This window comes from Gordonia malaquae NBRC 108250, assembly GCF_000344135.1.
GTDB lineage: Bacteria > Actinomycetota > Actinomycetes > Mycobacteriales > Mycobacteriaceae > Gordonia > Gordonia malaquae.
Genome location: NZ_BAOP01000001.1, coordinates 55,323 through 111,261 on the forward strand (window position 1 = coordinate 55,323; position 55,939 = coordinate 111,261).

59 protein-coding genes, 1 tRNA gene and 1 other RNA gene (2 of these 61 only partly in view) are annotated in these 55,939 nt (G+C 66.4%); 25 read left to right on the forward strand and 36 right to left on the reverse strand.

Features of this window, described 5'->3' with window-relative positions; translation table 11 throughout:
* Nucleotides 1-435, forward strand: partial view of a dihydrofolate reductase family protein gene (locus GM1_RS00315; protein WP_040519192.1) — the 3' portion only. 141 nt of this gene lie to the left of the window's left edge; the window shows 435 of its 576 coding nt (coding positions 142-576); its start codon lies beyond the left edge, outside the window; it ends in the stop codon at nt 433-435.
* Here GM1_RS00315 and GM1_RS00320 read toward each other — a convergent pair.
* From GM1_RS00320 to GM1_RS00340, 5 genes are all read right to left on the reverse strand, one after another.
* Nucleotides 417-764, reverse strand: a complete 348-nt coding sequence (locus GM1_RS00320) for a thiamine-binding protein (RefSeq protein WP_008375727.1) — start codon at nt 762-764, stop codon at nt 417-419. The genes GM1_RS00315 and GM1_RS00320 overlap by 19 nt on opposite strands.
* A gap of 4 nt (nt 765-768) precedes the next feature.
* Complete coding sequence (locus GM1_RS00325; protein WP_008375728.1) at nt 769-1,974, reverse strand: acyltransferase family protein; 1,206 nt, start codon at nt 1,972-1,974, stop codon at nt 769-771.
* A 112-nt stretch (nt 1,975-2,086) separates the two neighbouring features.
* A complete protein-coding gene (locus GM1_RS00330; RefSeq protein ID WP_008375729.1) occupies nt 2,087-2,365 on the reverse strand; it encodes a hypothetical protein in 279 nt (92 codons plus the stop codon).
* A 69-nt stretch (nt 2,366-2,434) separates the two neighbouring features.
* Nucleotides 2,435-2,923, reverse strand: coding sequence for a carboxymuconolactone decarboxylase family protein (locus GM1_RS00335; RefSeq protein ID WP_008375730.1), 489 nt, complete (start codon nt 2,921-2,923; stop codon nt 2,435-2,437).
* A gap of 2 nt (nt 2,924-2,925) precedes the next feature.
* Nucleotides 2,926-4,035 (reverse strand): NAD(P)H-dependent amine dehydrogenase family protein, encoded by a 1,110-nt coding sequence (locus tag GM1_RS00340; protein WP_040519193.1) that lies wholly within the window; start codon nt 4,033-4,035, stop codon nt 2,926-2,928.
* A gap of 81 nt (nt 4,036-4,116) precedes the next feature.
* Here GM1_RS00340 and GM1_RS00345 point away from each other — a divergent pair, with 81 nt between their 5' ends.
* On the forward strand, nt 4,117-4,713 hold the full coding sequence (locus GM1_RS00345) for a DUF1707 SHOCT-like domain-containing protein (RefSeq protein WP_008375732.1): 597 nt from the start codon (nt 4,117-4,119) through the stop codon (nt 4,711-4,713).
* A 16-nt stretch (nt 4,714-4,729) separates the two neighbouring features.
* On the opposite strand, the gene GM1_RS00350 is transcribed toward GM1_RS00345, so the two are convergent.
* The 3 genes from GM1_RS00350 to GM1_RS00360 all read right to left on the reverse strand — a co-directional run bounded on the left by GM1_RS00350 (nt 4,730) and on the right by GM1_RS00360 (nt 8,664).
* Nucleotides 4,730-6,385, reverse strand: a complete 1,656-nt coding sequence (locus GM1_RS00350) for an ABC-F family ATP-binding cassette domain-containing protein (protein WP_008375733.1) — start codon at nt 6,383-6,385, stop codon at nt 4,730-4,732.
* On the reverse strand, nt 6,315-7,097 hold the full coding sequence (locus GM1_RS00355; RefSeq protein WP_081604211.1) for a cytochrome c oxidase assembly protein: 783 nt from the start codon (nt 7,095-7,097) through the stop codon (nt 6,315-6,317). Before GM1_RS00355 ends, GM1_RS00350 begins: the two co-directional genes overlap by 71 nt.
* 121 nt (nt 7,098-7,218) lie before the next feature.
* Entirely contained in the window at nt 7,219-8,664 is a 1,446-nt protein-coding gene (locus GM1_RS00360) for an MFS transporter (protein WP_008375735.1), read from the reverse strand.
* Between the two features lie 96 nt (nt 8,665-8,760).
* Here GM1_RS00360 and GM1_RS00365 point away from each other — a divergent pair, with 96 nt between their 5' ends.
* Nucleotides 8,761-9,471 (forward strand): TetR/AcrR family transcriptional regulator, encoded by a 711-nt coding sequence (locus GM1_RS00365; protein ID WP_008375737.1) that lies wholly within the window; start codon nt 8,761-8,763, stop codon nt 9,469-9,471.
* Here the strand turns inward: GM1_RS00365 and GM1_RS00370 are convergent.
* Entirely contained in the window at nt 9,455-10,831 is a 1,377-nt protein-coding gene (locus GM1_RS00370; RefSeq protein ID WP_008375739.1) for an aminotransferase-like domain-containing protein, read from the reverse strand. The two genes, GM1_RS00365 and GM1_RS00370, sit on opposite strands and share 17 nt — an antisense overlap.
* A gap of 130 nt (nt 10,832-10,961) precedes the next feature.
* Here GM1_RS00370 and GM1_RS00375 point away from each other — a divergent pair, with 130 nt between their 5' ends.
* Nucleotides 10,962-11,426, forward strand: a complete 465-nt coding sequence (locus GM1_RS00375; RefSeq protein ID WP_008375741.1) for a GNAT family N-acetyltransferase — start codon at nt 10,962-10,964, stop codon at nt 11,424-11,426.
* A gap of 80 nt (nt 11,427-11,506) precedes the next feature.
* On the opposite strand, the gene GM1_RS00380 is transcribed toward GM1_RS00375, so the two are convergent.
* Nucleotides 11,507-11,785: a hypothetical protein gene (locus GM1_RS00380; protein WP_008375743.1), complete on the reverse strand. Its 279-nt coding sequence runs from the start codon at nt 11,783-11,785 to the stop codon at nt 11,507-11,509.
* A gap of 1 nt (nt 11,786) precedes the next feature.
* Entirely contained in the window at nt 11,787-12,107 is a 321-nt protein-coding gene (locus tag GM1_RS00385; protein WP_008375745.1) for a hypothetical protein, read from the reverse strand.
* A gap of 222 nt (nt 12,108-12,329) precedes the next feature.
* Between GM1_RS00385 and GM1_RS00390 the strand changes: the two genes are divergently transcribed.
* On the forward strand, nt 12,330-12,668 hold the full coding sequence (locus GM1_RS00390) for an HNH endonuclease (RefSeq protein WP_040519158.1): 339 nt from the start codon (nt 12,330-12,332) through the stop codon (nt 12,666-12,668).
* A gap of 108 nt (nt 12,669-12,776) precedes the next feature.
* Here the strand turns inward: GM1_RS00390 and GM1_RS00395 are convergent, their stop codons facing one another.
* Nucleotides 12,777-13,628 (reverse strand): 3-hydroxybutyryl-CoA dehydrogenase, encoded by an 852-nt coding sequence (locus GM1_RS00395; protein ID WP_008375748.1) that lies wholly within the window; start codon nt 13,626-13,628, stop codon nt 12,777-12,779.
* 173 nt (nt 13,629-13,801) lie between these two features.
* Here GM1_RS00395 and GM1_RS00400 point away from each other — a divergent pair, with 173 nt between their 5' ends.
* The 4 genes from GM1_RS00400 to GM1_RS00415 are packed head-to-tail and all read left to right on the forward strand — an operon-like array spanning nt 13,802 to nt 17,445.
* Nucleotides 13,802-14,587: a DUF8832 domain-containing protein gene (locus GM1_RS00400; protein WP_008375749.1), complete on the forward strand. Its 786-nt coding sequence runs from the start codon at nt 13,802-13,804 to the stop codon at nt 14,585-14,587.
* Nucleotides 14,588-14,627: 40 nt separating this feature from the next.
* Nucleotides 14,628-15,902: an MFS transporter gene (locus GM1_RS00405; RefSeq protein WP_008375750.1), complete on the forward strand. Its 1,275-nt coding sequence runs from the start codon at nt 14,628-14,630 to the stop codon at nt 15,900-15,902.
* Between the two features lie 17 nt (nt 15,903-15,919).
* Nucleotides 15,920-16,429 carry a nitroreductase family deazaflavin-dependent oxidoreductase gene (locus GM1_RS00410; protein ID WP_008375751.1) on the forward strand — a complete coding sequence of 170 codons (510 nt, stop codon included), beginning with the start codon at nt 15,920-15,922 and terminating at the stop codon, nt 16,427-16,429.
* Nucleotides 16,426-17,445: an LLM class flavin-dependent oxidoreductase gene (locus GM1_RS00415; RefSeq protein ID WP_008375752.1), complete on the forward strand. Its 1,020-nt coding sequence runs from the start codon at nt 16,426-16,428 to the stop codon at nt 17,443-17,445. Before GM1_RS00410 ends, GM1_RS00415 begins: the two co-directional genes overlap by 4 nt.
* 1 nt (nt 17,446) lies before the next feature.
* Here GM1_RS00415 and GM1_RS00420 read toward each other — a convergent pair whose 3' ends face one another.
* From GM1_RS00420 to GM1_RS00440, 5 genes are all read right to left on the reverse strand, one after another.
* Nucleotides 17,447-17,992, reverse strand: a complete 546-nt coding sequence (locus tag GM1_RS00420) for a YdeI/OmpD-associated family protein (protein ID WP_008375753.1) — start codon at nt 17,990-17,992, stop codon at nt 17,447-17,449.
* A gap of 25 nt (nt 17,993-18,017) precedes the next feature.
* Nucleotides 18,018-18,419, reverse strand: a complete 402-nt coding sequence (locus GM1_RS00425) for a hypothetical protein (protein ID WP_008375754.1) — start codon at nt 18,417-18,419, stop codon at nt 18,018-18,020.
* On the reverse strand, nt 18,416-19,327 hold the full coding sequence (locus GM1_RS00430) for a LysR family transcriptional regulator (RefSeq protein WP_008375755.1): 912 nt from the start codon (nt 19,325-19,327) through the stop codon (nt 18,416-18,418). The genes GM1_RS00425 and GM1_RS00430 overlap by 4 nt, the downstream gene beginning before the upstream one ends.
* A gap of 8 nt (nt 19,328-19,335) precedes the next feature.
* Nucleotides 19,336-20,136 (reverse strand): hypothetical protein, encoded by an 801-nt coding sequence (locus tag GM1_RS00435; protein WP_008375757.1) that lies wholly within the window; start codon nt 20,134-20,136, stop codon nt 19,336-19,338.
* Nucleotides 20,137-20,259: 123 nt separating this feature from the next.
* The gene (locus GM1_RS00440; RefSeq protein ID WP_008375759.1) at nt 20,260-21,549 is read right to left on the reverse strand and encodes a glutaminase; all 1,290 of its coding nucleotides are present in this window, start codon (nt 21,547-21,549) and stop codon (nt 20,260-20,262) included.
* A 125-nt stretch (nt 21,550-21,674) separates the two neighbouring features.
* Here GM1_RS00440 and GM1_RS00445 point away from each other — a divergent pair, with 125 nt between their 5' ends.
* Entirely contained in the window at nt 21,675-22,205 is a 531-nt protein-coding gene (locus GM1_RS00445; RefSeq protein WP_040519160.1) for an Ltp family lipoprotein, read from the forward strand.
* Nucleotides 22,206-22,218: 13 nt separating this feature from the next.
* On the opposite strand, the gene GM1_RS00450 is transcribed toward GM1_RS00445, so the two are convergent.
* From GM1_RS00450 to GM1_RS00475, 6 genes are all read right to left on the reverse strand, one after another.
* Nucleotides 22,219-23,964 carry a hypothetical protein gene (locus GM1_RS00450; protein ID WP_008375762.1) on the reverse strand — a complete coding sequence of 582 codons (1,746 nt, stop codon included), beginning with the start codon at nt 23,962-23,964 and terminating at the stop codon, nt 22,219-22,221.
* A gap of 31 nt (nt 23,965-23,995) precedes the next feature.
* Nucleotides 23,996-25,153: a hypothetical protein gene (locus tag GM1_RS00455; protein ID WP_157435692.1), complete on the reverse strand. Its 1,158-nt coding sequence runs from the start codon at nt 25,151-25,153 to the stop codon at nt 23,996-23,998.
* A 103-nt stretch (nt 25,154-25,256) separates the two neighbouring features.
* Nucleotides 25,257-26,258 (reverse strand): NADP-dependent oxidoreductase, encoded by a 1,002-nt coding sequence (locus GM1_RS00460; RefSeq protein ID WP_008375764.1) that lies wholly within the window; start codon nt 26,256-26,258, stop codon nt 25,257-25,259.
* On the reverse strand, nt 26,249-27,193 hold the full coding sequence (locus GM1_RS00465; protein ID WP_008375765.1) for a polysaccharide deacetylase family protein: 945 nt from the start codon (nt 27,191-27,193) through the stop codon (nt 26,249-26,251). Before GM1_RS00465 ends, GM1_RS00460 begins: the two co-directional genes overlap by 10 nt.
* A gap of 91 nt (nt 27,194-27,284) precedes the next feature.
* Nucleotides 27,285-28,232 carry a helix-turn-helix domain-containing protein gene (locus GM1_RS00470; RefSeq protein WP_008375766.1) on the reverse strand — a complete coding sequence of 316 codons (948 nt, stop codon included), beginning with the start codon at nt 28,230-28,232 and terminating at the stop codon, nt 27,285-27,287.
* Nucleotides 28,233-28,709: 477 nt separating this feature from the next.
* Nucleotides 28,710-28,782 (reverse strand) — tRNA-Ala (locus GM1_RS00475).
* A 228-nt stretch (nt 28,783-29,010) separates the two neighbouring features.
* Here GM1_RS00475 and GM1_RS00480 point away from each other — a divergent pair.
* Entirely contained in the window at nt 29,011-30,549 is a 1,539-nt protein-coding gene (locus GM1_RS00480) for an HNH endonuclease signature motif containing protein (protein ID WP_008375767.1), read from the forward strand.
* Here the strand turns inward: GM1_RS00480 and GM1_RS00485 are convergent, their stop codons facing one another.
* Together GM1_RS00485 and pgm are read right to left on the reverse strand one after the other, a co-directional pair.
* Nucleotides 30,550-31,266: a DsbA family protein gene (locus tag GM1_RS00485; protein ID WP_008375768.1), complete on the reverse strand. Its 717-nt coding sequence runs from the start codon at nt 31,264-31,266 to the stop codon at nt 30,550-30,552.
* Between the two features lie 72 nt (nt 31,267-31,338).
* On the reverse strand, nt 31,339-32,982 hold the full coding sequence (pgm, locus tag GM1_RS00490; protein ID WP_008375769.1) for a phosphoglucomutase (alpha-D-glucose-1,6-bisphosphate-dependent): 1,644 nt from the start codon (nt 32,980-32,982) through the stop codon (nt 31,339-31,341).
* A 66-nt stretch (nt 32,983-33,048) separates the two neighbouring features.
* On the opposite strand from pgm, the gene GM1_RS00495 reads away from it, so the two are divergent.
* From GM1_RS00495 to GM1_RS00510, 4 genes are read left to right on the forward strand one after another with little or no spacing between them, the layout of a single operon-like run.
* Nucleotides 33,049-33,678, forward strand: a complete 630-nt coding sequence (locus tag GM1_RS00495) for an alpha/beta hydrolase (RefSeq protein ID WP_008375770.1) — start codon at nt 33,049-33,051, stop codon at nt 33,676-33,678.
* Nucleotides 33,675-34,547 (forward strand): ABC transporter ATP-binding protein, encoded by an 873-nt coding sequence (locus GM1_RS00500; RefSeq protein WP_008375772.1) that lies wholly within the window; start codon nt 33,675-33,677, stop codon nt 34,545-34,547. Before GM1_RS00495 ends, GM1_RS00500 begins: the two co-directional genes overlap by 4 nt.
* Before the next feature lie 3 nt (nt 34,548-34,550).
* A complete protein-coding gene (locus GM1_RS00505; RefSeq protein ID WP_008375774.1) occupies nt 34,551-35,609 on the forward strand; it encodes an ABC transporter permease in 1,059 nt (352 codons plus the stop codon).
* The gene (locus GM1_RS00510; RefSeq protein ID WP_008375775.1) at nt 35,606-35,950 is read left to right on the forward strand and encodes a DUF488 domain-containing protein; all 345 of its coding nucleotides are present in this window, start codon (nt 35,606-35,608) and stop codon (nt 35,948-35,950) included. Before GM1_RS00505 ends, GM1_RS00510 begins: the two co-directional genes overlap by 4 nt.
* Here the strand turns inward: GM1_RS00510 and GM1_RS00515 are convergent.
* Nucleotides 35,911-36,495 (reverse strand): QsdR family transcriptional regulator, encoded by a 585-nt coding sequence (locus GM1_RS00515; RefSeq protein ID WP_075052056.1) that lies wholly within the window; start codon nt 36,493-36,495, stop codon nt 35,911-35,913. The genes GM1_RS00510 and GM1_RS00515 overlap by 40 nt on opposite strands.
* A gap of 144 nt (nt 36,496-36,639) precedes the next feature.
* Between GM1_RS00515 and GM1_RS00520 the strand changes: the two genes are divergently transcribed.
* The 3 genes from GM1_RS00520 (at nt 36,640) to GM1_RS00530 (ending at nt 41,762) form a co-directional block, all read left to right on the forward strand.
* Entirely contained in the window at nt 36,640-38,301 is a 1,662-nt protein-coding gene (locus GM1_RS00520) for a long-chain fatty acid--CoA ligase (RefSeq protein ID WP_008375778.1), read from the forward strand.
* 373 nt (nt 38,302-38,674) lie between these two features.
* Nucleotides 38,675-40,693, forward strand: a complete 2,019-nt coding sequence (locus GM1_RS00525) for a PhoX family protein (RefSeq protein WP_008375780.1) — start codon at nt 38,675-38,677, stop codon at nt 40,691-40,693.
* A 43-nt stretch (nt 40,694-40,736) separates the two neighbouring features.
* Entirely contained in the window at nt 40,737-41,762 is a 1,026-nt protein-coding gene (locus GM1_RS00530; RefSeq protein ID WP_008375781.1) for an alpha/beta hydrolase family protein, read from the forward strand.
* Between the two features lie 264 nt (nt 41,763-42,026).
* On the opposite strand, the gene ssrA is transcribed toward GM1_RS00530, so the two are convergent.
* Nucleotides 42,027-42,399, reverse strand: a transfer-messenger RNA (tmRNA) gene (ssrA, locus tag GM1_RS21815).
* A gap of 121 nt (nt 42,400-42,520) precedes the next feature.
* Between ssrA and GM1_RS00535 the strand changes: the two genes are divergently transcribed.
* Entirely contained in the window at nt 42,521-44,272 is a 1,752-nt protein-coding gene (locus GM1_RS00535; RefSeq protein WP_008375782.1) for a CocE/NonD family hydrolase, read from the forward strand.
* 22 nt (nt 44,273-44,294) lie between these two features.
* Here the strand turns inward: GM1_RS00535 and smpB are convergent, their stop codons facing one another.
* Genes smpB through GM1_RS00570 form a run of 7 tightly spaced genes read right to left on the reverse strand, consistent with a single transcriptional unit; the run spans nt 44,295 to nt 49,298 of the window.
* Entirely contained in the window at nt 44,295-44,768 is a 474-nt protein-coding gene (gene smpB / locus GM1_RS00540) for an SsrA-binding protein SmpB (RefSeq protein WP_008375784.1), read from the reverse strand.
* 24 nt (nt 44,769-44,792) lie between these two features.
* On the reverse strand, nt 44,793-45,698 hold the full coding sequence (ftsX, locus tag GM1_RS00545; RefSeq protein ID WP_008375785.1) for a permease-like cell division protein FtsX: 906 nt from the start codon (nt 45,696-45,698) through the stop codon (nt 44,793-44,795).
* 31 nt (nt 45,699-45,729) lie between these two features.
* Nucleotides 45,730-46,416 (reverse strand): cell division ATP-binding protein FtsE, encoded by a 687-nt coding sequence (gene ftsE / locus GM1_RS00550; RefSeq protein ID WP_008375786.1) that lies wholly within the window; start codon nt 46,414-46,416, stop codon nt 45,730-45,732.
* A gap of 29 nt (nt 46,417-46,445) precedes the next feature.
* Nucleotides 46,446-46,889, reverse strand: coding sequence for an Rv3103c transmembrane domain-containing protein (locus GM1_RS21450; RefSeq protein WP_008375787.1), 444 nt, complete (start codon nt 46,887-46,889; stop codon nt 46,446-46,448).
* Nucleotides 46,886-47,752: a mechanosensitive ion channel family protein gene (locus GM1_RS00560; protein WP_223291448.1), complete on the reverse strand. Its 867-nt coding sequence runs from the start codon at nt 47,750-47,752 to the stop codon at nt 46,886-46,888. The genes GM1_RS21450 and GM1_RS00560 overlap by 4 nt, the downstream gene beginning before the upstream one ends.
* Before the next feature lie 60 nt (nt 47,753-47,812).
* Nucleotides 47,813-48,925 carry a peptide chain release factor 2 gene (prfB, locus tag GM1_RS00565; RefSeq protein ID WP_008375789.1) on the reverse strand — a complete coding sequence of 371 codons (1,113 nt, stop codon included), beginning with the start codon at nt 48,923-48,925 and terminating at the stop codon, nt 47,813-47,815.
* A 4-nt stretch (nt 48,926-48,929) separates the two neighbouring features.
* Nucleotides 48,930-49,298, reverse strand: a complete 369-nt coding sequence (locus GM1_RS00570; protein ID WP_008375790.1) for a hypothetical protein — start codon at nt 49,296-49,298, stop codon at nt 48,930-48,932.
* A 50-nt stretch (nt 49,299-49,348) separates the two neighbouring features.
* Between GM1_RS00570 and hisN the strand changes: the two genes are divergently transcribed.
* Nucleotides 49,349-50,146, forward strand: coding sequence for a histidinol-phosphatase (hisN, locus tag GM1_RS00575; protein WP_008375791.1), 798 nt, complete (start codon nt 49,349-49,351; stop codon nt 50,144-50,146).
* 2 nt (nt 50,147-50,148) lie between these two features.
* Here the strand turns inward: hisN and GM1_RS00580 are convergent, their stop codons facing one another.
* Nucleotides 50,149-50,808 carry an MBL fold metallo-hydrolase gene (locus GM1_RS00580; protein ID WP_008375792.1) on the reverse strand — a complete coding sequence of 220 codons (660 nt, stop codon included), beginning with the start codon at nt 50,806-50,808 and terminating at the stop codon, nt 50,149-50,151.
* A 138-nt stretch (nt 50,809-50,946) separates the two neighbouring features.
* Between GM1_RS00580 and GM1_RS00585 the strand changes: the two genes are divergently transcribed.
* Both GM1_RS00585 and GM1_RS00590 read left to right on the forward strand, forming a co-directional pair.
* Nucleotides 50,947-52,314 (forward strand): acyl-CoA dehydrogenase family protein, encoded by a 1,368-nt coding sequence (locus GM1_RS00585; protein ID WP_008375793.1) that lies wholly within the window; start codon nt 50,947-50,949, stop codon nt 52,312-52,314.
* A 31-nt stretch (nt 52,315-52,345) separates the two neighbouring features.
* A complete protein-coding gene (locus GM1_RS00590; RefSeq protein WP_008375795.1) occupies nt 52,346-53,566 on the forward strand; it encodes an acyl-CoA dehydrogenase family protein in 1,221 nt (406 codons plus the stop codon).
* 57 nt (nt 53,567-53,623) lie between these two features.
* Here the strand turns inward: GM1_RS00590 and GM1_RS00595 are convergent, their stop codons facing one another.
* Complete coding sequence (locus GM1_RS00595; RefSeq protein ID WP_008375797.1) at nt 53,624-54,064, reverse strand: Lrp/AsnC family transcriptional regulator; 441 nt, start codon at nt 54,062-54,064, stop codon at nt 53,624-53,626.
* An 80-nt stretch (nt 54,065-54,144) separates the two neighbouring features.
* Between GM1_RS00595 and GM1_RS00600 the strand changes: the two genes are divergently transcribed.
* The 3 genes from GM1_RS00600 to GM1_RS00610 all read left to right on the forward strand — a co-directional run.
* Entirely contained in the window at nt 54,145-54,843 is a 699-nt protein-coding gene (locus GM1_RS00600; protein ID WP_008375798.1) for an AzlC family ABC transporter permease, read from the forward strand.
* On the forward strand, nt 54,836-55,162 hold the full coding sequence (locus GM1_RS00605; protein ID WP_008375799.1) for a branched-chain amino acid transporter permease: 327 nt from the start codon (nt 54,836-54,838) through the stop codon (nt 55,160-55,162). The genes GM1_RS00600 and GM1_RS00605 overlap by 8 nt, the downstream gene beginning before the upstream one ends.
* Nucleotides 55,163-55,244: 82 nt before the next feature.
* On the forward strand, nt 55,245-55,939 hold the 5' portion of the coding sequence (locus tag GM1_RS00610) for a lipase family protein (RefSeq protein WP_008375800.1). Its footprint extends 688 nt past the window's final position; only the first 695 of its 1,383 coding nucleotides appear in the window; it begins with the start codon at nt 55,245-55,247; the stop codon falls past the right edge of the window.

The following is a 55,939-nucleotide window of genomic DNA, read 5'->3' on the forward strand; positions in this document are numbered from 1 at the left end:
GCCGAGCTCGCCGAGACGCCGGCGCTGATGTTCGGCCGGCGCAGCTACGAGGCGTTCGCGCCGATCTGGTCGACCTCCGAGGACCACGCCGCCTACCGAGACCTGTCCAAGTTCGTGGTGTCGTCCACCCTCGACCGCGGTTCGCTGATCGACGGGTGGGGTGACATCACCGTGCTGCGCACCGTAGACGACGTCGCCGCTGTGAAGGCGGGCGACGGCGGCGCGATCTTCATCCACGGCAGTGCAGAACTCGCTCGCGGCTTGTCGGAGGCCGGCCTGATCGACCGGTACAACCTGCTGGTCTTCCCGGTCCTGCTCGGCGAGGGCAAGAGCATCTTCAGCCGTGCCGCCCAGACCGGTCAGACCCTTCGGCTCCGAGAGTCGGAGGCCTACTCGAACGGAGTCCTCAAAGTGGTCTACGACGTAGAACGCTGACCGGAGAGTTCCGCCTCCACCCGATCGATCTTGCCGTCGATCTCACCGGTGTGGCCGGGCCGGACGTCTGCCTTGAGGACCAGCGACACCCTCGAGCCGTAGCGTCCGGCCTCCTCGGTGGCCCGCTTGACGACGTCCATCACCTCGTCCCAGTCCCCCTCGATCTCGGTGAACATGCTCGAGGTCCGGTTGGGCAGACCGGAGTCGCGAACCACCCGGACCGCCGCGGCGACGGCGTCGTGCACGCCGCCGGAGTCGGTGTCGGCGGATCGGGAGACTGTCGGGTCGGAGGGCTCACCGGACGGTGCTACGGAGAAGGCGACGATCATGGTCTCAAGCGTGGGACACGGACCGCCGACGACGCAAGCGCGGCAGCGGGATCCGGTCACGGGCGACGACCCACTTGCTCACCGGCGTCCGGAGCAGGAGATCAACGAGCACCAGAGACAGCGCGAGGGTCGCGACGATCAACAGCACCGAGCGGATCGTCGCCGAGTTCGGGAACCAGGTGAACAGCGCGTCGAAGTACCCCGCGCGGGCGAGGACATCGAGGATCAACGGGTGGACGGCGAACACACCGAACGCGCGCAATGTCGCCGCCGACACGGCACGGGCCCCGACTCTGCGCCCGGACTGTCTCATGCCGTCCCACCACATCGCGCCCATCCACAGCAGGACCAGACCGCTGACCAGCCACGGGAGGAACACCGGGTTCCAGGGTGTGGTGGCGCCGTCGGGGAGACGGCCGGGTCCCGAGGTCGCCAGAAACCACCCGATGCTGAACGATGCACCGACCACCGCGGCCAGGACGACGCCGACGGCGTGCTCGCGGAGCCACGCTTCGAGAGGGGCGCGGTGATAGGCCGCGACGGCGCCGATCGCGATGAACAGCGCGTACATCGGAAGCGTCTTCCACAGGTGCTGGTAGACGACGTCCCACACCGGACCGGACGGCCGCGGCAGGTACTGATAGATCACGAACATCGTCCCCTGGATCACGGCTCCGACACCGAGGACCAGCCAGGGCCGGTGTGCCGTGCGGTCCATGACTGCCGCGATGAGCGGGAAGAACAGGTAGATCTGCATCGAGATCAGCAGAAAGTACAGCTGGTATTTGGCTTCACCGGTGATCACCGACCGACCGACGTCGTGCGCGAACTGTCCGACGCCGGGGAACGGGTTGTCGGTGCCGAGGAGATGATCGGTGACCGTGTAGATGAGCGTCCACGCGAGGTACGGCCAGACCACCAGCCCGAATCGACGACGCCAGAACTGGATGGGCGTCATCGTCTTGCCCTGCATCGACAGGACCAGTACGAACAGTGTCACGGCAACGAACCCGTATCGGGTCAGATGCAGGAGGACTCCGACGAGACCTGCGGCCCGGAGGGTGTCGGGACCGTTGTTGATGCCGTTCACACTGTGCGCCACCACCACGCCGGAGAACAGGAGCACCCGCACGAAGTCGGCGGTCAGGGCGCGGGACGGGCGTCCCGCGCGTGATCCGACGGGCTGCCGGTCGATTACTGCCTGCTCCACAGCCGGCACCTCCGGAAATCGTCTTGCTCGCCCCCGCGTTCAGCAACCCCCGTCGCCGGGAGTCTACAAACCGTTCCTGGCAATCATTCACAGGAATCGCGGGCGGACGCGCTCAGCGAGGTGCGCGGGCGCCGACTCCGATCGCCGCGTAGCGGTCGACGACCCAGGCGGCGACGACGATCGCGCCGAGATGACCGAAGACGTCGAGCATCCGGTCGGAGTCGGCTGCGGCGTCGAGGACCCGGCCCGCTCCGGCCCCGACGAGGTACCCGACCCAGGCTCCGACGACACCCAGCAGCACCACCCACGCCGCGGCACGACGATGGACAGCGGCTGCGATCGCCGCGAAGAGCAGACCGATGACGGTGACGGTGATCGTGGGAAGGAGCATGCCTTTCATGCTCGTCCGGGCAGCCGCCCGTGACATCGGGGCGATCCCCGAGGGATCCCCTGATTTGTGCTATCCGGCGACGTGGCTCGGGAGCACGCACACCTCATCGAGTCCGAGAACACGATTGAGGCGACCGAACGACAGCCACGAGCCGAGGCAGATGGACAGTTCGACGATCTCGGCGTCGGTGTACTGCGCTCGCATCCGATCCCAGAACTCGGCGTCGAGGCCGTGGTGGTCGGTGGCGAACCGTTCGGCGTACTCGGCGGCCAGTCGCGCGCGGTCGTCGAACGCGTCGGTCGTGCGCCAGTTCTCCACGGCGGTGTCGAAATCCGCCTCGACTTTCACACCGTCGCGGTCGGTGCGGAAGTCTTGGCAGAACAGGCAGCCGTTGATCTGTGCGATCCGCAGCCTGGCGGCCTCGAACTCGCGCAGTCCGAGCGTCGTGTGTTCGTAGACGCTGGTTGCGAGTCGGGCCGCAGCCGGCCCGATGCCGGGGACCATCTCGCCCCACACGTAGCCGATCGGGTCTTTGCCTTGAGGGATGTCGATGAACATGGTCACTTCTTTCGTCGGTGGAGGTAAGTGCTGGGCGCCAGGGGGACGTCGAGTCCGTCGTAGAGATCGGGGTCGGCGTCGCGGAGCCACGGGATCGCGTTGACAAGACGGTTCGCGGCGGTCGCGTTTCCACCGGCCGACCGATTGCCGCCTTCGTCGGTGGCCTCGACGTTGATCTCGATCCTCGGTCGACCTTCGACGATCACCCGATGGGCGCCGTCGCCGCCGTCGACCGGCATCGGCCAGTCGTGCGCCACATCAGCGGTGATGCGTGTGACGTGCTCGACGACGATCAGCGGTTCGCCGTCGACGATGCCCTGGACCTCGAATCGCAATGCGCCCTGTGTACCGTCGACGAACTCTCCGAGCGCTGTCGTGACGGTCGCGGTGAGCGGCTGGCGGTCGACGACTTCGCGGAGTTCGTCGATCTCGACGCCGAGCGCTCGCGCGATGAGGCGGATCTGGCCGCCCCACACCATCGACGGGACGCCCGGCATGACCATCGGCGGGTCGTAGTCCATCGGCTGGCCCATGCCGACGATGTACCGGACGGAGTCCTCGGCGTCGTACGTCGAATAGTCGAAGATCTCCTGGCACCGGATCTGATCGATCTCCGATCCGAGTCCGCTGACGAGGGCGGGCAGCAAATCGTTGCCCCACCCGGGGTCGATGCCGCTGACGAACAACGACGCCCGGCCGTCTCGGCATGCCTTCGCCACCGGGTCACGCACTTCCGGCGGCGCGTTGCGGTGGTCGTACAGCGCGTACACGGACGAGCTCACGACAACGGCTCCCGCTGTGAGCGCGCGGATGATGTCGGCGACGGCGTCATCGGGTCGAAGCTCACCGTTCGCGGCGTACACCACGGCACCCGCGCCGTCGAGTGTTGCGAGGGCGGCGTCGACGTCACGAGTGGCAGTTACGGCGAGGTCCCGTCCGGCGCCCGCGAGCTCACCCGCGTCGCGGCCGTCCTTCGCTTCCGAGGACACGATCACCGCGGTCAGTTCGAGTCCGGGGTGAGCGGCGACGGCCCGAATCGCGGCCCGCCCAACGTTGCCCGTCCCCCACACGACAACCGGGATCGGAGAATAGAACACGTTACTGTTCGCCATGTGTATGGAGCATAGGATCTCACCTGCGTCGCCGTCGCCCGTTTGGTCGGCCTGGCGCACGATCACGCTAGGGTGAGGCTCATGGGCAGCGAAGACGACGACGTCCGCGTCGGAAACCCCGAACGAGAGCGAGTGATCAGCCTCCTCAACGACGCGTTCTCAACCGGATACCTCGACATCACAGAGTTCGAGGAACGCACCGGCGTCGTCTATTCGGCACGGACGCGTGGAGAGCTCAAACCACTCGTCGCCGACCTGCCGAACGGGTCCGCACTGTTCCACGGTTCAGCGATCGCCGGATCCGCGATCAGCGCCTCTGGTCCGCTTGTCGGCGGTGGGCAACCGCTCGAGCTGAACATCGACTGGGACACGGTCCGAAAGAAGGGGTCGTGGCAGGTACCGCCGCGACTGTCGGCGAGGGGTTCGATGGGCAACCTGCACATGGACGTCCGCAGTGCGGCGTTCACAACGGCGGTCGTCGAACTCGAACTCCAGGTCTCGGCGAGCACAGTCAAGCTGCGCCTCGGCCCCGACCACGAGGTCCGCTATGACGAACTGTCCACATCGGGATGGTCGGACGTCAAAGACAAGGCGGGACCTCCAGCTCGGCCGGGTGGGCCGGTGATCATCGTCCGCGGTTCCCTGTCTGCGGCGTCGTCGCTGTCGATCCGCCGCTGAAGTTGACGACCAGCCGTCAGAGTTCGGCGACGCGTCCCTTCTCGACGTGCCAGCGCCGGTCGACGTTGACGTTCGCCAGCATCCGGCGGTCGTGTGTCACGAGCAGGAGCGCACCGTCGTAGGACGCGAGGGCCGATTCGAGTTGTTCGATGGCGGCGAGGTCGAGGTGGTTGGTCGGCTCGTCGAGGACGAGCACATTCGTTCCCCGTGCCTGCAGCAGCGCAAGGGCCGCTCGCGTCCGTTCGCCAGGTGACAGATCGTCCACCGCGCGGTCGACGTGATCGGCTTTGAGACCGAACTTGGCGAGCAGAGTCCGCACATCGGCAGTCGTGTAGTCGGGCACGAAGCCCTCGAACCGCGCGGCCAGCGGTTCGTCGCCGGTGAAGAGCCCACGAGCCTGATCGATCTCGCCGATCGAGACGTTGGCGCCGAGCGCCGCCGAGCCCTCGTCCGGTTCTGAGCGTCCGAGAATCAGGCGCAACAGCGTCGACTTACCGGCTCCGTTCGGCCCGGTGATGCCGATGCGCTCACCGGCGTTGACCTGTACCGACACCGGGCCCAGAGTGAAGTCGCCCTGCCGGATCACGGCCTCGTTGAGGGTGGACACCACCGAACTCGAACGCGGCGCCGCGCCGATACTGAACTCCAGGACCCATTCCTTACGCGGTTCGACGACCTCTTCGAGCCGCGCGATCCGGCTCTCCATCTGCCGGACCTTCTGCGCCTGCTTCTCACTCGACTCGGTCGCCGCCTTGCGCCGGTTCTTGTCGTTGTCCGGCGCCTTCTTCATCGCGTTCCGGACCCCTTGGCTCGACCACTCACGCTGTGTTCGTGCACGTGCGACGAGGTCTGCCTTCTTGTCTGCGTACTCCTCGTACTCCTCGCGCCGGTGCCTGCGGGCGACTTCGCGCTCTTCGAGATAACTCTCGTACCCGCCGCCGTACACGGTGTTAGTGTGCTGCGCGAGATCGATTTCGAGCACCCGGGTGACGCTGCGCGCCAGGAACTCGCGATCGTGGCTCACCAGGACCACGCCGCCCCGCATTCCGCGCACCACGTCTTCGAGGCGTTCGAGGCCCTCGAGGTCGAGGTCGTTGGTCGGCTCATCGAGCAGGACTGTGTCGAACCGGGAGCACAACAGAGCGGCGAGTCCGACACGTGCGGCCTGCCCGCCCGACAGGCCCGTCATCAGCGCCGACTCCGGGGCCACGTCGCCGGTGTCGAGACCGAGGTCGGCCAGCACGGCGGGCAGCCGTTCGTCCAGATCGGCGGCACCGGTCGCGAGCCAGTGATCGAGCGCGGCCGCGTACACGTCCGCTGCATCGGCGGGAGCGTTCTCGTCGCCGAGAACGGCGGCTGCGGCATCCATTGCACGAGCCGCGGCGGCGCACCCCGTACGACGGGCCACATACTGGCCGACGGTCTCGTCGACCACCCGGTCGTGTTCCTGTGGAAGCCAACCGATGAACGCATCGCTCGGTGCACGCGACACCGTTCCGGACAGCGGCGCCAGCTCCCCCGCGAGAATCCGCAGCAGCGTCGACTTGCCCGCACCGTTGCTCCCGACGACGCCGACCACGTCGCCCGGCGCGACAGTGAGATCAAGCCCCTCGAACAAGATCCGGTGCGCGTAGCCTCCGGCGAGATCCTTGGCGACGAGGGTTGCAGTCATGGCGTTCATCGTCCCACCTCGACTTCCGGGATGTGGCACCACACCGTCGGACGGCTGCGACCACGAACAGACCCGCGCCCCCGCCGATCGACATCAACAGCACGCCGTCGGCATTCGAGGCGCCGCCCCACCCGAACCCGGCGGCGATGACCGCGCCCACCACGACCACTCCGGCACTCGCCAGCCAGGCAGCGTTCCGTCGCACGGATTCCGATGGGACAGAAGCGCCTGGTCCGATCCCGAGCACCGCCGAGTAGAAGGCTCCACCGCACACCGCCATGTACAGCGCCATGGCGACGTGAGCGGCGACCGATCCGCCGAGCATCGCCATGAGCGGCGTGAGAAGCATCAGTGCCATCGACAGGACGTACTCTGCGACGGTCCACCCGACGGACCGGTGACCGTGAAGTCGGCGAAGCATGAGCACCACTTGGCGGGCTCGACGACGATCGTCAGGTGAGCATGAACGCAGGACCAGCCGGACAGGGCGGGCCAGCACGATGAGCGCCGGGGCCACCATCATCCCGACGACGTGGCCGACCATCACCGCGGGACCGTAGGCTACGGCGAGGGTCGACCATGCGACACCCGCCGTGCCGATGACGAAGAACCAGAATCTGTGCACCGGCCACCGGACTCCGCCGGCCTGCGACGCGACGACGCCGTACGCCAAGATCGCTGCGAGGCTCACGGCGACGGCCAACATAGTCATGTGCGACGCCCCGTCTGAGACTCCACTGAACGGGTCGGTTCCCCCATGATGGCCGTGGGCGTTCACACAATCAGCAGATCACCTCGGCAGGGCATGCCGCAGCGGTATCGACGATCGCCCATCAGTGCTCGTCGACTGTCGTGGCATCGGTGAGTGTCAGGGCGCCCCAGGTGGCGATCACTCCGACCACGACCGCGAGGACCGCATAGGTGACTCGTTCGCCGTCGAAGAACGACTGGACGAGTTCAGTGCTCCACTCGCCGACAGGCAGGTTGGCGGTGACAAGTGCAGCGATCATGGTGCCGATGAGCGCGGTTCCGACACTCGTGCCGACTTCCTGCGCGGTGTCGTTCAGCGCGGCGCCGATCGAGGTGCGGTTCTCCGGCATGGCGTCGACGAGCGCGACCGCGCAGATCGTCATCACGGTGCGGAGTCCGATGGTCATCAGGACCATGCTGATCGCGATCACGAGGTAGCCGTGATGCACGCCCCACGCCATCGCGGCGAGCGCAGTCGTGAGGAAGCCCGCACCGACCAGGCATGCGATCCGATGCCCGAACCGCTTGGCGAGATACTCCGAGAACGGGGTGGCGACGATCATCGTGACGATCATCGGCAGATTCGCCAGGCCCGCGCGCACGGGGCTCCAGCCGAAGGCGTACTGGAAGTGCAGGATGAGGCCGAACATGACACCCGCCATCGCGATCGAGGTGCCGACCTGGGCGATCGCTGCACCTCGCACCGTTCCGGTGGCGAAGAGGCTCAGGTCGAGCATCGGCTCAGCAGTGCGCCGTTCGTGCCGCACGAATCCGACGCCCGCCGCGATCGCGGCGACTGCGCAGCCCCACGCCCACGGCGAGGTCCATCCGTGTTCGACGCCCGCGGTGAGCGTGTAGCAGCCGAGACCGATGGCCAGGATGCTCAAGGCGGCGCCCGGCAGATCCAAGCGATCGGATGTGAGGTCTTCGCGTCGGTCGGCGGGCACACCGAGTCGGACGCCGATCCAGGCGACCAGCGCGATCGGTGCGTTGACCAGGAGCAACCACTCCCAGCCGACATGCGCGAGGGCGGTGCCACCGAGCAACGGTCCGAGAATGAAGCCACTCATGCCGACGATGATCATCAATGTCATGGCTCGCATGCGGAGGGCCTGGTCGTCGAACAGACGAAAGACGAGCGAGTTGGTGATGGGCGCCATCGCCGCAGCCGCCAACCCGAGCAGCGCTCGCAGAGCGATCAGTTCGCCGGTCGAGGTCACAGCGACCACACCGATGCTGATGACGCCGAAGGCCGACAGCCCGACGAGCAGGACTCTGCGTCGGCCGAGACGGTCGGCCATCGCCCCGGCGGTCAGCAGAAGCCCGCCGAACGTCAACGAGTAGGCGCCGGACACCCACTGCAGCGCAGTGGTGCCGCCTCCGAGGTCACGACCGATGGTCGGCAGGGCGATCGTGAGGAGCGTGTTGTCGACCATCTCTACAAAGAACGCGAGACAGAGGGCGAACAACGGAATCCATGCCGCGCGAAGCGACGTGTAGGTGCGTGGGGAGTCGGTGGTGATGGGCATCGTCGATCCCTCCTTTCGTATCGAACATCGTTCGGTTATCGAACGATGTTCCATACGATAGAACAGCGTTCGATAGGATGCAATGCAGGAGGATCAATGACTGCCGCACACAGCACACCCGCGACGAAGGCGACCGGACGACGACGCGCGTCCCACTCGATGGAGACCGTGATCGGCGAGGCCGTGGCCATCTTGGACGAGGCGGGCGAACCGGCGTTGACGTTCCGCGCGCTTGCCGCACGCCTCGGCGGAGGCGTGGCCAGCATCTACTGGTACGTCCAGAACAAGGACGAACTGCTCGACCGCGCCACCGACCACGTGCTCGGCGACGTGCTCGCGGTGACCGAGGAGTTCGTCGACACCGACGACCCGATCGCCGACGTCCGGCGTGTGGGCGTCGCACTGTTCGACACCGTCGCCGATCGCCCATGGCTGGGCGGCTATCTGATGCGCGACACCGGAGTGCAGCCGAACGGGCTCGCGCTCTACGAGACGATCGGGCGTCACGTGATGCGCCTGGAATTGAATCCGCGCGACACCTTCCACGCCGTGTCGGCGATCCTCGGTTTTGTCATCGGCACCGCGACCGACCTCGGGCAGCAGATCCCGAAGGAGGTTCTCGACGGCACCGTGACCGGCGAGGAGTACATCAGACGGTTCGCAGACCAATGGCGAGCACTCGATCCGCAGGAGCACCCGTACATCCACTACATCGTGGACGAGTTCGACGGCCACGACGACCGCGACCAGTTCACCGCGGGTCTCGACCTTCTTCTCGACGGCCTACGACTCAAATCACAGCGCTGAGACGACGCACCCCTTCATCGATTTGTGCCGGCGTGGCAGCTCCGAAGGAGAATCGAAGAAACGATGCGGGCGGCTCGTCGACGAAGAAGTGCCGGCCGTCGCCGACGAGCACCCCCGCGGTGTCCGCCGCGGCGCACACAGCAGTCGAATCAACCCCGTCGGGCAACCGCGCCCAGAGGTGAAGACCACCCCTGGGAACGATCGGAATCCTCAGCTCAGGCATTGCCGCGCGAAGGGACGACACGAGGGCGTCACGCCGAGCGATCAGCTCAGGCCGTATGCGTTTGAGGTGCCTCGGCCACGCATTCGACGTCAGCAGACTCACCGCCGCCTCCTGCATGAGAGGCGCGACGCAGAGGTCGTCAGCGGTCCTCGAGGCACGGAGTCTACGACCGGCAGGCCCCCTGGCGATCACCGCACCGACCCGCATGCCGGGCGACACGGGCTTCGACAATGTCACAATCGTCACGATGTGGCCGTCAGGGTCGAGCGCAGACAGTGGAGCCGGCGTCACCCCCTCAAGGCACAGGTGCCGTGACCAGTCGTCCTCGACGAGGAACGCGCCGTGTCGACGGGCGAGTTCGACGACTTCCAACCTGCGCTCGGCCGTCAAGACCGCACCTGACGGATTCGCGAAGTTCGGCTGCAGGTAGACAACCCGCGCCCGTGTCCGCTCCAACGCGTCGGCGAGAGCATCAACCCGAACTCCGCCGCCGTCCGAGGGCACGGACGCCAGTCGCAGACCAGCACTCTGCGCCGCGATGATCGCCCCGGGATAGGTTGGGCTCTCGGTCAACACCGTGGCCCCAGGTTCCGCCAGAGTCCGCAGCACAGAGACGAGCGCCTGCTGACCACCGGACACCACAAGAACATCGTCGGGATCGGCGCGGAAGTCTGCGGCGATCACGCGCCGGAGCTCTGGCAGGCCGGTGGGGTCCGTCATCGTCCATGCATGCGGAGACTTCGCGGCACGCGCAGTGATCCGGCGAATGTCGTCATTGGGTTGCAACTCAGAAGCGAGATAGCCCCACGAGAGCGGGATCTTCCCGCCACCTCCATAGCCGCCGAGTCTCGACGCGCGTCCTTCGTCGACGCGCTTCGACCCCAGCGCTTGAGACTGCCAGGCGAAATCTGGATCAACGTTCGGTCCGACTTCGGCGACGAACGTACCCCTCCCCGGCTCTGAGCGCACCAGCCCGTGCGCGGCGAGCTCAGCTAAAGCAGCAGAAACGGTACCCGCACTGGCGTGAAGCGTCGCCGACAGCGTCCGCACTCCCGGAAGCTTGTCGCCAGCGTTCATCGTCTTGATCCGCCCCCTGAGCAGATCGGCAATCTCTGACGATCTGTTACTCTCAATCATGAGACTACTAGATAACGTTACTGCCAATTTCGCAAGTCCGTTACCTCGCCTTCGCGGCCCGCCGATTCTCGTTCGTCCAGTCCATTCACCTGACGCGCGATTCCGCGCTGAATCTCCACAAGGAACCCTCATGGCGAACACTTCAACAATCACCATTCGACCCTTGCTCGTCTCGGACGAGTCCCGTTGGCGCGATCTGTTTCGCGCATACCGCGAGTTCTACCTACTACCCGAGCCGGAGGCCGTCGTGTCGACGGCATGGGGCTGGATGATGGACCCTCGGCACGAGTGCAACGGACTGGTCGCGGAGTCCAACGAGGCAGTCGTCGGTTTTGCACATCACCGGCGATATTCGTCGCCGTACACCGCGACCACCGGGATCTTCCTCGACGATCTGTTCACTGTCCCGGCGGCACGAGGACAGGGCGTCGGGCGCGCGCTGATCAACCGGCTCACGGACATGGCAGCTTCCGAGGGGCGAGCCGCGGTCCAGTGGGTGACGGCTGAGGACAACCTCCAGGCCCAGGCGCTCTACGGCACCTTGGCAAGCCGCACGAAGTGGGTGACGTACGAGGTCCAACTCACGAGTCAGTGACGTGACTGTCGGTCGGCTGCGCACATCGGGTTTGCCGCAGCCGACCGCAGATCGCTGCCGGGGAGGCTTCTCGGAGGAACCTAGAGCGCGTCGAGACGATTCCCGAGTTCGGTGTATTCGGGAAGCCACCCGCTGCTCGCCGCGATCTCGCACAACGGCCCGGTCGGGAGAAACCAGAACCTCACGTCGGCCAAGGACGCGACGTCGCCCGACCGCAGCGCTGCGGCCCGCTGGTCGAGGATTCCGACGAGCTCGTCGCTGGTGTCGAAAGTCGACTGCCACGACAGGTCGTGCGACCGACTTCGAACGATGTCGGCGGTCTCCTCGACGACGTCCGCGACGGCCCTCAGATCGGTCACGCTACGAGCCACCTGCCAAGCCGATCAACCCGAGCGCCGCGAGACCGACCGCGACGGTCGAGACAACGACTCGGGTTCGACGCCGACGCGCACGGACGAACGTCACTCCCCAAATCGCGGCGAGAATCAGCAGAGCCACGGTCCACATCAACCATTCAACCGTCAGAGCGAACGAATTGCTGGCATCAAGCGATCCGCCCGGCGTTCGCTTCGCGCTCCACCTCATCAAGACGACGCCTCCGGTCGACGCGCCGATCACTGTGGATCCACCGACCGCCACCGCAGTCGAGACTCTGCCTGCGAGGTCGCGTGCGGGTTCCATGGCGGTCGAGTCTATGTCTTCCCCCTCCCGACCGGCCGCTTGGGGAAGCTGTTCGACCGGCACGTCGCCGGTCGCGGGCCTTGGTCACGATGGCTGCGTGATGGGCGCCGAGCAGGGCGGCCATCCATGGATGGCCGTCTGCGCTCGCGCCTTCGCCCACACGGTCGTCGCGGTGGTGACCGCGCGGGCGGTCGTCCTGAGCGACGCGGCTACCGTCGAACAATGCCACCTCGCCCCCGCGCCGCCAGATACGCTCGCCGCCGGAAACTGCGGATGGCGCAGAAGGATCACGATCTCACCGCAGAACAGTGGGCATCACTGCAGGACGAGTGGGGCGGGTGCGCATATTGCGGCGCGGCAGGGCCCGGACTGCAGAAGGACTGCATGCTGCCCATCTCGCGCGGTGGCCGATACACGCTCGACAACGTCGTCCCGAGCTGCCGTTCGTGCAATTCCAGCAAGTGCAACGCCGAACTCACCACGTGGATGCGTCGCAAGAAGCTCGACGAACGGCTGTTCCTCGAGCGGCACTACCTCATCCGCCAACGCCTGGCGGAGTAGAGCTTCTCGACTGCGCTCGAAGAACCGAGGAGACGACCGAAGAACCGCGAGGAAGACAGCACGACGCCCGCACCGGAATCCGGTGCGGGCGTCGCGGCGAGTCGGGCGCTACGCGCTGTAGTCGTAGAACCCGCGGCCGGTCTTGCGGCCGAGGCGTCCGGCGTCGACCATGCGACGAAGAAGTGCCGGGGGCGCGTAGTGCGGCTCGGCGAACTCAGCGTACAGCGATTCGGCGGCCGCCAGGCAGATGTCGAGTCCGACGGTGTCGCAGAGGGTCAGCGGACCCATCGGGTAGCCGCAGCCGCCCTTCATCGCGGCGTCGATGTCCTCGGCGCTGGCGTAACCCGAGTCGTACATGCGGATCGCCTGGCACAGGTACGGGATGAGCAGGGCGTTCACGATGAAACCCGAGCGGTCGCCGGCCTGGACCGTGGTCTTGCCGAGGACGTTCTTCGCGTACTCGGTCACCGACGCTGCGGTCTCCGGAGCCGTGGTGAGTGCCGAGATGATCTCGACCAGCGGCATCACCGGAACCGGGTTGAAGAAGTGGACACCGACCACGCGCTCGGGATGAGCGGTCGCAGCAGCGATCTTGATGACCGGGATCGACGAGGTGTTGGTCGCGAGGATCGCATTCTCGCTCACGACGGCGTCGAGCTTGGCGAAGATGTCGTGCTTGATGGCCTCGACTTCGGGCGCGGCCTCGATCACGAGCTCGCGGTCGGCGAACAGGTTCACGTCGAGGGTCACGGTGACGCGCGCGATGGCGGCGTCGGCGTCCTCCTGCGAGATCTTGCCCTTGGCGACGCCACGGCTGATGGACTTCGAGATGCGCGCCGCTGCCGCGTCGGCGAACTCCTGCTTGGTCTCCAGCACGAGGACGTTGCTGCCGGCCTTCGCACACACCTCGGCGATGCCTGCACCCATGGTGCCGCCGCCGATAACGCCGATGAGATTCACATTGACTCCAAACCGTCACGGGCCGCCGTCGGACGACCGGGATTCTTGCTTCTCGCCTGACAACAGTAGTGCCCGCATCCCGACTGCTTCAGTTCGGAGGGCTTGATCAATACCCCCCTGGGGTATATGTTGATCTCAGTGTCCACCCGGACACGCCACCGAAGGAGAAGGCAATGAGCACAGGTCACGACCACAATGCGCACGCAGCACACTCGACCACTCCGGGCGGCGTCCTCGTCGCCGACGCCGGACTCCGCCTGGTCCTCGGCACCACGATCGCGAGTGCAGGCCGACATTCACTCGAGTTCACCGTCGTCGACGGCGACGGCACCCCGGTCACGGACTACGTCGAGCAGCACGACAAGGACCTGCATCTGATCGCCGTCCGACGCGACCTCGCAGGCTTCCAGCACGTTCACCCCGTCCGCGACGCCGCAGGCGTGTGGCGTACCGACGTGGACCTCACCGCGGGCGTGTGGCGGATCCTCGCCGACTTCACCGCGGCCTCGATCGGTCGCGGAGTCACGTTGGGCGCCGACCTGTTCGTAGCCGGAGAGTTCACGCCGGAGCCGCTGCCCGCCGTCTCCTCCGCAGTCACGGCGGACGGCTACACGGTGATCCTCGACGGCGGACTGACACCGCAGGAGGGCCGGACGTTGACGTTCCGCGTGGAGCGCGACGGAGCCCCCGTCACCGATCTCGAGCCCTACCTCGCCGCCTACGGGCACCTGGTGGCCCTGCGTTCAGGCGACCTGGCGTACCTGCACGTGCACCCCGACGGTGCACCCGGCGACGGAGTGACCGAGCCGGGACCCGCAATCACCTTCCACGCGACCGCGCCCTCGGCAGGCGACTACCGGTTGTTCCTCGACTTCAAGCATAACGGCACGGTTCGGACCGCTGAGTTCACGGTCTCGGCCGAGACTCCCCCTCACCACGGTCACCATCACCACCACTGACCCTCCGTCCCCAGCACTAGAGACTCGAAAGGCCCACGTCATGGCACTGTTCGCGATTCGCGACTACCGGCGGCTGTTCGGCGCGCAAGTGATCGCGCTGTTCGGCACCGGGCTCGCGACCGTCGCCCTCGGGCTCCTGGCGTACGACCTCGCGGGGTCCGATGCAGCGGCTGTTCTGGCCACTGCGCTGACCATCAAGATGGTCCTGTACGTCGTGATCGCGCCGATCGCCGCGGCCTACGTGGACCGCCTCCCCCGCCGCGTCTTCCTCGTCACGCTCGACGTGATCCGGATGGCGGTCGTCGTGGCGTTACCGTTCGTCACTCAGGTGTGGCAGGTGTACGTGCTGGTGGCGCTCCTGCAGGCGGCGTCGGCTGCGTTCACACCCACCTTCCAAGCGGTGATCCCCGACGTCGTCACCGACGAGGCCGACTTCACCCGCGCGCTCTCGGCGTCACAGGTCGCCTACACGATGGAGAGCCTGCTCAGCCCGGTCCTCGCAGCCGTCGCCCTCACGTTCATGTCGTTCAACACCCTGTTCGTGGGCACCGCCGTCGGGTTCGGTGTCTCTGCGCTGCTCGTCCGGGCCGCGACCGTGCCGAACGCACGACCCACCGCGTCGTCCGGCGCCCTCGAGAAGATCGTCGCCGGCGTCCGCACCTTCACCCGCACCCGTGAGCTCCGCGGCGTCATGGCGTTGAACCTGGTGGTCGCGTCGGCAGGCTCGATCGTGGTCGTGAACACCGTGAACCTCGTTCGCGACCGACTCGGCGGCGACCAGGCCGGCGTTGCGTGGATGCTCGCTGCGTCAGGATTGGGCACACTCACTGTTGCACTCGTCCTGCCGAGGATCCTCGATCGGCTCGACTCCGAACGCCCGGTGATGATGGCCGGTGCCGCCGTGCTCGTCGTCGCCACCGCGGTTGCGGCAGCCGCGGCAGTGACCGGCACCGCGTCCACCCCGCTCATCGCCATTCTCTGGTCGGCGATCGGCGCAGGCACGGCGGCGATCGTCACTCCCACCGGTCGGGTGATCCGCCGCGTGGTCGATGCCGACGCCATCCCCACCGGGTTCGCCGCACAGTTCTCCCTGTCGCATGCGGCGTGGTTGCTCGCGTACCCGATCGCCGGGTGGATCGGCGTGTCGGCAGGCCTCGAGATCGCCTGGCCGATCCTCGCCGCTTTCGCCGCGATCGGGGCCGTCGCCGCGGTGATCGTCTGGCCGACCGGCCGGCCGCGCCCGGTCCGGACCAAGACACCCGTGGTCGACGCGGAACTGGTGGGTGCAGCCTGCGCCTGTTGCCGCGCGGTTTGAGCGCATACGCTGAGCAGATGACATCTCCGCAACCGTTCCCCGACGTCCGGTGGGGCGCCGAGAGCAGTGTCCTGCGAGCTCCGATGGTGAAGTTCGCGTCAACGGCCGCCGGGTCGGCGACGATCAAGGCGCTGGCCCCGCTCGACCGTTGGGTGCTCGGCAAGACCCGAGGCAGGTTCACCGCACTCGGGCCCATCGGCGCACCGACGCTGCTGTTGGCGACGACGGGCGCGAAGTCCGGTGCGCGGCGGGTCCAGCCGCTCCTCTACTACCGCGAGGATCCGGACATCTTCGTCATCGGGTCGAACTTCGGCGGCGACCGGCATCCCGCCTGGACGTACAACCTCCTCGCCGGCGGACCGGCGTCGGTGATCATCGGCGACGAGATCCCCGTGACGGCGACCCTCATCGACGGTGCAGACCGCGAGCGGGTCTTGGCCGGTTTCATCGAATCGATGGCCGTCTACCAGACGTACCTCGGGCGCACGGACCGCGAACTCCGCATCTTCCGATTGACCGCGGCGTGAGCATCGAGTTCGGGCTCGACACGTTCGGTGGAGTGACGATCGACGACGACGGCCGACCCGTCGATCACCCCACCGTGATCCGCGACCTCGTCGAGGACGGTGTCGTCGCCGATCAGGCGGGCCTCGACTTCTTCGGGGTCGGCGAGCACCACCGACCCGATTTCGCGGTGTCGAGCCCCGAGATGGTCCTGGCCGCGATCGCGGCGCGCACCTCGCGCATCAGGTTGGGATCTGCGGTCACCGTGCTCAGCTCCGACGACCCGGTCCGAGTGTTCGAGCGGTTCGCGACATTGGACGCCGTCTCGAACGGTCGTGCCGAGATCGTCGCCGGACGCGGGTCGTTCATCGAATCGTTCCCGCTGTTCGGCTACGACCTCGCCGACTACGACGTCCTGTTCGACGAGAAGCTCGACCTGCTGTCACGTCTTCTGCGGGAGAAGCCCGTCACCTGGGAGGGCACTACGCGGACGGCGCTGACCGACCAACGCGTGTACCCGACGACCGCGAACGGCATCCCGACCTGGGTCGGCGTCGGCGGGACGCCGGAGTCGGTGGTGCGGACCGCGCAGTACGGATTCAACCTGTTCCTGGCGATCATCGGCGGACCTCCCGGTCGCTTCGCCGCCTACATCGATCTGTTCGACCGCGCGCAGGACCAGTACGGCACGCCGCGGGCAAAGGTCGCCGTGCACTCGCCGGGCCTGGTCGCCGACACCGACGACCAGGCTCGCGAGCTCGCCTACGACGGCTGGTTCGCGATGCGCACCACGATGGGACGCGAGCGCGGTTGGCCCCCGCCGACGCCGTCGGACTTCGAGAGCGAGATCGTCGACGGCTCGTTGTACCTGGGTTCCCCGGAGACCGTCGCGACGAAGATCGCCCGCACACTCTCGGTGTTGAAGGTCGACCGATTTGATCTCAAGTACGACCAGCCGGTCCCGCACAGCGTCCAGCGCCGTTCCATCGAGTTGTACGGCGACCAGGTGATCCCGCTGGTCAAGGACATGCTGGGCTGATTCACGCTCGCAAGTCGGCGACCGCTTTGGCGATGAGAGCGGCCCGACGATCGGGAGTCCGTGCCTTCAGGATCTGAAGGATGATCGTGTAGCGGTCCGACCGACCGAGCCGTTCGAACGCGATGAGTGCATGAGGGTCAGCGGCGAGCGCGTCGACGAGGTCGGCCGGCGGCTCGGCGGTCCGCTGTGACTGATAGGCGGCGTCCCAGCGACCGTCGGCTTTCGCCTTGTCGGCCTCCGCATATCCCGCAGGACGCACCCGACCTGCGGCGGCGAGCGCCTCGAACTTGTCGACGTTGATCTTCGACCACGAACTCGTCGGCCGCCGCGGTGAGTATCGCTGCAGAAACGCGTCGTCGTCGTGGGATCTGCGCTGCCCGTCGATCCAACCGAAACACAGCGCGCCGTCGAGCGCGTCGGCGATCGTGATGCCGGGCAGCGTTGAGCGGGCCTTCCTGATCCGCAGCCAGGCGTCGGGCGCCGTGCTGTGGTTCTCGTCGAGCCAGGCCTCCCACTCGTCGCCGGACGTGAACTCGAGGATCGTCATCGCGCAAGGATAGGTCGATCAGTCTTCACATACCCGACGTTCGGCAGTTCTTGGCGGCCCTGCGCAACTCCTGCGCCTCGGCTTGCCCGAAGTCCCAGGGCATGGCCATCTCAAGCGCGGCGAGGACATCTGCATGCGACGGCGACTCGTGATGTGAAGCATCCGCGAGGGCGCGGTGATATCCCTCGATCGCAACGACCGCTGCAGTGGGGTCCGTCCGCCACAACCAGGCGAGGATCACGCCTGCCGGGTCTCCCGCATTGAAGAAGCCCGCACGGGCGAACTCACCGAGCGGGTCGCCCGCCGCCTGCAGGGGCGACCTCGCCCTGAACCTCGAACGACGGACCGATGTCTCGGCCTCCCACGACCAGAACGTGGCCAGCAGCAAGTCCACGACCTCTTCGGGCACCGCCACGTCGCGACTCACTCGGCCTCCCAGGACGACTTCACTTCATTCGCCAGCATCTGTGCCAGCATCGCCACCCGCGGACGCGCAGCTAGGAGTGCACTCGATGCCGCGAGGAAGATCGTGTTGATCGGCGGTTCTGCCACCTCGTCGATCCGCACCAACCGTCCAGCGTTCACGTCATCGGCGACGAGGTAGCTCGGCAGGACGGTGATCCCCAACCCTGCCACGGCAGCTGCACGAATCGACGTCAAGTCGGGAATCGTCATGACCGGGTCGAACCGCGGTTCCGACTCGAAGACGGTGTTCCAGTAGCGCCGGATGATCGCCAGCTCCCGGTTGTACGCGATGAGCGGTGCGGCGTCGATCCGCGAGAACGGAGCCCCGGCCAGTCCGAATTCGGGAGCGCCCACCAGCCAGAACTCCTCGTCAGCCAACGGCCACGAAGTGATGTCGGCACCCCTCGGTCGGACGGTTGTGATCACGAGGTCGAGTTCCCCCGCCTCCAGCCTCGACATGAGATCTGCCGACTCACCGAGCGCGACGTCTATCCGGGGAAGTCCAACACGAATCCTCGACAGCGCGGGCAGGACGTGAAGCGCAACGTACTCGGGAGGGCCGCCGAGCGTGACGGGTCGACCCGACGGGTCGCCCGCCCCGGACCCTCGAATCACCCGCTCCACGCTGTCGATGTGATGCACGGTCTGCACGACGATCTCGTGCCCGGTCGGCGTCGGCGACACTCCGGCCGCCGTTCGGACAAACAAAGGCTGCCCGAAATGCTCCTCCACCAGGCGGACGTGGTTGGTGACCGTCGGTTGGGAGATGCGCAGCCGGCGCGATGCCGCGCTGAACGACCCGGTGCGGTACACCGCGACCACCGTGCGGAGATAGTCGAGCGGCAACCGCCTGTCGTGGCTCGAGCCCATACCCGCCGTCACAGTTCGGTCTGGTCCGAGCCGACGAAGTACGCCCGTGGATCGATTCCTCTGCGCTTGGCCGCCGACATCCGACGGAATCCCTCGATGGCGCGCTCGCACATGTCGTCGAGTGCCAGAGGAGTCGATGCGACGGCCTGACCGAAGCGCACCATGCCCGGCCGAAGCGCGGCGGAGAGCCAGCGGTAGTCGCAGTACCTGTCCTGGTCGTCGCAGATCGCGACTCGTCGGGCCGCTGACACATCGCCGAGATCAACGCGGGACCAGTCGAGGTCCCATCCCGCTTGACGCAGGTACAGCTGGACGAATGCTCGCTCCACTCGGCGATCGCCTCCGACTGCGCCACTCGCGTAGGCGAGGTTCGCCCAATGTTCGGCAGCGAGGTCGCAGACCGCATCGCAGGACGGCAGCGCTGGACGTTCGTGTGCCATGTGGTCGAGGACCGATCTCAGCATGTCGAGCGACGACACGTCCGCGGTGCTCAGAAGGTCCGCCCGCTGAGCGCAGTCGAGGAACACCTGGCGGTGCACTCGCTCCAGATGTGCAAGATCGAACGGACCCGCGTACACCCATGGATCGCGTTCGATCTCGGTCATCCTCAGCGCGGTGGTGCGGCGTTCGTACGCGTGCCCGTGCACGTCACGAGCGGCGCGTGCCATCTCCTCGGCGAGCGCCAGTTCCCCTGATGCCACCCTCCTGACCGCCATCTCGTCGTCTGCGGTCAGAGGCGTGGCCGCGAGGCAATGACCGACCGCGACGTTGACCGTGATCACATCGGCGACAGAGGCTGCGTACGTCATCTTCGGTACCCCGATCCTGGCCGACCCTGTGTCGACACCTCTGTGAGTAGCTGAGCAACAGAGTGGCCGCCAAACCGGAGCATCAGGATTCTGATAGCCGATATACGAAGTCTTTCGATGAGCTCAGTCGATGGTCTCGCGCGGAACGAGATCCTCCCGGCGCCCGACGACCGTCACACGCCCGCCGTCACCGGGGTCCGGATCGGGAAGCACTCGGTCCGGGTCGATCAGATAGACGTCGTGGCCGTCCAGGGTGAGTCGCCGTATCGCGTCCAGAAGCATGCGTCGCCCCACGTCGCCGACCGTGCTGACTCGCAGCAGGCTGATCGCGACCCGTTTCTGCGCGGGCGGGTCGTCCTCGAATTCACGGAGGATTCGTTCGGCGCCGGCGAACCGGATGTCGCCCTGGAGTGACACGACGACGACGGCATGTGAGCCCTTGCCGAACACTCGGCGCCCACGGACCACCGACGGGCCTGCCGGCGGCACATCCATGAGGTGCATGCCCATGTCGGAGGTGAACCGGCGGAACAGTTCAACTCCGCGCACGCTGTTGCCGTGCCGGTCCAGCCGCGGGGAGAAGGTGGCGATGCCCGCCTGTCCCGGCAGTGCGCCGATCAACCCGCCCGCGACGCCGCTCTTCGCCGGTATTCCGACCCGTGTCATCCAGTCGCCCGCCGCGTCGTACATTCCACACGTCGCCATCACACTGAGCGTCTGGCGCACCACGGCCGGCGGCACCACCGGCGCCCCGGTCACCGGGTTCACGCCTCGATTGGCGAGCGTCGCCGCCATCAACGCGAGGTCGTCGACGGTGACCGCGAGCGAGCACTGTCGGGTGTATCCGGTCACCGCGACCAGCGGGTCCTCATCGATGATGTCGTTGGCGCGCAGCATGTTCGCGAGGGCCCGGTTTCGGTACGCGGTCCGGATCTCCGACTCGAAAACAGCTTCGTCCATTTCGAGTCGCCGGCCGGCGAAGGCGCTCAGACCGTCGACGATCCGATCGAACCGGTCATGCGGCGCGGCGCCCCGCGGACCGGCAAGTGTGTGCGCGGTGATCGAACCCGCGTTGATCATCGGATTCAGCGGCCTGCCGGTGATCGGCTCCAACGACATCTCGTTGAACGCGTCGCCGCTCGGCTCGACACCGACTTTGTCGAGGACCTCGTCGAACCCGCGGTCGGCCAGCGCCAACGCGTACACGAACGGTTTGGAGATCGACTGAATGCTGAACGACGCGTCGCAGTCGCCCTGCGAATACCGCCGCCCGTCTTCGGTGCAGAACGCGACCGCCAGACGGTCCGGGTCGGCGTTCGCCAACTCCGGGATGTAGTCGGCCGTGGCGCCCGACTGGTCGGCCTCCACGGATCGGAGGGCTTCGGCGAGGTAATCCGGAATCGGCGAGCGCACACTCGCAGGCTACGGAGAAATCAGGACCACTGCGAGACGTCCGCATCCTGCGTCACTGTAGGCCGGTCGGACGTATTCGGGGAGTACTCCGCAACAGGTCCGTCCGCCGCGGGGACGATCAGGTGATGAACGTCCGATTCGCCGCCGTGCTCGGCGTTGTGTCCGTGATGATCCTCGTCGCCGGATGCGGCTCGGGCGACGACACGTCCGCCGCATCACCGACGGTCAGCACCGTCACCGCGACAGTCACGGAAACGGAGACCGAAACCTCCACCGTCGCTGTCTCGCCGACCACCACCGCCGATAAGACACCGCATGCGACCCGGACCACGGAACCCGTCGACGAGACCACCACGGCACGTGGCGGATTGACCACGTCGCAGAGCAACGCGGTCGGCAAGGCCCGCGAATACCTCGACATCTCCGCGTTCTCACGGCAGGGACTGATCGATCAGCTCGAGTACGAGGGTTTCAGCACGTCCGACGCCGCCTACGCCGTCGACTACGTCAGTCCGAATTGGACCACCCAAGCGAAGAAGAAGGCCGCCGAGTACATGGGGATCAGCTCGTTCTCGCAGCAGGGCCTCATCGATCAGCTCGTCTATGAGGGCTTCACGCAGGCACAGGCCGAAGCGGGTGCGGCCAGTCAGTTCTGACGTGTGACGCCCGTCAGGGGATCTCGGGGTACACGGTGATCGTCGAAGGCTGCTCGGTCACGGCGAACGGCCGTCCCGATGCGAAGCCGGTGGCGCCCGGCAGCACGAGCGGCCGGACGTCGCCGACGAGCGGAAGCAGGGTGATGCCTGTCGTCCCGGTGAGCGCGAACGCCAGGTAGCGATCGGAGTAGCCGACGCACGTCGCACCCGCCGCGACCACGTGGTTCGGGTCGAATTGAGCGCCGACATCGACCGGGCGTCCGTCGTTTCGAGCGACGACGACCCTGGCAGTGTCGTCCAACGTGACGACGAACGGACCGCACGGCGGGCCTGTCGCCGCGCCGCCTCCAGTAGTGCCGATGACGTCACCGCTCTCGGAGAGGATGAACGTCTCCTGTGCCGGCGTGCGCACGCTCGACTTTCCCACCTGTGTCACCCCGTCGGCGCCGACCGTCCACCGACCGTCGGTGGCGGAGTACCGGACCCGAGTGATCTGCGTGCGTTCATTCGACGCCCCCGCCGAAGCAAATGTGAAGGTCAAGTGTGCGGTGAAGTCCGATTTCGGAGTCCACTCTGGAATCGCCGGAGCGGCGGGTTCGGTCGGCGAGTACACGACGACCGCACGCGCACCGCCACTGGTGTTCGAGACGGTGTTGACGAGCATTCCGTCGACAAGATCGAGCAGTCCGTTCACAGGACGCCAACTCCGCCCGTCAGATGCGAGCACGACGTCAGGCAGTGCGACCCAGTCGGTGCCGGACCCGAGGCAGTCGTAGGAGCTCTGACCTGCGCCCGACAACCGTGCACCGGTGCTCGTCGACACCGCGCCCTCCGGTGTCAGCAACCAGTCTCCGCACACCCGCGGAGGTCCGTTGGTCGAGTCGCCCTCCCAGACGGCGCTGCCGCCGTCCGTGCGGACTCGATAGCGCGATGGCCCGGCATCAACCTGCCCGAAGGGTTCCGCGAACAACGTCTCCGGACCGCCGCCGATCACTCGGACTCCGGCGCTGAGCGTCTCCACAGTGCTGCCGTCTGCCGCGTGAACGGTGGTGACTCCATTTGACCGCTCCGTCGCGAATCCGTCGGCGAGCAATGTGACTGCGCATTCACAGTCGGCCACGACCTCGCCCGAGTCCGCGTCACGGACTCGCCGATGATTCGTCGACGGTAGATATGTGACGACGAGCGGAGCCACCTTCTCACGCGGACTCGTCAGGTCGTCGACGACGTTCTCGTCGGCTGGAACGCGCCACTTCTCGTCGCCGTTCGCGGAGACGACGCGTTGGTCGCCGTACTGTCCGACTACCCACCCGTCAGCGAGAGCGGTCGGCCCGATGCCGCCCGGAGACGCAGGCACGTCCGTCAGGTGGACTCGAGCTGCCGATTCCAGGTCGACCGCGTAGAACCCTCCCCCGATCTGGCATCCGAGCACCCCCGACCGAGTGCGCGCGCAGGCGTCGAAATTACCGTCGAAGTCGGTGCCGACGGTTCGGCCGGACGCGTCGTTGATGGAGTACCGGTAGGCGATTCCCGAGCCGGCCGCGAGCATCCACCGCGAGTCGGACGCAGCGACGAGCCGTCCGGGGCCGGCGAACAACTCCGCGGGCGGACGAGTCCAATCGCCTGCACTGTCGGACGCGCGAGAACCGCGTGGCTGCGGTCCGTCGTCCAGCACGACGACGGCGACCAACACTCCGATGATCGCCAGTGTCGCCGTCACGAACCACCGATGCTGTCGCCCCCACGAGATGACCCCCATGACTGGACTATCGAAACACGGCACGCGGACGCTACGTCTCCTTGTCCATCAACCGCGCTCGGAACCCGCGGGCGAGGACCGCGGACCCGAACCCGGTGCCGCCGGTGAACTCGCGTCCCCACCGGACGCCGCTGAGGTCGTAACCGTCGCGCAACACGTCGTCGTGCGCTTCGGTCAGGATGACCCGGTCGGACGAATCTGCGAACTCGTAGACCTGCCACCTGGTGCCGGTGGAGAACCGGTGGAGTTGGTCGGGGTTGATGTAGTCGGCGAGCACCGAGTCGAACGGGACACCGCCTTCCTCGACGCGGACGGCGAAGAGCTCGATGCTCCCGCCGTCGCCGTCGCCGACGGTCTCGACCCCGGTGACCGTTGCACTGCGCGGACGGTCATAGATCGCGGGGAACGGCCGCAGATTCCCAACGATCTCCATCCAGGCCAGAACACCCGCGGCCCCCACCGCGAGGATCGACAGCACCTGTGCCCACCAGGGCCAAGGCACAAGAAACGCCGCAGCAGGAAGCCCTGTCGCGACACTGACCAGGGCCGCCAAGGTCACGACGAACATTCCCCAGTTCGGGCGGGCGCGGTCTGCCGCCGTTGGATGGTCGGTGTGCAGGTCAGGCAGTCGGTCGCGGAACCCTCGGGCGACGATCTCCGATCCGTACCCATCCGTTCCGTCGACGTCGGTGAAACCGCGGACGTCGCCGAGGTCGTAGCCGTAGCGCCGGACGTCGTCGTGCGCGCCGGTGAGAATCACGCGGGTCCGGCTTGCTGCGAACTCGTACACCTCCCACTGCGATCCGACACTGAACCGGTGCCGATCGTCGACGTGGACGCGGTCGGCGATCACCGACTCGAACGAGCCGCGCGCGGTATCGACTCGGACGTCGAACAGCGTGCGCGGACCGTCGGTGTGCATGCCCGTGATCGTCGCGGGCCGGGGCCCACCGTAAATCGCTGGGAATGGTCGAAGTCCGTTGTCGAGCGATGCCCAGCCCAGCAGCGCCGCCGCCGTCGCGACCACCGCTGCGACCAAACGCGCCCACCACGGCCATGACAGGCCGAACGCTAGCGCCAGAACCACAATCCCGAGAAGGACACAGCCACCGGCCGCGCACAGCGCGAACCTCGCCACACGTCGATCTCGCTCGCGCGGAGATCGAGACGCCTTTCCGGTGCTCCTCATCTCCGGATCGTAACGCCAGGTGATTCGTGTCCGCCTCCACTGACGTCGTCGGCGAACGGGGTCAAGGGCTCGTTATCGGTGGAGCGATGGGGAGTCGAGCCGCTCACGTCAGATCGATGACCGTCTTACCCAGCTTCCCGTCGCCGCTCAACAGCGAGGCGAACCCATCTGCGACGGACTCCAGGCCGCTGAACCTCGTCGTCTCCGACGCGAGGCGGCCGGACTCCACCAGCGGAACCGCCTCGGCCAGGAACGCCGCCCGCATCTCCAGGTGGTCGGTGACGAGCATCCCCGTCATCGACAGACGCCTGGTGATGATCTCGGTGAGGTTCCGCGGAGCCGCAGGCCCGCGCGTCCCATACGTCTCGATCATCCCGCAGGAGACGATGCGTCCACCGACGTTCATCGTCGCCAACGCCGCCTCCAGGTGACTGCCGCCGATGTTGTCGAAGTAGACGTCGAGGCCGTCAGTCGCCGAACGGACCGCCGAGGCAAGATCGCCGGCGCGGTAGTCGATCGCGGCGTCGACACCAACGACGTCGGTGAGATACCGGCATTTGTCGGCGCCACCGGCAGATCCGATTACCGTGCCAGCACCTCGGCTCTTCGCCAACTGAACGACCGCCGACCCCACGGCGCCTGCAGCACCTGAAACCCACAGCACGTCGTCAGACGTGAACTCCGCGACGGCGAGTCCGACGAACGCGGTGAGCCCGGGAGCTCCGAGGACCCCGAGCCAGGTCTCGGGAGGAACCGCGTCGGTGGGCTCGATGAGCGAGGCGGTCGCGGCATCGACGACGGCCCGGTCTCGCCACCCGCCCGAGTGCAGCACCCAGTCCCCGACCGACAGCCGCTCGTCTGCCGTCTCGATGACTCGGCCGACGGCTCGCGACTCGATGACGTCGCCGATCGCAAACTTCGGCGCATAGGTGTCTGCCGTCAGTCGCGGAATCATCGACGGATCGATGCTGAGCGCCGTCGACTCGACTAGGACGTGCCCGGCCCTCACCGAGGGGACGGCCCGCTCGACGATCTCGAAGCCGCCGAAGTCCTGTCGGTTCGCGGGTCGACGAGCCAGAATCACCTCGCGCGCGATCACGTCCACGACCAGTCGGCGATGGTGCCGCCCGCACGGGTCGACATCCGCGAGATCAGGTCGTCGTACACCGCGAACGGACTCTCGCCGTCGGCGAGACCGGTTGTCAGCACGCTCGCCATTCGCTCGTCGCTGATCGTCGTGGGAACGTCGATTCCGACGGTGGCAGCCAGCCGCTGCAGATGATTGCGGAATGCGGGCGTCACCGGCGTCATCACCCGATTCACTGGGTGGCTCATCGCGTCGTCGAGGCCGACGAACTCAGCCCCGGCCTCCCGAAACCGGGCGAGGATCTCCGCGATGCAGTCCTGTGCGATCGACGTCCCGTGAATCAGCCAGATCAGAGGTGCCTCGGTCCCCAGGATCCGATACTGAGCCTCCGAAGTTCCCTTGAGTCGACTGACAGCCGCCTCGATGTACGACGCGCGGAGCATGCGCGCAGCGTCGTGATCACCGCCCTCGACCGCTCGCCAGTAGGGCGCTATCCAGGCGAAATCGCCGAACCACGCCGTGATCGGCGCGTTCGCATAACCTGCCGATGAGAGATGGTCCTCGACGCGTCCACGCTTCTCCTCCGAGTCACCTGTCATGTCCATCGCATACCTGAAGTACTTACGGGGAGCCTTCTCGATGAGGTCGCCGACGAAGTCTTCGGACCGTTTGATGTCGTCGACATACTGCTCGCCGGTGACCCAGTTGAGGCACGCATGACAATGCGTGTGGTTTCCGAGGTGGTGGCCCGAATCGACCCACCGGTCGAGGACTTCGCGATTCGACGGATCGTCCTCGAGCGGTGCCGTGTGCGCGAACCCGTACACCCCGTTCACGCCGTTGTCCGCGAACGCACCGAGCAGCGCGTCCGTGACGCTCGACGCGGAGTAGCCGCCGGGCATCGGCGTCCCGTCCCACAACAGCAGTTCGTCGACTGTGATTGCAATCTTCATGCCCCCGACTGTGCCTCCTGTCACACGGCATGATCTGCTCCACGACGCAGAGAAATTGACCCTGCACGCACGGAACCGAACGTGCGGAGTCCTAGACGCTCGCGGAACGGCGGAGATCAGTCGGCGTCATTCCGTAGCGGGAACGCACCGCTCGGCAGAAGACGGGGTAGGTGGCGAACCCGCACAGTGTCGAGATCGCGGTCAGCGACGTGTTCGCGAACCGCGGATTGGTCAGGGCGGAATGGGCGAGTTCCAGACGCCGCGCCCGTATCAGCTCGGAGACCGTCGAGCCGTCGGCCCGCACCACCGACTGGACATGACGCACTGACCAGCCGATAGCCGCCGCGATCACCGTCACTGACAGGTCGGGATCGCCGGCGTGGTCGTGGATGTAGTGACGGACGGCCTGCGCGACGGCGTCGCGGTGCTCGTCGGAGTCGACGGCCGCCTCCGCCGACGCGATGGCGCACAGATCGAAGACTCGCTCACACGCCGACTCGAATCCGCGCACCGCCAACGCCGTCCGCTGCTCGGTGAGAGCCGTCAGCATGGAGAACGCGACCCCAGCCAGCCCGACCCGACCATCGACGACGAGCGATCCAGTGGACGGCAGCAGGTGCTGCACGCTCGATGAGGGAGCGAGCAGACTGATCGCCCCGCTGACCTCCGTGTGCTCGCAGACGATCGGCTGGTCGAGCGGTACGACGGCGATCTCGCCTGGCGACAATCGGATACGGCGCCCGGCCTGTTCGACAGTCAGCCGACCCGAGGTCACCGCTACGATCTCGACGGTGTCCTGTTCGTCGCCGCTGATCGCCGCACGGTCACGGACGAGCCGTTCCGGGGAGCCTGTCCACTCGACGAGACGGTGCCGCTGAGTCGCCTGCCACCTCAGCCTGCCGGTGTAATCGGCACCCGGAGCACTCACCGTGAACCTCCCATGCAGACGTGACACCTCGGCCTGCCACTCCGTGACGGCACCACCGGCGAAATCGCCGATCCGATAGCCGGCGGACAGACCGTTGTCGGGGACACTCACGAGCTCACCTCCGTGCAGCAGGGCTCCGATGACGCAGTGTGTTCGGTTCTTTCCCGACCATTCCGCTCAACTCTGACGCTAACATCGGCCCATGCAGACCAGGGGAGCGATTCGCGCGCGATCGCGCTGGTCACCACGGCAGTCGGAACTGCGGATCGGCAGTTACTCTCGTCGCCGACGAAACGTTCGCAACCCCACCGTCGGTCGCGGCAGCGCAGGAGGGAGGTGATCAGACCGCCGTCGGACTTGAACTGCTCGGTGCCGAACGGACTGACTCTGCTGGCGCATCAGCATCTCGGCAGAAATCTCCCGAGGCCCGCTCATCGCCAGTCATGAGAACGACCTGTTGCCACGCACCTGGGACGCGACTCGCCCGCGTGGACGGAGCGAGGCCATCACGCTGCGGAGCAGCGGAATTCCCGGCTCATCGACAACTAAAAAACCCGCCTCGACCGAAGTCGAAGCGGGTTTTCGAAGTGGAGCTAAGGGGACTCGAACCCCTGACCCCCACACTGCCAGTGTGGTGCGCTACCAGCTGCGCCATAGCCCCGTGTTCACTTGTTCACACCCAGGCCGTTGCCTTTCTGAGTGCGCTAGCTAAGTTACCGTACCGCCTTCGCAGCGACCAAATCCCCTGGACCGAGGCTCGACGCCATCTCGAGCGCGCATCCAACCCATCTCCAGGAGATCGAAACTAAGTTCGAAGAAACTATTGCTTCTGTCGCAATTCGGACGTAACATAGAACATACATTCGATCAAGCGAAGGAGGCGGCCGCGATGAACACCACAACGTCCGATGATCGGGTCGATCTCAATGCACTCGGCACCGAGTCGGCCGGGAACGACTTCGACGACATGGGTGCATACCGCGCGCTGTGGGCCGCGGAGTCGAAGCTCATGTGGCGTCGGCTTCAACTCGTGATCGCGGTTCTCAGCCGTCGGACTGCCGGCATCGCGGGAGACGACTCTGAGTCGGATCGCCTGCTTCTCGACGCCGAGACGGTGCTCGGCGCCGAGGTGGCGGCGCTCATGTCCATGTCGGACGGCGCGGGCCGGACCGTCGTCGACACCGCGTTGGAGGCACGAGACCGCCTCGTGCACGTCGCAAACCTGCTTCGCGACGGCCTGATCTCCGTCGCGTCGTTCCGCGAGATCATCCTGCAGTGCAAGGCGATCGTCGACGCCGACGTCATGGCAATCGTCGATGCGGAGATCGCGACCGAGATCCGTGAGAGCGGCCCCGTCTCGAAGACCGACGCGTCATCGATTGCACGCCGCCACGTCGCCGAGACCGACCCCGACGCCGTGCGTGACGCCCGGCAGGCGCGCGGCAAGGGGGTGACGGTGTCGCATGACGGCGACGAGTCCGTACTGACGATCGCCGCCGACGCGGAGCAGGTCCTCCTCGCCAAGAAGGCCGTCGAGGCGTCCGCCGCCGAACTGACGTGCGCCGACGACTCCCGTTCGGTCGGTGCCCGCCGCGCCGACCTCGCGATCGCACGCCTCACCGGCGGCGAGTTCACGTGCAACTGCGGCAACCCCGAATGCCCGGCCACGGCGACCGCCGCCGAGGTGGCCGAGCGTTTCGCACGGGTCGTCGTCCACGTCGTCGCGGATGCATCGACACTCAACGGCGAGTCGGACAAGGCCGGGTGGATGGACGGTTACGGCGTGATCGACGCCCACCACGTGCGGGAAGCTGCAGCGCGGCCGGACGCCACCGTGCGCCCGCTCGACATGGCGGCGATCGCCGACAACCCGGCCCAGGCAGGCAGCCCGTACCGCCCGACAGCGGCGACGGACACCGCCGTCCGCGCCGTTCACGGCACGTGCTCTGTGCCCGGTTGCGCCCGGGCCGCGTGGTCGTGCGATCTCGACCACGTCACCGAGTACAACCATGCCGACCCCGAGTCGGGCGGCGCGACGTGCCCGTGCAACCTGGCCCCGAAGTGCCGTTTTCACCATCTGGTGAAGACTTTCGTCGACGGATGGCTCGACGACCTCGTGATCGATGCCAACGGCGTCATCTGGGTGGAGACCGTCACCCCGTCCGGACAGTCCGTTCGGACACGTGCCGCCAACCAATGGCTCGTCCCCGACCTCGGGCTGCTCCCCTGCAGGCACGGCGCACCCGTCGAGCCCGGAACGCCCGACCGGTCGGAGCCTCCACAGCGTTCCGCGACCCGGGCCGCGACCAAACGCGTCTACCGCATGCGACTCCGGTCGCAGCGTCGCTTCGCGCGCGCCTGTGCCGAAGCCGAAGCGAAAGTCCTCGCCGGAAAGGAGTTCAACAGCGCAGGCGAACCGCCGTTCTGATCAAGACTTCGGCGGGTTCGCGATCAGCTCGTCGAGCCACGCCGGCCCGTCGGTGATGCCGTCGACCACGGTGCCCGCCGAGAGCACAGTCGGCGTCACGATGTCGCCCCTGGTCGAGTTCTCCAACTGACCGCTCGAAGCATCGGCCATTCCGCGGGCCTCATCGACAAGCGCGCCATCGGCGATGCAGGTCTGCGAGGCCTGCGAAGCGCCCGCCGCCGCCGCCAGCTTCGCGATGTCGGCATTCGACGGGTCGTCGCCGGCCTTCGCGAACAACTGCGAGTGCAACTTCCAGAACACGTCCCGGTTGTCGTTGCGGGCCACGCAGAGCACCGCAGCCGCACCGCGCGACGAGAAGTCACCCGAGCCGGACTCCTTGTCCAAGAAGTTCAGCATGTGGTAGCGAACACGAACCTGACCTGCGACGACCTTGGCCTGAATCGCCGCGCCCGACTTCTCTTCGAACGCCTTGCAGTGGGGGCAGTTGAAGTCCTCGAAGACGTCGATCGTCTCGGGCGCGGTCCGCTCCCCGACGATGAACGACGCGTTCTCGGCCAGCACCTTGTCGTCGACCGGCGGGTAGTCCTTGTTCATCTGCCACAGGACGCCTCCCACCACCAACGCCACCACCACGGCGGCCACCGCGATCAGCGCATACGACGTCTTGCTCGACGTCGACTTCGGCTCGTACTTCGTGTTCTCGCGGTCAGTGCTCACGACTACGACTGTAGCGGCCTCTCGACTGCGCTCGAGGAGCAGAGACTGCGCTCGAGGACCAGCAAAGACCGATCAGTCAGCGAGAACGGAGTCGACGAGGGCCTGGGCCTGTTCCTGGACCTGAGCGAGGTGGTCGGGACCGTGGAAGCTCTCGGCGTAGATCTTGTAGACGTCCTCGGTGCCGGACGGGCGGGCGGCGAACCAGGCGTTGTCGGTCGTAACCTTGAGCCCACCGATGGCGCGACCGTTGCCCGGCGCCTCGGTGAGGATCGCCGTGATCTTCTCGCCTGCCAGCTCCGTCGCCGACACCTGACTCGACGACAGCGCCCCGAGCTTCGCCTTCTGCTCCCGCCCCGCCGGGGCGTCGATGCGCGCGTAGGCCGATTCGCCGTACTGCTCGACGAGCTCGACGTACCGCTCCGACGGGGTCTTCCCGGTCACGGCGAGGATCTCGGAGGCGAGCAGGTTCATGATGATGCCGTCCTTGTCCGTGGACCACGGACGGCCGTCGACGGTCAGGAACGACGCTCCTGCGCTCTCCTCCCCGCCGAATCCGACAGTTCCGTCGAGCAGTCCGTCGACGAAGAACTTGAACCCGACCGGAACCTCGAGCAGTCGCCGTCCGAGTCCGCCGACCACCCGATCGATCAACGATGACGACACGAGAGTCTTTCCGACCGCCGCGTTCTCCAGCCAGCCGTCGCGGTGTGAGAACAGGTAGTCGATGGCAACGGCGAGGTAGTGATTCGGGTTCATCAAACCTGCGTCACCGGTCACGATGCCGTGGCGGTCGGCGTCGGCGTCATTGCCGGTCGCGATGTCGAACTCGTCGCGACGCGAGATCAGCGACGCCATCGCGTTCGGCGACGAGCAGTCCATCCGGATCTTGCCGTCGGTGTCGAGAGTCATGAACCCGAACGCCGGATCGACCCGAGGGTTGACGACGGTGAGGCCGTCGAGGCCGTAGAAGTCCTTGATCTCCGACCAGTAGTTCACCGAGGCACCGCCGAGCGGATCGGCGCCGATCTCAACACCCGCCGCAGCGATCGCGCCGAGATTGACGACCTCGCCGAGAGCGGTGACGTACTCCCCCGAGAACGGGTACTCGATCACCAACTCCGAATCGCGAGCCCGCTCGAACGGGATCCGCTGCACATCACGCAACCCATTCTCCAGGATCTGGTTCGCGCGCTCGGCGATCGGATTCGTGATCGGCGTGTCCGCCGGTCCGCCGTTGGGCGGGTTGTACTTGAATCCACCGTCGGCAGGCGGGTTGTGCGAGGGAGTGACAACGATGCCGTCAGCCTGCACGCCTGGGTTCTCGGTGTTGAACCGGAGGATCGCACGGCTCACCGCCGGAGTGGGCGTGTAATCGTCGTCGACCGCCGTGAACGTCGTGACGCCGTTGCCTGCGAGCACTTCGATGGCCGACCGCCACGCCGGCTTCGACAGCAGATGCGTGTCGAAGCCGATGAACACCGGTCCGTCGATCCCGGCACGCTCCCGATGCTCGACGATCGCCTGCGTCATCGCCAGCACGTGCGCCTCGTTGAACGAGCCGTTCACGCTGGTGCCGCGATGCCCGGACGTGCCGAACGCAACCCGCTGCCCCGGATCGGACGGGTCAGGCTTCACGTCGTAGTACGCCTGCTCCACGGCGGCGACGTCGATCAGGTCCTCGTCGCGGGCAGGGGTTCCAGCTCTCGGGTGCGCCATGTGAACGATTCTGCCATCGACGAGTCGCTATTGTCGGAGCAGAAGGGCCAAGCGAACTGGGGGCAAATGTTCACGCGAATCCAAGGTCGGACACCCGACCTCAACGTTCTCGTTCTGCCGGGAGGCACGGACTTCAGCTACCGGCCGTTCTCGCCGTGGCAGGGGTCGGCCGTGCGGATGTACCCGTTCACCGCGTCTATCCGCGCGACGTTCGGCAGCCGCGTGCGCGTCCACCAGGCGCAGTACCGCGTCTACGGCTGGAACGGCGGTCAGGCGAGCCCCATGCCGTACGCACGACACGCTCTCGAGGTCCTGACCCGCGAGAATCCGGACGCCCCGGTCGCCGTCATCGGGCATTCGATGGGTGGTCGGATAGCCGCGCAGCTCGGCGACGACGAGCGAGTGACCGACATCCTCGCGCTCGCACCGTGGTGGCAGTACGCCGATTGGCGGCAGATCCACGACGGCGCGCGTGTCGTCGCGGTGCACGGTGAAGCCGACACGGTCACTTACCCGGCGCGCACTGCCAAAGGCATCGCCGAGCTCGCCGACCGCGGCCTCGACGCCACCTACATCGGCGTCCCCGGAGGCGGACATCCGATGCTCGACCACGTCGGGTTGTGGCACTCCGAGGCGCTTGCGTTCGTCCGGCACTCGCTCCAACGAGCGCGTGTCCTCGACGAGGTGACCGCGTGACTGCACAACACGGCTGGACGTCCACCGTCCCCGCCCTGACCGGACTCGGACTGGCCCGATCGTTCGGCGGACATCAGGCGGTCGCGCACGCCGACATCGCCCTCTACTCCGGCCGGATCATCGGTCTCGTCGGACCGAACGGTGCAGGAAAGACGACCCTCCTCCTGATGCTGGCGGGCCTGCTCGCCCCGGACCGCGGTGAACTCCTCCTCGCAGGCGCACCCGCTGACCCGAAGTCGCTCCGCGCTCACATCGGATGGATGCCCGACGTCTTCGGCACCTGGGAATCGTTGACGCCCCGCGAAATCCTCACCGCCTTCGGGCGCCTGCACGGCGCCGACAAGGCCACCGCCGACCGGCGCGCAGTGGAACTCCTCCACCAGGTCCACCTCGTCGAGTTCACCGACCATCCCGCATCCGGCCTTTCTCGCGGTCAGAAGCAGCGACTCGGACTGGCGCGTGCACTGGTCAACCGGCCGCAGATCATTCTGCTCGACGAGCCCGCATCGGGAATGGACCCACGCTCGCGTATCGAACTTCGATCTCAGCTCCGAGCACTGGCGGACGCAGGCGCCGCCGTCGTCATCTCCTCGCACATCCTGAGCGAGCTCGAAGAGATGGTCGACGACGTCGTGATGATGACGGGTGGCGCGACACGCGGAACACCCGCCACGGCCGCACCACGATGGCGTATCCGCCTGGTCGGGCAACCCGCCGACCAGGCGTCGTACATCGATCTCCCCGACGACGAGTCGGCCGCGAAGCACCTCGCAGGCCTCGTCGCACAAGGCACGCCGATCGCCGATTTCAGTCGTGTCACCAGCGGTCTCGAACAGGCCTACCTCGACCTCGACGCCGACAGGACCTGACCCATGAACCTGCAGGCAGTTCTCACCCTCGCCGGACTCGAAGTCCGTCAACGCATCCGCTCGACCCGCTGGCAGATCACCGCCGGGATCCTCTTTCTGCTCGTCAGCATGTTCATCCTCGGTTCGCTGTACCTCGTGGTCGGGATCGCGGGCGCCACCTATCGCGACTGGTCGAGGAACCTCCTCGACATCACGCTCGGCATCGTGTTGTTCCTCGGCGTCGCGGCAGCGCCGACCTTGAGCGCCACCTCGATCAACGGCGACCGTAGGGACGCGACGCTCGCTCTGGTCCAGGCCACCCCGATCTCCTCGTGGGACATCGCGATCGGCAAACTCATCGGGTCGTGGCTCGCCTCACTCGCCCTGATCGGCGTGGCTCTCCCCTATCTCCTGTGGGGTATCGCGACGAGTCGCACCTCGCTCGTGTTCGGTGTCCTCGCCGTGATCGTGACCGCGTTGATCATGCTCGGCTACTGCGCCATCGGGCTCGGCTTCTCCTCACTGACCAACCGCCCGGCTGCGTCGGCGATGCTGACCCAGGCCACCGTGCTGTTCCTGCTCATCGGCCTGCCGATCGGCTTCGGCTTCACCTATCCGCTCGTCGCGCAGGACCACCGCGTGGCGGTCACGCACTACGACTACACCTCGTCGTCGGTTCCCTCGAGCTGCACTCTCGTGATGAAGGACAAGGAGTTCCACCACACCGAGTACACGTGGTGGATGCTCGCACCGAACCCCCTGCTCATCGTCAGCGATACCGTTGCGGGCGGCATCAGCGACTTCGACGACGGATCGAACGCCGGAGGGGCCGGATTCTTCTCGTACCTGTTGTCCGCGGCGAGGACCGGGCCAGAGGTGGCCGACGAGAAGTGCAGAGACCGTCAGGTGCACTCCTCCGGCCCATTGGACGACGACGAGGACTGGTCGGCCCAGAACGTCGGCCGCAGCTGGTACATCGGACTGGCCATGACGCTGGCCATCGGCGGTTTCGGCCTGTGGGTGGCCGCCCGCCGTCTCCGCGTACCGGCGGGGAAGCTCGCGCGAGGGGTGCGTGTCGCATGAGTGTGACCGTCGCCCGCGTCTACGATCCCCCGACCGCCGACCGGGTGTTCGTCGATCGACTCTGGCCACGCGGCATCCGGAAGGACGACCCGCGCATCGGCCGGTGGTGCAAGGACGTCGCCCCGTCGAACGAACTGCGCAGTTGGTACCACGCCAACCGCGACCAGTACGAGGTGTTCGCGGCGCGCTACCGCGAGGAACTGACCGGCGGTCCGGCGGCCTCAGCGTTGGGCGAGTTGCGAGAACTCGCATCCGCCGGCGACGTCGAGATCGCCACCGCGGCGAAAGACGTGGAGCACAGTCACGTTCCGGTGATCGTCGCCGCGCTCAGGAGTTCATGAGCGTTCACCCCGAGTAGCGCGCCGCACGCCTGACCCACTTTGACCGCATCCGGCTCCTCACCGGTGATGACATTCGCGTAGACGAACGTCTCGGTGATCCGGACCAGGATCAGCGCCAGGTCAGGAGTCGGAAGCGGGGGTGTGAGGCGGCCTGCGGCCACTTCGTCGTCGATCACCTCGGTGATCCGCTCGACGATCCTGGGTTGCACTCCCCCGGCCTGTGTCGTCATGACGCGCAGCGCACGTTCGGGTTCACGGCTGAAGAACAGTCGGATGTGATCGGCGGTGTTCGCGAGTGTCGCGAACTCGACCATCAACGACGTGATCCGTGCCGCGCCTTCGCCGCGCGACCGGCGGATCGCCGCCTCCATCGTGCGCGACGTCAGACCCCAGATCACTTCTCCGAGCAGACCGTCTCTGCCGTGAAAGCGCCGGTAGACGGTGCTGCGGTTGACGCCGGCCTCGGTCGCGAGTTCGCCGACCTCGATGCGTTCACCTGCGATGAATGCCCTCGTGGCAAGTGCCACCACATCGTTGGACGTCACCCGACCGGCCTCACATTCCATCGTCTGCACCATTTCTCAGGAATGGTGCGCGGTTTCTGGTCTAATGTTGCAAACTAGCCGATGGAGAAGTGAAGCCGCTCACTTTCCGGCGAACCTATGGTCCGGTCCATCCGGACGGCGCGAATGAAGGAGACTCTCTTGATCCAGACCACGATGCAACGCGGAGCACTGACGATTCCGAGCCTCGTCGAGTACAGCCGCCGCATGTTCCCGGAAGCGTCGATCCAGACGTGGACCGGCGAGTCGCTGCGCTCCCAGTCGTTCGCCGAGATCGCCGACACCGGCGCTCAGATCGCGCACGCCCTGACCAAGCTCGGTGTGGAGCGCGGCGACCGCGTCGCCACTTTCATGTGGAACAACAACGAACACCAGGCGATCTACGCGGGCGTCCCGTCGATGGGTGCGGTCCTGCACACCCTGAACCTGCGTCTGTCCCCCGAGCAGGCCGTCTTCATCATCAATCACGCCGACGACAAGGTGATCTTCGTCGACGCCACCGTCGCACCGATGCTCGCCGCGTACCTGCCCGGCACCCCGAAAGTGCAGCACGTCGTGGTCGTCAACGGTCCCGCCGACTCCATCACAGCACCCGAGGGCATCACCGTCCACCAGTTCGACGAACTGATCGCAGGCGAACCGACCACCTTCGAATGGCCGGACATCGACGAGAACGACGCCGCCGTCATGTGTTACACCTCGGGCACCACCGGCGACCCGAAGGGCGTCGTCTACTCCCACCGCAGCATCTACCTGCACTCGCTGATCGTCACCACGACGATGGGCATGCGTCTGTCGAACGCCGACAAGATGCTGGCGATCGTCCCGATGTTCCACGTGATGTCGTGGGGTCTGCCCTACGCAGCCATGATGTGCGGCGCGACGCTGATCATGCCCGACCGCTTCCTGCAGCCCGAGCCGCTGCTGCAGATCATGGATGCCGCGAAGCCGACCCTGGCCGCTGCCGTCCCCACGATCTGGGCCGGCGTCTCGGCGATGCTCGACGCGAAGCCGCAGGACATCAGCCATCTCCGCGAGGTCGTCGTGGGCGGTGCGACCGTGCCGCCGTCGATGATCAAGAAGTTCGACAGTTACGGCGTCACCATCATCCACGCGTGGGGCATGACCGAGACGTCGCCGCTGGGCACCGTCGCCCGTCCCCCGGTGAGCGCCACCGAGGAGAACGAGTTCGCATACCGCGTCACCCAGGGCCGCTTCCCGTCGCCCGTCGCCGCCCGCCTCATCGGCGACGACGGCACCGAGCAGCCGTGGGACGGCGAGTCCGCGGGTGAACTCGAGGTCTCGGGCCCGTGGATCACCGGCGCCTACTACGACCCGGCAGGCAACGTCACCGACGAGTCGAAGTTCAACAACGGCTGGCTGCGCACCGGCGACGTCGCGACCGTCACTCCCGACGGCTTCATGACGATCGTCGACCGCGCGAAGGACATGATCAAGACAGGCGGCGAGTGGATCTCGTCGGTGGAGCTCGAGAGCATCATCGCGTCGAACCCGACGATCGTCGAGGCCACCGTCGTCGGTGTGCCCGACGCGAAGTGGGACGAGCGCCCGTTCGTCCTGGCGGTCGTCCGCTCCGAGGAGGACGCCGACATCGACGCGCAGCGCAAGTACCTCGAAGATCTGGTTCCGAAGTGGCAGATCCCCGAGCGCTGGTCGTTCGTCACCGAGGTCCCCAAGACCTCGGTCGGCAAGTTCGACAAGAAGCGCGTCCGCAAGGAGTACGCCGACGGCGACTACACCGTGCTCGGCGAACCCGACAACGGCTGAGACCCGTCCTCAGGTTGACGTTGTAGCGTGAATCCTGCGGTACAACGCTCAATCGAGAGGAGAACCTCATGTTCGATCAGGCTCTGTGGGATGCGATCAACAGCCACGACGGGCTGCTCGGCGTCCTGACGCTGATCTTCTCCGGCGTCAAGTAACGACCACGATTCACTGCTCCCCGGGAGTTGGACTGACACCAGTTCGCTCCCGGGGAGTTGTCGTATCCGTGGGAACGACTTGAGCCGAAGCCTGACGGCTGCGCCGCGTTCGTCTGTCGTTCAATCGGACGAAACCATCGCGTGAACCGGCATGCCTAACGTCACCGGAGTATCCGCCAGCCCATAGCGGACCCAGCACTCTGAGTGAAGGCATCTTCATGCGTATCCCGTTGCAGTTGTTCACCATCGGCGGAGCGGACGTCGGCCGTTCGGCCCGGTCGCGCACCACCTGCAAGTACAAGTGCGGCGAGGCGTGCTGGCACGAGCCCGGCAACAAGAGCGACAACCCCTACTTCCGAGACGTCGCCCGCACCGCACTGTCGCGTCGCACTGTGCTGCGCGGCACCGTGGGCGCCGTCGTCGCGGTCGGCGCCACGTCGATGCTCGCCGCGTGCGGCGACGACGGCGGCAGCACAGCGTCGAGCGGCCCCCTCGAAGGCATGCGCTTCGACCCCGTCATGCCGAACACCGACGACGCCCTCCGCATCCCGAAGGGGTACCAGCAGAAGGTCGTCATCCGGTGGGGCGACCCCGTGCTGCCCGGAGCCCCGGAGTTCAACTTCGACGAGCAGACTCCCGAGGCGCAGGCCAAACAGTTCGGCTTCAACAACGACTTCGCCGGCCTCATCCCCATCGCCGGGGAAAAGGACAAATACTACCTAGTGGTCAACCAGGAGTACACGACCGAGCAGTTCATGTTCCGCGGCTACAAGGAGAAGGAGCCGACCGAACAGCAGGCGCGGATCTCGATGGCCGCGCACGGCATCACGGTCCTCGAAGTCGCCGGCTCGTCGAAGGACGGCTCCCTGACTCCCGTCATCGGACCCCGCAACCGTCGCATCACCGCCGACACCCCGTTCCGACTCACCGGTCCGGCCGCAGGCACGGACCTGGTCAAGTCCAAAGCCGACACCGCGGGCACGACGATCCACGGCACCATCGCCAACTGCTCGGGCGGCATCACCCCGTGGGGCACCATGCTGTCCGGCGAAGAGAACTTCCCCGACTACTTCTCAGGTTTCGGGAAGGTGACCGACAAGACTGCGTCCGAACGTCTCGACCGGTACGGCTTCGAGGACGACGCCGACTACCACCAGTGGAGTCGATACGAGTCGCGCTTCGACCTCGATAAGGACCCCAACGAGGCCAATCGTTTCGGATACGTCGTCGAGGTCGACCCCACCGACCCGAAGTCGACTCCGCTCAAGCACTCCGCGCTCGGTCGCCTCAAGCACGAGTCGGCGAACATCCACGTCACCGCCGACGGCACAGTCGTCGCTTACACCGGAGACGACGAGCGCTTCGAGTACATCTACAAGTTCGTGTCCAGCCGCAAGATCAAGGACGGCGACCTCCGCCACAACATGGGCATCCTCACCGAAGGCACCTTGTACGTGGCCGAGTTCAGCAGCGAGAAGCCGGTCTCGGTCGACGATGCGGCCGGTTCCGGTCGCTGGCACAAGCTGATGACCGTCGCCTCCGACGGCTCCGCGACCTCGCACATCAAGGGCATGACGGCCGCCGAGGTCGCCGTGTTCACCCGACTGGCCGCCGACAAGGCGGGCGCCACCAAGATGGACCGCCCTGAGGACATCGAGCCGCACCCGACCAACGGCAAGGTGTACTGCGCGCTCACCAACAACACCAAACGCGGCGTCGACGGCAAGCCCGGTCCCGATGCAGTGAATCCGCGCAACGAGAACAAGAATGGTCAGATCCTCGAGATGACCGACGATCACGCCGGAGAGACCTTCACCTGGGACCTGCTCCTCGTCTGCGGCGACCCCAACGAGGCAGACACCTACTACGGCGGGTTCGACAAGACCCAGGTCAGCCCGATCTCCTGCCCGGACAATGTCGCGTTCGATCCTCACGGCAACCTGTGGATCTCCACCGACGGCAACGCCCTCGACAGCAATGACGGCCTGTTCGCCGTCGCCCTCGAAGGCGACCGTCGCGGCGAGACCAAACAGTTCCTCACCGTGCCGCGCGCCGCCGAGACATGCGGTCCGATCATCGGCGACAAACGTGTGATCGTCTGCGTCCAGCATCCCGGCGAGGAGGACGATCACTCGGCGGACAAGCCGTTCTCGCACTGGCCGGACGGCGGCGACTCGCAACCGCGTCCGGCAGTCGTCGCGGTGTGGCGTGACGGCTACGGTCCGATCGGCGGCTGACCAGGGGTCTGATGCACCCGAGTCCGCAGACTAAGCTCACACTGTGAGCCGCAGGAAGAAACTGACGCTGGCGGCGATCGGCACCATCGTGGCGCTGGTCCTCGGCGTCACCGTGTGGGTGCTCGTGGCGAACGACTTCAAGTTCCACGAGGAGCGCGTCACCATCCAGGGTCCGCGTGGTGAGCTGCACGGTGTCCTCGCCCGACCAGCGGCGTCGAGCGGCCCATCCGGGCTGGTAGTGTTCGTGCACGGTGACGGCCCTGCCAATGCGAGCCGCGACGACGCCTACAAGCCACTGTGGGACGCCTTCGCGAAGGCGGGTTTCGCCAGCCTCTCGTGGGACAAGCCCGGCGTCGACGGCGCCCCCGGCGACTGGCTCGATCAGTCGATGCAGGATCGGGCCGCCGAGGTCGACGCGGCGATCGCTTGGGCGCACACACGCGACGACATCGACACCACGCGTATCGGAGCGTGGGGCGTCAGCCAGGCGGGTTGGGTGCTCCCCGAAGTGGCCCGAGCACGGCCGGATCTACGGTTCATGATCCTCGTGGGCCCAGCCATCAACTGGCTGCGCCAGGGCGAGTTCAACCTGCGCGCAGACCTCGCCGCGGCGGGAGCGTCTCCCGACCGCGTGGCGTCCGAATTGGGGCGTCGCGCCCGCCAGATCCAGCTCTTGAAGGCGGGAGCCGACTACGCGACGTACCGCGCGTCCGGGGTGGACCCCGATCCGATGACCGCCGAACGGTGGGGCTTCGTCTCGCGGAACTTCCGTTCGGACTCCACCGCCGACATCGCACGCATCTCGATCCCGACGCTGCTGATCCTCGGCGGTCGTGACCGGAACGTCGACGTCGCCGAGACCGAGCGCGTCTACCGGGCGACGATGCCGCCGAACACGTTGACCGTCAAGGACTTTCCTGACGGAACCCACAGCATGACGCGCAACGACATCGAGTACAACCCCGACGATCTGCGAGCCGTCGGACGCACGATCTTCGCCCCGAGGTCTATTTACGTGCCGGGTTACCTGGACGCACTCCGAGTGTTCGCCAAGCGGCAGGCGGGATGACACCGACGTGATTTACTGTGTCATCCGAATGATTCACCCAGACTAGGTAAAGAGGTCTTCATGTTCGATCAGTGGCTGTGGAACACCATCCAGGACAATCCCCACGTCCTCGAGGCTCTCACGCACGTCTTCTCCGGCGTGCAGTAACTCGAAGCCGTTCCACAAGACGCCCTCCGACCTCCCCGGGTCGAGGGCGTTTTGTCGTTCCGCAGGTGCCCTCGCCGACGAGAAAACCCCCGACCTGACGAGCAGGTCGGGGGCCTAGAGTGGAGCCGCCGGGAATTGAACCCGGGTCCTCCGTCACGTCAATGGGGCTTCTCCGTGTGCAGTCCGCTATGTCTCTACTTGGATCTCCCGGTCTCACGAACAAGCCGGGATGACGATCCCAGTCGCTGTTTGTTGTCCTGTCGCCGTCCGCGACCGGCGACGACAGTGAGTTCCCTAGCTGATGCCGGCATCCGGTTCCGGGAACTTAGAACCGGGCCGACAGACTAGCCTCGTTGATCAAGCAGCGAGTGCGTAGTCGCGCTGATTGGAATCGGCGCTTAATTGGTTGCTGCGACGCTTACGGTGGTCTCTAGCCTGCACCGACACGCTTCCCCCACCTCGATGCACGTAGTCGAAACCGATCGGCCCCTAGGTGGTGTCCCCCGTTTCCGGCGGACATCTAATGATAACCAACCTGCCGGGAAGAATCATCCCGTTATTCTCCATGCCCGGTGTCGCAGTCGGTTTCTCATTGAGACCTGGGTAACGTCATGTGCGTGACGAGAACCAGGTCACTCTGTATCCGTGCACTCGCCGCGCTCGCTGTCGTTGCAGTCAGTGCGACGGCGTGGCCTGGACCGGCTCACGCGCGTCCCCGGGCCGTCACCGTCCAGACGCTTCACTTCGACGCGGGCGGCGGGTGCGACATCGTCGGCGACCTGTACACACCGTCCTCGGCGACTCGTTCGACGCCCGCGTCTGCGATCTTGACGACAAACGGATTCGCCGGATCGAAGGACGACCTCACAGGCTCGGCACTGATGTTCGCCAAGCGCGGGTACGTGGTCCTCGCCTACTCCGGACTCGGGTTCGGCGGCTCCGGATGCCGCGTCACGCTCGACACCCCGTCGATCGACGGCAGAGCCGCGTCGAAGCTCATCAGCTATCTCGGCGGGTCGAGTGGAATCGCCTACCGCGACCAATCGCATCGAGCCCCCGCAGCTCCCGTCAGGAACGTCCGGCTCGACGACCGCGGTTCGGACGGACGACACCACGCGTACGATCCACGGGTCGGCATGGTCGGCGGATCGTACGGCGGCCAGATCCAGTTCGCGACCGCCTCAGTCGACCCGCGCCTCGACACGATCGTCCCGATGGCGACGTGGAACGACCTGTCGTACTCCGTCTTCCCGAACAGCGTCGGCCAGACCCGGGGCGTCACCACGGCAACCCCGGGCGCCGCGAAGATCAACTGGGGCATGACGTTCGCCGCAGGCGGAATCGTCTCCGGCGTGACCGACCCCGCCGTCACCCCCGACCGGCTGACCGGATGTCCGAACTTTCCGCGCGAAGTGTGCGACGGGGTGGTCGAGGGGATCACGTCCGGCGTTCCCGAGCCGCGAGTGGTCGACAGGCTCCGAGCCGGATCGGTCGCCCGATATCTCGATCGGGTCCGCATCCCGACCTTGCTGATCCAGGGGCAGAACGACACGCTCTTCAACCTCAACGAATCTCTCGCGACGTACCGCGGTCTGCGCGCCAACGGGGTGCCCACCGGACTCATCTGGTACTCGGGTGGTCATTCCGGTCCAGCCGCCCCCGGCGATTTCGACGAGAAACGCCCTGATCCGGCCAGGCAGTACGTCGCGCGACGGCAGATCGAGTGGATCGATCACTACCTCGCGGGCTCACCGGGGTCGACCGGGCCGACGTTCGCCTACTTCCGCGACTGGGTGTCGTACCGAGGAGACGCGGCTCCGGCGTATGCGACATCGGCCGAGGTCGACCTCGATTCCACCGTCACCTATCCGTTCGTCGACCGGACTGCGCACTTCACCACCCCGCCGTTCGGCCTGCCGACCACGGGCGACTCTCCCGACGGCCTCAAGTTGATCACCGCCCCGAGCCATGACGTCCCCGGCACGTTCGCACGCTGGGACTCGGCGCCTCTTCGAGGGTCCACCGACGTCGTCGGCGCCCCGACCGTCAAGCTCCGACTGCGGACGAACGTCCGTCCGTTCGTACCTGTGGCGGACCGGCTGGTCGTGTTCGTGCGCATCCAGGACGTCGCGCCGTCGGGGCAGGTGACGACAGTGGGCGACCAAGTCGCGCCGACCAGGATCGCCGACCCCACCCGCCCGGCCACGATCACCGTTCCAGCGTTCGTCCACCGGTTCGACCGCGGCCATCGAATTCGAGTCCTGGTGTCCGGCGGTTCGACGAACTACCGCGGCGGCTCCGTTCCTGCGCCGGTCACGATCACCGCGGGCGCGCAACAGACGCTCACGCTGCCCATCCGCTGACCTCGTCAGCTCGGGTGAGCGCTCACATGCCCTTCACGCGGCGGCCGATGGTGCGCTCGACCTCACGCTTGGCCGTTCGCTCGGCGATGTCACGGCGTTTGTCGTGCGCCTGCTTACCGCGTGCGAGAGCGAGTTCGAGCTTGGCGTGACCATCGGAGAAGTACATCTGCAGCGGGACCAACGTCAAGTTGCCGTCGCGGATCTTCCCGATGAGATTGTCGATCTCCCGCCGGTGGAGCAGCAGCTTCCGTTTGCGCCGAGGTGCGTGGTTGGTCCACGTTCCGCTGCCGTACTCCGCGATGTGCAGACCGTTGATCCACACTTCGCCGTCGTCGATCGTCGCGAACGCGTCGACGAGAGACGCCTTACCCTCGCGCAGCGCCTTCACCTCAGTGCCCTGCAGCACCATGCCGGCCTCGTACGTGTCCAGGATGGTGTACAGGTGCCGAGCTTTGCGGTTGGTCGCGATCACCGCTTTGCCCTTCTCTCTAGGCACGATTCACCTCCTGATCACTCGTGTTCATTCTCGGACGTAGACGCGCAACGTGCCGTAGGCCGTCAGACCCGCCAGCAGGATGCCGGACAGGACGAGCCACGGAGAGACGAACCATACGTCGGCCGTCGTGATGCGCGCCAAGATGTTCACACCGTAGAGGTCTTCGAGCGCTTTGTCGAAGAAGAATATCTTCGCGAGGAACAGACCGCCGATCGCGAGCAACGCGCCGACGACCGCGGCGACCACCGCTTCCAGCAGGAACGGCAACTGCGTGTACCACCGCGTCGCGCCGACGAGACGCATGATCGACACTTCCGTCTTGCGGGTGTACGCCGCTATCTGAACGGTGTTGACGATCAACAGGATCGCCGCGACGGCGAGGACCGCGGCGATCGCGAACGCGGCGTTCCGCGCGCCGTCGAGCACACTGAAGATGCGTTTGACGAGGTCACGTTGATCGAGGACACCGTCGACGCCCTCCGCCCGCGAGAACTTGTCGAGCACGTCGCCGAAACGACTCGGGTCGTCCATTCGGACGCGGAGCGCACCCTGGTACGCCTCCTTGCGGATGAAGTCGGCCAGTTCAGGAGAATCCTTCTCCCACGCCGCCTTCGCCGTGCGGAACGCCTGATCCTGGCTAATGAACGTCACCGAACCGACCCCGGGCTCGGCTTCGAGATTCGTCCGGAGCGTCGTGCACGGTGCGGACAGGCAGTTCGGGTCGGCCTTCGTCACGGCGTCGTTGATGAAGAACTGCATTTCGACCCGGTCGAGGAAGATCTTCTGGCTCTTGTCGGCCATCTGGATCACCAGCATTCCGCCGCCGAGCATGCCGAGGGTGATCGCGGTGGTCAGAACCATCGCGACAGTCATGGTGATGTTCCGCCGAAGTCCGTTGAGGACCTCGCGGATGATGAAGTTCGCGCGCATGAGGTGCTTGTCTCTCCTGTCTACGGTCGGCTCAGCCGATGCCGTACACGCCGTAGTCGTCGTTGCGGACAAGGGAACCGTTGTTGAACTCGACGACGCGACGGCGCATCGAGTCGACGATGTGCCTGTCGTGCGTGGCCATCACGACCGTCGTGCCACCCCTGTTCACTCGGTCGAGGACGTCGACGATCTCCTCACTGGTCTCGGGATCCAGGTTGCCCGTCGGCTCGTCGGCCAACAGCAGAGCCGGACGGTTGACGATCGCGCGGGCGATCGCCACCCGCTGCATCTCGCCACCGGACAGTTCCTGCGGCATGCGGTTCGCCTTACCCGCGAGTCCTACGTACTCGAGTGTCTCCGGCACCGCCTCGCGGATCGTCGACGCCGGCTTCCCGATCACTTCGAGCGCAAACGCGACGTTGTCGGCGACGGTCTTCTGCTGCAGCAGGCGGAAGTCCTGGAACACGCAGCCGATCGACTGTCGCAGCTTCGGGACCTGACGTCCCTTGAGCTTGTTGACGTGGAAGTCGCCGACCCACGTGTCGCCCGACGTCTGTCGGTCCTCTTTGAGGAGCAGACGGAAGAACGTCGACTTGCCCGAGCCGGACGGGCCGATCAGGAACGCGAACTCGCCCTTGTCGATCTCGAGCGTCAAGTCCGAGAGCGCGGGCCGGGTCGACTTCGCGTATTGCATCGTCACATTCGACAGCTTGATCACGCTGACCAAGTGTACTGATGATGCACCCGTCAGCGACCGGTGCTGGTCTCCGGCGTCGTCGTGTCGGTGTCCCGGTCGGCCGTCGGAGTGGTGCTCAACCGGGTCTCGGCGGGTGCCGATCGGCGTGGATTCGCCGGCCCGTCCGTCGTCGACGTGTCGGTCGGCTCCGTGGTGTCCTCGGTGGTCGTCGGCGTCGATTCCTCCGTCGATGTCGGCGCCTCGGGTTGTGTGGTCTCCGGAACCGGTGTCTGCCGCGTCTGCGTCACCGGTGCGGTCTTGTCCTCCGGCGGGTTGTAGTGCCCGGACGAGAACCCGTAGAACGCCAGCAGGCCGAGCCAGACTGCGCACAGCACAAGCGTCGTGGTGCGCAGTCTCGTGTGGTAGACGTGCCGCATCCGATGCGCGAGCTTCTCCAGGCGGGTCTGGGGTTCGACGGGCACCGGATTGCGCCCGCTCGGTGTCGGGTCGATCATTCCGCGCTCCCCTCGGTCAGGTCGTCGGACGCAGTGGCCTCGGCGGACGTGGCGTCGACGCCGTGCTGCCAGAGACCGAACACGATCTCCGACCGCAGCGCGCGACCGACTCCGAACTGCTGACCGGGCAGCGTGCGCGCGACGATGCGGACGGTCAACGAATCGAGTTCGAGGTTGATCACGCCCAGCGGCGTCGGTTCGTCGAGCAGCAGGCGATGCCATTTCGGGTCGGCGTAGAAGCGGCGGCCCACCTCGCGAAGGGTCTCGTTGACCACGTTGATGTCGGCGTCAGCGGGGACGGGGACGTCGACGACGGCTCGCGCCCAGTCCTTCGACAGATTCGTCGACTTGATCATCTGGCCGTTGGGGACGGTGATCAGCTCGCCGTCCGAACTGCGCAACCGCGTCGCGCGGAGAGTGACATCTTCAACGGTGCCCTCGGCGTCGCTGCCGGACACCGACAGCTTCACGACGTCGCCGTACCCGTACTGGTGCTCGGCGATGATGAAGAAGCCTGCCAGCACATCTTGCACGATGCGTTGTGCACCGAAACCGAGCGCGGCGCCGAGCACAGCGCTCAGTCCCACGAGGCTCGATGTGGTGACCCACGACGACAGCAGTCTCAGTCCCACCACGACGACGACGATGGCGATGAGAGTCCAGGCCACGACGTCGACGAGTGCCCGACGATGTTTCATGTCCTCGGACTGGACGATGTCGTCGCTGTTCTCGAAGCGCGTCAGCGTGCGCTGGGAGTACTTGTCTGCGGCCCAGCGGATGCAGCGGACCAGCAACATCGCTCCGACGATCCACAGCAGGATGCTGACGAAGTCGACGGCCAGCCATTCCTCCCACTTCCGCATCCACGATGGGAGCCCGAGAGTGTCGACGAGGTACGTGACCTGCGGCTTCATAGGCGAGCCCTACGCGTTCTCGTCCATCCGCCAGCGGATGCCCGCTTCGATGAAGCGGTCCAGGTCGCCGTCGAGGATGGCGCTCGGGTTGTTGCTCTCCACGTTGGTCCGCAGGTCTTTGACCATCTGGTACGGCTGCAAGACGTACGAGCGCATCTGATTGCCCCAGCTGGCGCCGGTGTCGCTCTTGAGGGCGTCCATCTGGGCGCGTTCCTCAAGACGCTTGCGCTCGAGGAGCCTGGCCTGCAGGACGCGCATCGCGGCGGCCTTGTTCTGCAGCTGACTCTTCTCGTTCTGACACGTCACGACGATGCCCGTCGGAACGTGGGTCAGGCGGACGGCCGAGTCAGTCGTGTTGACCGACTGTCCGCCGGGGCCCGACGAGCGGTAGACGTCGACACGCAGATCGTTCTCGTCGATGTCGATGTGGTCGGTGGTCTCGACGACCGGCAGCACCTCGACCTCGGCGAACGACGTCTGACGCCGCCCCTGATTGTCGAAGGGGCTGATGCGGACCAGGCGGTGGGTGCCCTGCTCCACAGAGAGAGTCCCGTACATGTAGGGTGCCTTGATCGCGAAGGTCGCCGACTTGAGACCTGCTTCTTCGGCGTACGACGTGTCGTACACCTCCACCGAGTGACCGTGCTGCTCAGCCCACCGGATGTACATGCGCATGAGCATCTGCGCCCAGTCGGCAGCGTCGACACCGCCCGCACCGGAACGGATGTTGACCAGGGCCTCGCGCGGGTCGTACTCACCGGCGAGCATGGTCTTCACTTCCATCGCGGCGATGTCGCGCCGCAGGTCCGCTCGCTCGGCGTCGGCGTCGGCGATCGCGGCAGCCTGGTCGTCGCCCTCTTCGGCTTCGGCGAGTTCGTAGAGAACCGGCAGATCGTCGAGCCGTGACCGGAGTTCGGTGACGCGCCGCAACTCGCTCTGGGCGTGCGACAGCTCGCTCGTCACCTTCTGCGCGTGATCCTGGTTGTTCCACAGGTCCGGATCGGACGCCTGCATCTCCAACTCGTCGATACGGCGGCGGAGTTCGTCGAGATCCACCACTTTCTCGACCGTGGTCAAGGTGGCGTCGAGCGATTCGAGGTCGGCAGAGGCTTCGGGATGCACCCGGTCAGCCTACCGAGTCGGAGAGGGTCCCGAAACGCCAGGTGGATTCCTCTTTACCGGGCTTGTACACGACGGGCCGATCTTCACCCGGCCTCGGCTCGACAGCTCCGGACGGCAGGACCACGCGCCCGTACACTTCGACCCCCGGCGCATCCGGACCGATGATCGTTCCTGCGATGGTGCAGGTTCGGGCGCCGTTCCGGTCCATGGCGCCGCTGGCCGCACTTGTGATCGTCATGGTGCCGTCGACGTATCCTCGGCCGGCCGAGGCCGTGCCGAACCCACCCGCCGGACCGTTTCCGCGTGACACTTTCAGCAGGATCACACTCACGATCAACAGCGCGGTGAACAGGACGAGTATCCACGACGGCATGGCCTCACCCTACCGTCGCGGCCTGCGCGCTTTCTCGGTAGCGTTGCCGCGTGGCCACTGACTCCGCAGGTTCCGAACACGCGTCCGATCTCGCCCTCGCCCTCGAGCTCGCGACTGCCGCAGACGCTCTGACTTCCACCCGCTTCGGCGCACTCGACCTCCAGGTCGATTCGAAGCCGGACCTGACTCCGGTGTCCGACGCCGATCTCGCCTGCGAACGACTGTTGCGGGACCGGCTCCAGCAGGCCCGGCCCGACGACGCCGTGCTCGGCGAGGAGTTCGGCGGCGACCAGGTGCTGCAGGGCCGCCAATGGGTGATCGATCCGATCGACGGCACCAAGAACTTCGTCCGCGGCGTCCCGGTGTGGTCCACGCTGATCGCTCTGCTGGTCGACGGCGTTCCCGTTGTGGGAGTGGTCAGCGCGCCCGCATTGAATCGGCGATGGTGGGCGTCGGCGGGTGCGGGTGCGTTCACCTCGCACGACGGGGTCGAACGCTCGATCAGCGTCTCGAAGGTCGGCGACCTCGCGTCGTCGTCACTGGCGTTCTCGAGCCTCTCCGGCTGGAAGGACCTCGGAATCCGAGATCAGTTCATCGACCTCACCGACAGCGTGTGGCGGGTCCGCGGGTACGGCGACTTCTTCAACTACTGCCTCGTGGCCGAGGGTTCGGTTGACGTGACCGCCGAACCCGAGGTGTCCCTGTGGGACCTCGCTCCCCTGGACATCCTCGTCCGCGAGGCCGGCGGGCGGTTCACAGCCCTGGACGGGAGCGCCGGGCCCGCAGGCGGCAGTGCCGTCGCGTCGAACGGGCTGCTGCACGACGAGGTCCTCGCCGCTTTGCGATGAGCTCAGAGCTCGACGGCCTCGCCGACCGGGAGGACTCGGTAGTCCGTGCCGTCGGGCGCCATCTCGGCGAGACGTGCGTTGTGGACGGCACGACCGGCGTCTGACTGGACGGCCTGGTGGATGCCGAATGCGACACGGGGACTCACGGCACGCAGGTAGTCGATCGGTTCGCTGATCTTGAGCCACGGCGCCGCGGCAGGCAACGCGAGGACGTCGATCCGCTCGAACGGGATGTACAGGCTGTCGCCGGGGTGGCAGAACGCACCGGGTCGGCCGTCGACGTCGAGGACGTACGAGATGTTGTCGATCACGGGCAGTTCAGGGTGGATCACCGCGTGTCGCCCTCCGGTGCCGCGCACGGTGAACGCTCCGACGGTGAGGAGTTCTCCGGGCGCGATCACCGACCACCGACCCGCATCGTCGCGAGCGTTGAGTTGCGCCGCGGTCTGTGGGTCGGCGTACCGGACGGCGTCGGGGTTGGCCTCGACGAGTGCGGGCAGTCGCGCGGGGTCGGCGTGATCGGGATGCTGGTGGGTCACCAGAATCGCGTCCAGCCCAGTCAATGTCTCGAATCCGGTGGAGAAGTTCCCCGGGTCGAAGAGGACCCGCGTCCCGTTGTGCTCGACGAGGACGCAGGAGTGTTCGAGGTGAGTGAACAGCATGTTCTCGACGCTACTCGTCGCTGCCCGAGACGACTTCGCCATTGACGCGTGACAACTTTCTTACCGCGGAGTAAGGTCAGTTCTTACTACGGAGTAAGAACTCCGCCGGTCCGTTCACTCGACACATCTGGTGAGGAAATGACAACCAACACCGAGCCCCGCGACACGTCGTCCGTCGGCAACGCACCCCACAAGCGCAGCGCCATCGGAACCGCGATGCGCGTTCTGACCGCCATCACAGGATCCGACCTGGCCGAGAAGTACGGCCTGCGCGAACCGATCAACCGGGTGGCCTACGAGGCCACGAAGACCGGCTTCAAGACCCTCGGCGCAGCGAACCGTGCGTTCACGCAGGTCGCGGGCGGCGGCAAGCCGCAGCGTCCGGCCACCTCGTCCAAGGGATTCTTCAACCTGAACCCCGACGACGAGCAGGCGATGATCGCCGAGACCGTCAAGGACTTCTCCACTGAGATCCTGCGTCCGGCGGCGTACGACGCCGATAACGCCGCGACCGCTCCCGAGGACATCCTCAAGCGCTCCGCCGAACTCGGCATCACGATGATCAACGTGCCCGAGGAACTCGACGGCGCAGCCACCGACCGGAACGTCGTCACCAACGCCCTCGTCGCCGAGGCCATGGCCTACGGCGACATGGGCCTCGCTGTGCCGCTGCTCGCACCGAGCGGCGTCGCGACCACGTTGACCAACTTCGGCAGCGACGGCCAACAGCGCACCTACCTCCCCGACTACGCGGGTGAGAACGTCCCGACGTCGGCCGTTGTCATCGCTGAGCCGCGTCCGCTCTTCGACGCGTTCGCGCTGCAGACCAAGGCCACCCGCGCCCCGAGCGGCTACCGCCTCAACGGCGTGAAGAGCTTCGTGCCCGCCGCAGGCAGTTCCGAGCTGTTCATCGTCGGCGCACAGCTCGACGGCCGTCCGGCCCTGTTCATCGTCGAATCCGACACCAAGGGCCTGTCCGTCGAGGCAGACCCAGGCATGGGCCTGCGTGCCGCAGGCATGGGCCGCCTGATCCTCGACGACGTGTCGGTGCCCGCCACCGCACTGCTCGGCGAGGTCGAGGGTGACGAGGCAGCCGCCGCGTACCGCGACGTGGTGCGCCTGTCGCGCCTCGGCTGGTCGGCGCTCGCCGTCGGCACCGCGACCGCGATGCTCGACTACGTGGTCCCCTACGTCAACGAGCGCGAGGCCTTCGGCGAGCCGATCTCCAACCGCCAGGCCGTGGCGTTCATGGTCGCGAACATGGCCACCGAGATCGACGGTCTGCGTCTGGTGACGCTCCGCGGCGCGTCACGCGCCGAGCAGGGACTCTCGTTCGCTCGCGAGGCCGCGCTCGCTCGCAAGCTGACCATCGACAAGGGCCTGCAGATCGGCCTGGACGGCGTGCAGCTGCTCGGCGGCCACGGCTTCACCAAGGAGCACCCGGTGGAGCGCTGGTACCGCGATCTGCGCGGCGCGGGCATCGGCGAGGGCGTCATCGTCCTCTGACGGACGACGACCTGAGAAGGAGCAGCCTCACATGGCAATCAATCTTGAACTCCCGAAGAAGCTCGAGTCGACGATCGACCAGGCCCGCCAGGCGGCCCTGCAGATCTTCCGCCCGATCAGCCGCAAGTACGACCTCGCCGAGCACGAGTACCCGGTAGAGCTCGACACCCTCGCCAACCTGTACAACGGCCTCGCCGCCGCAGGCCAGGCCGGCGCGGGAGCCGCAGGTGGCCGTGGCGACGCGAACAAGGAACGTCCCGAGGGCTACAACGCCAACGGCGGCAACATGCAGTCCGTCCTCAACGCCCTGTGGGCGTCGTACGGCGACGTGGGCCTGATGCTGTCGATCCCGTACCAGGGCCTCGGCAATGCGGCCATCGCCGCCGTCGCCACCGACGAGCAGATCGAGGAGATGGGCGGCGAGGTGTGGGCCTCGATGGCCATCACCGAGCCGAGCTTCGGGTCCGACTCGGCGGCGGTCACCACCACAGCGGTCCGTGACGGCGACGAGTACGTGCTCAACGGTGAGAAGATCTTCGTCACCGCGGGTTCGCGTGCATCGCACATCGTGGTGTGGGCGTCCGTCGACCGCAGCCTCGGTCGCGCCGCGATCAAGAGCTTCGTCGTCCCCCGCAAGCACCCCGGCGTGACGATCGCTCGTCTCGAGCACAAGCTCGGCATCCGCGCGTCCGACACCGCGGTGATCCGCTTCGAGGACTGCCGCATCCCCGCGACGTTCCTGCTCGGCTCGCCCGAGGTGGACGTCAAGAAGGGCTTCGGCGGGGTCATGCAGACCTTCGACAACACCCGACCGATGGTGGCCGCGATGGCCGTCGGCGTCGGACGGGCCGCCCTGGAGGAGCTGCGCAAGCTGCTCGAGGACGCAGGCATCGAGATCGACTACGACCGCCCGGCAGCAGATCAGCCCGCCGCCGCGGCCGAGTTCATCCGCCTGGAGTCCGACTGGGAGGCCGCGTATCTCCTGTCGCTGCGCGCGGCGTGGATGGCCGACAACAAGATGCCGAACTCGCTCGAAGCCTCGATGAGCAAGGCGAAGGCCGGACGCACCGGCACCGACGTGACCAACAAGGCCGTCGAACTCGCGTCGACGCTCGGTTACTCGCAGCGCACGCTCTTGGAGAAGTGGGCCCGTGATTCGAAGATCCTCGACATCTTCGAGGGCACCCAGCAGATCCAGCAGTTGATCATCGCGCGTCGAGTGCTCGGCAAGAGCAGTTCAGAACTGAAGTAGCAGCACCCGTTTCGCACAGGAGGACCTCACCGACCGGTGGGGTCCTCCTGCATTCGGTCACGAGCTGCCCTTGAGGACTTTCATGGTCATCCTGGAGTCGAGCCGGGCGATCGCCGGGTCGCCCATGAGATCGGCCGTCACCCACCGCTCGTATTCCGCGGTGTCACGCACTCGGACGCGGATCAGGTAGTCGGGCAGGCCGAACATTCGACGCAGTTCGACCACACTGTCCATGGCCGCCACCCGACTCTCGAAGTCGCGGACCGTCTCCCAGTCTTTCGCCACGAGCTCGGCGTTGACGATCACCTCCAACCCGAGCCCCATCGCGTCGTGATCGACCACCGCGGAGTAGCCGCGGATCACCCCGTCGGTTTCGAGACGTCGGACTCGGCGAAGACATGGCGCAGGCGTCAGGCCCACCCGTGAAGCCAGTTCCTGATTCGTCACACGGCCGTCTCGCTGCAACTCTTTGATTATGGCTCGATCCAATGCATCCACAGTTAGATCATTGCTCAAATGTCCACCATTGCGCCAGAACAAGACAGCACATTGCGGGCGAGAATTCCTAGAATTGCTACATGAAGATCGTTCGCCTCCTCGAAGGCCTGCCGCCGGCCGCGAAGGCTGCGGGTGTGGTCTGGCTCGGCCTTTTCGCGCTTGGCCTCGGGTTCGGAGTCCTCACGCGCACAACGGGATTCGACTGGTGGGTGGCGCCGGTCATGTCGGCGGTCATATTCGCCGGGTCGGCCGAGTTCATCCTCGTGGGGCTCTTCGCAGTCGCCACTCCCCTCGCCGTGATCGCCGCGACCGCGGCCCTGGTGAACTCCCGACACCTCTTCTACGGACTGTCGTTCCCGATCCACAAGCTTCGTGGGCGCGGCGCCAAGACGTACGGCGTGTACGCACTCGTCGACGAGGCGTACGTGATGGCGACATCACCCGAGGGCGGCGCATGGTCTGGTCGTCAGCTGCTGTGGACCCAGGCGGGCCTGCACGTCTCGTGGGTGCTCGGCGCGCTCACCGGGTCACTCGCCGGACCGACACTGCTCAGCGGTCTGTCCGGGCTCGACTTCGTCTTGACCGCACTGTTCCTGATCCTCGCCGTCGACGCAGTGGACGCGTCCCGCGACGCAGCGACCGCAACGATCGCCGTCGTCGCGGGTGTCATCGCCCATCTGATCGCGCCCGAGGCGATGCTGATCGTCGCAATCTCCCTGTTCACCGTCGGAATCCTGCTGCGCTACGCAGCGAAGGAAGGAGCGCGCTCGCATGCCTAGCACCGCCTACCTGCTCTCGGCGATAGCCGTCACGGCGGCGATCACGTTCGCATTGCGCGCCGCTCCGTTCGCATTGCCGCAGAGCATGCGCGACACTCCGGCGGTCAAGTTCCTCCGCACCGCAATGCCCGCCGGTGCAGTGCTCATCCTGGCGTTGTACTGCCTGCTCAAGGTCGACCTCGGGTCGCCGCGACACGGCCTCCCGGAGACCATTGGCGCCGCGGTGACGATCGGCGTCCATCTGTGGCGCCGAAATCTGCTGCTCTCGCTGGTTCTCGGCACTGCGACGTGCGTGATTCTGAGCTCCGTCACCTTCTGAACCCCTTGTGCGCTGAAGCACACCGGCGTATTCTCCTCTCAATTCTGAAATGTTGATGTTTCACAATGAAGGGGAGAACGTCATGCGCGTGAAGAAGGCGATCGCATACCTGGTCGCGGCCGCCGCTGGAGTGTCGCTCATCGCGGCCCCGGTGGCAGCCGCACCGTCGTCCGTCCGGGTGGCTCCGGCGCCATTGGTGCCGCTGCCGCAGGAACTGGACTCGAGTTTCTATCGGCCCGCCCAGTCGCGAGTCGCCGCGGCATCCCCCGGCGAGATCCTCGGAGCTCGGCGAATCAACGCGGCGAACTTCGGCGTCGCACCGCTCAACGTCGACGCCTGGCAGTTGTCGTTCCGCTCCACCGACACCAGCGGACGGGCGATTCCCGCGGTCACCACGATCCTGAAGCCGCGCGGCACGACGAAGGGCCCGCGAAAGGTGATCTCCATGCAGATCGCCGAGGATTCGACCGCGGGCTACTGTTCGACGTCGTACGCGATCCAACACCTGAACGCGAGTCCGCTGCTCGGTCAGGTCGTGGCGCCGGCCGAGCTGTTGGTCGGACAGGGTTTTCTCGCGCAGGGCTACGCACTCGTCCTGCCGGACCATGAGGGGCCGAACCACGCCTATGCCGCGGGTCCGCTCGGCGCGCGGATCACGCTGGACAGCCTGCGGGCCGCCAAGCAGTTCGCCCCGTCGACGATCACCGACGCCTCGCCGATCGGCCTGTACGGCTACTCCGGCGGTGCCATCGTGACTGGCCACACCGCCGAATTGAA

Excerpts from the sequence above, each read along its gene's own strand:
- GM1_RS00560 (WP_223291448.1), bottom strand. The coding sequence starts at position 47,752 with ATGCGGAAGTGGGAGGAATGGCTGGCCGTCGACTTCGTCAGCATCCTG.
- GM1_RS00405 (WP_008375750.1), top strand. The coding sequence starts at position 14,628 with ATGGCACTGTTCGCGATTCGCGACTACCGGCGGCTGTTCGGCGCGCAA.
- GM1_RS21450 (WP_008375787.1), bottom strand. The coding sequence starts at position 46,889 with ATGATCGACCCGACACCGAGCGGGCGCAATCCGGTGCCCGTCGAACCC.
- GM1_RS00510 (WP_008375775.1), top strand. The coding sequence starts at position 35,606 with ATGAGTGTGACCGTCGCCCGCGTCTACGATCCCCCGACCGCCGACCGG.
- GM1_RS00345 (WP_008375732.1), top strand. The coding sequence starts at position 4,117 with ATGGGCAGCGAAGACGACGACGTCCGCGTCGGAAACCCCGAACGAGAG.
- GM1_RS00605 (WP_008375799.1), top strand. The coding sequence starts at position 54,836 with ATGCCTAGCACCGCCTACCTGCTCTCGGCGATAGCCGTCACGGCGGCG.
- GM1_RS00585 (WP_008375793.1), top strand. The coding sequence starts at position 50,947 with ATGACAACCAACACCGAGCCCCGCGACACGTCGTCCGTCGGCAACGCA.
- GM1_RS00465 (WP_008375765.1), bottom strand. The coding sequence starts at position 27,193 with ATGAAGATTGCAATCACAGTCGACGAACTGCTGTTGTGGGACGGGACG.
- GM1_RS00360 (WP_008375735.1), bottom strand. The coding sequence starts at position 8,664 with ATGCCCATCACCACCGACTCCCCACGCACCTACACGTCGCTTCGCGCG.
- ftsX (WP_008375785.1), bottom strand. The coding sequence starts at position 45,698 with ATGCGCGCGAACTTCATCATCCGCGAGGTCCTCAACGGACTTCGGCGG.
- GM1_RS00385 (WP_008375745.1), bottom strand. The coding sequence starts at position 12,107 with ATGGAACCCGCACGCGACCTCGCAGGCAGAGTCTCGACTGCGGTGGCG.
- GM1_RS00340 (WP_040519193.1), bottom strand. The coding sequence starts at position 4,035 with ATGGCGAACAGTAACGTGTTCTATTCTCCGATCCCGGTTGTCGTGTGG.
- GM1_RS00450 (WP_008375762.1), bottom strand. The coding sequence starts at position 23,964 with ATGGGGGTCATCTCGTGGGGGCGACAGCATCGGTGGTTCGTGACGGCG.
- GM1_RS00580 (WP_008375792.1), bottom strand. The coding sequence starts at position 50,808 with ATGCTGTTCACTCACCTCGAACACTCCTGCGTCCTCGTCGAGCACAAC.
- GM1_RS00350 (WP_008375733.1), bottom strand. The coding sequence starts at position 6,385 with ATGACTGCAACCCTCGTCGCCAAGGATCTCGCCGGAGGCTACGCGCAC.
- GM1_RS00600 (WP_008375798.1), top strand. The coding sequence starts at position 54,145 with ATGAAGATCGTTCGCCTCCTCGAAGGCCTGCCGCCGGCCGCGAAGGCT.
- GM1_RS00330 (WP_008375729.1), bottom strand. The coding sequence starts at position 2,365 with ATGCTCCTTCCCACGATCACCGTCACCGTCATCGGTCTGCTCTTCGCG.
- GM1_RS00520 (WP_008375778.1), top strand. The coding sequence starts at position 36,640 with ATGAAGGAGACTCTCTTGATCCAGACCACGATGCAACGCGGAGCACTG.
- GM1_RS00525 (WP_008375780.1), top strand. The coding sequence starts at position 38,675 with ATGCGTATCCCGTTGCAGTTGTTCACCATCGGCGGAGCGGACGTCGGC.
- GM1_RS00355 (WP_081604211.1), bottom strand. The coding sequence starts at position 7,097 with ATGACTATGTTGGCCGTCGCCGTGAGCCTCGCAGCGATCTTGGCGTAC.
- GM1_RS00505 (WP_008375774.1), top strand. The coding sequence starts at position 34,551 with ATGAACCTGCAGGCAGTTCTCACCCTCGCCGGACTCGAAGTCCGTCAA.
- GM1_RS00410 (WP_008375751.1), top strand. The coding sequence starts at position 15,920 with ATGACATCTCCGCAACCGTTCCCCGACGTCCGGTGGGGCGCCGAGAGC.
- GM1_RS00335 (WP_008375730.1), bottom strand. The coding sequence starts at position 2,923 with ATGTTCATCGACATCCCTCAAGGCAAAGACCCGATCGGCTACGTGTGG.
- GM1_RS00570 (WP_008375790.1), bottom strand. The coding sequence starts at position 49,298 with ATGCCGTCGTGGATACTCGTCCTGTTCACCGCGCTGTTGATCGTGAGT.
- GM1_RS00590 (WP_008375795.1), top strand. The coding sequence starts at position 52,346 with ATGGCAATCAATCTTGAACTCCCGAAGAAGCTCGAGTCGACGATCGAC.
- GM1_RS00455 (WP_157435692.1), bottom strand. The coding sequence starts at position 25,153 with ATGAGGAGCACCGGAAAGGCGTCTCGATCTCCGCGCGAGCGAGATCGA.
- GM1_RS00445 (WP_040519160.1), top strand. The coding sequence starts at position 21,675 with ATGAACGTCCGATTCGCCGCCGTGCTCGGCGTTGTGTCCGTGATGATC.
- pgm (WP_008375769.1), bottom strand. The coding sequence starts at position 32,982 with ATGGCGCACCCGAGAGCTGGAACCCCTGCCCGCGACGAGGACCTGATC.
- GM1_RS00370 (WP_008375739.1), bottom strand. The coding sequence starts at position 10,831 with ATGATTGAGAGTAACAGATCGTCAGAGATTGCCGATCTGCTCAGGGGG.
- GM1_RS00365 (WP_008375737.1), top strand. The coding sequence starts at position 8,761 with ATGACTGCCGCACACAGCACACCCGCGACGAAGGCGACCGGACGACGA.
- GM1_RS00390 (WP_040519158.1), top strand. The coding sequence starts at position 12,330 with ATGCCACCTCGCCCCCGCGCCGCCAGATACGCTCGCCGCCGGAAACTG.
- GM1_RS00420 (WP_008375753.1), bottom strand. The coding sequence starts at position 17,992 with ATGACGATCCTCGAGTTCACGTCCGGCGACGAGTGGGAGGCCTGGCTC.
- GM1_RS00535 (WP_008375782.1), top strand. The coding sequence starts at position 42,521 with ATGTGCGTGACGAGAACCAGGTCACTCTGTATCCGTGCACTCGCCGCG.
- GM1_RS00430 (WP_008375755.1), bottom strand. The coding sequence starts at position 19,327 with ATGGGCTCGAGCCACGACAGGCGGTTGCCGCTCGACTATCTCCGCACG.
- GM1_RS00495 (WP_008375770.1), top strand. The coding sequence starts at position 33,049 with ATGTTCACGCGAATCCAAGGTCGGACACCCGACCTCAACGTTCTCGTT.
- GM1_RS00400 (WP_008375749.1), top strand. The coding sequence starts at position 13,802 with ATGAGCACAGGTCACGACCACAATGCGCACGCAGCACACTCGACCACT.
- GM1_RS00480 (WP_008375767.1), top strand. The coding sequence starts at position 29,011 with ATGAACACCACAACGTCCGATGATCGGGTCGATCTCAATGCACTCGGC.
- GM1_RS00435 (WP_008375757.1), bottom strand. The coding sequence starts at position 20,136 with ATGACGTACGCAGCCTCTGTCGCCGATGTGATCACGGTCAACGTCGCG.
- GM1_RS00375 (WP_008375741.1), top strand. The coding sequence starts at position 10,962 with ATGGCGAACACTTCAACAATCACCATTCGACCCTTGCTCGTCTCGGAC.
- GM1_RS00320 (WP_008375727.1), bottom strand. The coding sequence starts at position 764 with ATGATCGTCGCCTTCTCCGTAGCACCGTCCGGTGAGCCCTCCGACCCG.